We start from the raw sequence: 56,928 nt of genomic DNA on the forward strand, positions 1-56,928 counted from the left end.
TCCCAAGGCTGTGGCTAAACTGGAAAAAGATCGGGCTGAATTGCTCGCTTTCTATGATTTTCCGGCCGAACACTGGCGGCATATCCGGACCACCAATGCCATTGAGTCCACCTTCGCTACGGTACGCCACCGGACTACCCGGACGAAGAACTGTGTATCACGCAGCAGCTTTCTGGGATTGGGTTTCAAGATGCTGCAGCAGGCTGAAAAACGCTGGATTGGGATTTATGCTCCAGAGAAAGTCCTGCAGCTTTTTGCAGGGGTGAAATTTATCGATGGCATACCGGCTAACCTAACCCTGCCGGATGATCAACAGACCGCCGCCTGATCTATGTCAGAAAATGCTCATACACCAGATTTGACTATAGCTCGGCCACGACCGTCCATACTGATCTGTATGGTGGACCCAAAGTGGTGCGCATTTGTTGCCGCAAACAAGGGTGCGGGTCCTGAATGATGATCTACGGAAAACTTTCATCCGCTGGTTCCCTGGGATGAGCACGGATGAGCAGGCAACATCAAAGGAAACAGCATAGGGGGGGAGCCCCCGGAATGGTTCACTCTCCCCGCAAGATACACCGCTCAGTTACCGGTTACCCATGCAACGGAATCGCTGTGCTAATCAGTTAACTTATATGAAAAAATTTATTTCTTTGTATAACATATAAATGGCTACCAAAACTATGACACCGATAAAGATATCATTCAACGCCGCTTTACGCTGTCCCAGTTTATCTGCACTCAGTGCTCCCAACCATCCTCCCAATATTCCCCCAGCTATGTATTCTGCAGCAATACGCCAGTCTACGAGGCCGTTCAGCGAATAGCTGATGGCAGTCGCTGTACCTAGGGCCCCCACAGCTAACAATGAGGAAGCGACGGCATTCAAAATAGGCAAGCGCCCAGAACGCATCAGTGCAGGAACAATGAGAAAACCACCGCCAATCCCAAAAAATCCTGACAAAATGCCAGTACCACCGCCATAAAAATATACACAAGCATGCCGCTCGCATGTTTTATGCGCAACAGGCTGCTTATCTCGTGTTCGATACATAGTTAAGGCAATCCAAAGCATGAGCAGAGCAAAGAGAATCAATAGGTATTTTCCATTGATCGCCTTCCCTAATTCAGCACCGGCAAAAGCTCCAATAACACCCGCGATAGTAAAACGAATAGCGACTGCCCAGCGAACATTACCAGCACGCGCATGTGGAATCAGATTGATGAAAGCATTGATACCCACAGCCAGCGCCGTCGTGCCAATAACCAGATGAGGATTGTGTACACCGACCCAATAGAGCAACAACGGAACCGCCAGAATGGAGCCACCACCACCTATAAGTCCCAAGGAAAACCCTACGATCACACCAGCCAGGATGCAATCAATATTTTGGCCTAATGTCAATGCAATCATAAAGTTTCACCATGGTTAACAATTGAATAACTTTTTTTCTAATAGAAAGTAGAGCTCCCTCGTCATCTTAGGCGATGGATCTGAGAATAAGCTTGGGCAGAATCAGGTAAGCCATACATAGTGGAGCGTTGACCATGTCTCCCATATATTTGGAGTTTATGGTTTTAATTACCGTATGTCCATGCTTCCTAATCATCTGTCTAACCCCAATCAATCAGCGGCTGCAATTCACAATTGCTGATCCCTAGCCGTGCAAAATCAAGAATATTTCCCGACTACGCCTCAATAGCAAACTCTTTAATAATCATATAATCATTATTATTATTCAATATCCTTTATACCATGCCTGTCAAACAGCGGCTATAGTTGGTCTCATATAAGTAGAAGGCAGCACCAGAAATATTCACATTTTACTGTATAAATAATACAATCTTTCTAATCTTCAAGTATTTTAAATATCTTTATTCCACGACATGGTGTAGTAGAACTGAAGCTGATAGTTGGCTTATAATTCATTAATTAAAATAATCATCTCCTTTTAACGCTAAAAATATTAGTCTGGATTTTATTTAGGTTATATCCGTCTGCTACCCAAAGAGGAATCCCTCCCTTTAAATAGCTGACATCGACAAATTCCATCTCTTTGAGCGCCAACGCTGCCAATGAAGATCTTCCTGCAGATGGACAGTCACAGATGCAACAGATTTTCATCTGACGCGCGGAAACAAGCAATTTGTGGTGACCTCTGAATTTTAGATCAGCGGCCATCTCTATGATACCTCGGGGAATTGCTATAGCACCCGGAATACTCCCATGAGATAGCTCATCCGCTTCTCTGACATCTATCACGATTATGGCTTTGCAGAGGATCAGATGGTGCAGCTCGCTGGGCATCATCCCATGGATTGCTTCATGCGCCTCGTATATGAGGCTTTTCAACGTAGACATATCATCACATAGGTAGTAGGATTCATTTGTAAATAGTACAGGAAATAGAAAAATTTTTCGAGATGGTTGAATATCAAATTTAAGCATCATAATTTCGGTTGCTTACATACACTAGTTGCTCCTTATTTAGGTATTGTTCATTATTTTAAAAAAGGATGGCATCATGAACACAACACCACCAGATTTAACGACGATTATCAAGTCAGAACAACATTATCTCGGAAAATATACTTTAGTGGTAGGTTTAATCTTGATTGTAATCGGCATTTTCGGCTTGCTCAGTCCCGTGATTCTTTCCGCAGCAACTGATGGCATCCTGGCGGGGGTTCTTATTCTTGGTGGCGCAGTATGGATAGCTCATAGCTACCAACTGCATGCGCATGGGCTTGGAGACTGGCTCAGACCGCTTCTTTTGCTGATAACCGGAGCTATTATGGTAGCCCTTCCGGCCGCTGGCATAGCCAGCATTGGCTTGCTTTTTATTCTGTATTTCTTTATTGACGCTTACCGTAATTTTACGCGGCCCAAGGTGTTGAGTGGAGTCGGACGTGGCTGGTTTTTTTTCAGCGGTATTATCGATGTGTTGATTGCGTTGCTTTTTATCGTCACCTGGCCGCAAGGTTCACTGATACTGGTCGGTATTTTTGTCGGGGTGAACCTTATTTTTGATGGAATAATCTTGATAATAGTGCGCAATGGTATCATCGGACTAACGAAGTCCTGAAGAATAACCAACCATTGTTGCATCTGGGCCAATGAATAAACTTGTTCGTATTTTGCGGCAACTTTTTTATCCGCACGCTCACACTCTCGATTCATCAGGCATCAGTTTCAGTCCAAAATTTTGGCTGCTTATTGTTTTTACTGGTATCGGTGCTGGGTTGGGTGCGGATTTTTTGATGTTCCTACTCTCCACGGTTCAACATCTCAGCTACCACTACGCACATGGATATTTTCAGGTGGCGGCAGAGCATGTCTCCGGCTTACATCGCTTGGGCGTATTAATTTCTGCCGGAGTATTAGCTACCTTTGCAGTCTGGCTGTTACGCAGATTGTCGCATGGTGCCAATAGTGATGTAGTTCACGCTATATGGTTTCAATCTGGAAGCGTGAATTTTTGGCATACCATCGCTCAGGCGATACTTTCCATGACCATCGTCGGCATGGGCGCTTCCCTTGGCAGGGAAGGAGCACCCAAACAGGTAGGAATGGCAATCGCTAGCCTGCTTTCACGGTGGGGAAGGCTCTCATCGACAGAGACGCGTTTCCTCGCCGCCTGTGGAGCCGGCGCAGGGATGGGAGCGGTTTATAATGTTCCACTCGGTGGCGCGCTTTTTGCGCTGGAAGTCCTGCTGGGTTCAGTGACTTTACCTCTTCTGTTGCCCGCCATTACCACGGCATTGATTGCTACTGTAGTATCCTGGATCACTCTTCCTGACCAGCCCACGTACACACTTCCGATTTATACGTTTCATATCGGAGAACTGTGCTGGTCGCTCCTATTTGGACCATTAGCCGGCGTTATGTCTGTTTTGTTTGTTCGTCTCATTATATGGGCGGATCTCCATAAGCCTCAGTCGGGATGGTTTATGTGGGCACCCCTGCTTATGTTTACCCTGCTTGGGATATTAGCCATTCCTTATCCACAACTCTTAGGAAATGGAAAGGATGTCACTGAGTTTGCTTTTAATAGTCAACTTCCTTTACTTCTAATGCTTACTCTTGTCGTGTTAAAACCCTTGGTGACGGCAGGATGTCTTGGAAGTGGTGCCCCGGGTGGTCTTTTCACACCCAGTATTACCTATGGAGCGGTAGTTGGGGGATCAATGGGGGATTTATGGTCTTTGATCTGGCCTGGAGCGGCTATTGGAAGTTACGCCGTAATTGGCGCGGGTGCTTTACTCGCTGCCACGATGCAAGCGCCTCTGGCCGCCATAGTTTTGCTGCTGGAGCTCACGCACAATACTATGGGCATTATGATTCCTGTTCTGTTAGCCATAGTATCCGCTGTTTTCACTGCTCGCCTGTTAGATAAGCGGTCTATTTATTCTGGCCCTGCCGGTATTGAGCCATTCATTGAGCAAGTCTCTACGCACCCAGTACATACTGCATTTGATGACCTGATCACGCCGTCATTTCAGAATATCGTGCCGATCTCTGCCAACTACAGCCACCTTGTAAAGTTGATGAGTACTGACGATCCCCCGCACAATTTCTATGTGGTGGATCACAGCGGTCAACTCGCCGGTATGATTTTTTCGAAAAATCTAAGAACTGCGGACTTGCTGACGCGTACCTTGAATGTTGCAGCGGCCGACGATTTGAAAACACCAATTACCGCTATTCGATCCGATCAGAGCCGTAAAGAGGTCATCGATCTTCTTGATCAACCTTATTTTTCCGAGATGCCAGTGATTGATTGTGTCAGCAAACGATATATAGGTGTTGTCAGGCCATCTTCGATAATCTGTAAATAGCTATTCATCGTAATCCATCTGGCTAGCCGCACCGGGGTGAACGTCAGTCAGTTTGTAGCGCGAGGAGATTCGACCGCTATCATCGTCCGCGACTACGTATGCATACACATCCCGCCACCTGAGCGCCCCAGTCAATCAGGTCCAGTCCGGAAGGTCGCAGGCGGGCTGAGCATAAAACGGCTTGCGGCCTGATTCATGGCTCATTCCGAACAGCGCATACACTGCACTCCATAGCGTTTGATCCAGGCCTCCAGTGCTTCAATAGCCTCACTGCCGGTTTTCACGTTGTCCAGGGCATGTTGGGGATCATCCGGTTTGACGCGGGCAATCCAGGCGTCCTTGTAAGGATCAATATTGATCAGGTGCGGGTCTTCCAACAATTGCTCGTTGCGGGCAATGACTTCACCGGCAAAGGGCACGGGTACGCCGCCTGCCCACTTGCCACTTTCCAGCGTAGCCACATGCCGTCCGGCCTCCAGATGTGTGCCGATTTTTTTAATACGGGCTTTTTGCAGGCGGCCCGACATGGTCTGCGCCGGGTCTGTAACCCCAATTGTCAGCGTACCGTCTTCTTCCGGGCGCACCCAGACATAATCAAGATCATAAAACAGGTCTTCAGGCAGTTCACAACCATTATATTCGCTCATGATCCGACCTCCGCCTCAAAGTCGAGAATACGCTTTCCCGCAGCTTCACCCTGATCCGCCAATGCGCTAGCCAGATAGGGATAAAGTTCGGTTTCTTCCTTGGCATCGTGTTGTTTGAGAATGGTTTGGACGGTACTCAGCAGATCGTCAAAGGTCTCGGCGTCTTGGTCTGCAATGGCCTCCGCCATTTCTTCAAAAAACACCCGCAGATCCTGATGCCCCTTGCGGAGTAGTGCGGTCAGAGGATGATCTTCGCTGCCTTCCTGTAGCTCGAAGGCAGGGAATAAGGTGCCTTCTTCCACGACCATATGACCATCAACAATGCCGTGGCGGAAGGCTTCCAGTAACTGCGCAGCTTCCTGCCATGCGCCTTGGCGGACAGCCTGGGCACTTTGCTCCAAAAGTTGATCCAGGCGTTCATGGTCATGTTGCATGATCTGATCTATGGGTGTCATGGCATTCTCCGAAAAGGTTGCAGTGCATTTCTATGGGACCTGAACGTGGCCGAAGCTTTGTTCAGGCGCATTCAGGAGCTTGTGTTCATTGGGCACCGAGCATTTTCAGCACTTCGCCCAGAGGCTGTGCGCCCACTGTCTTCAGGGCACCGTCCACGACAATGGCCGGGACCGTTTTAATGCGCAGATTGCTGACGATTTCGCGCCCTTCGCGATCCGCCACATCCAGTACCTGCAGTTCCATCGGCACCTTTTCCGCAGCTTGTTTCCATACTGCTTCAGCCTGCGGGCAAACCGGGCACCATTTCGAGACCAGAATTTGTACTTTTATCATCAAATCCCCAACATAAAAAAGACGATCATGTCGCGAATCAGCGTAGCATTGCTAACCATCGGGCGCAAAAACGTCAAAATGGATCTGTGCATGGAACAAACCCCTGTCCACCTGGCAACCACGAAGGGTTAAGAGGTATGAATAACAAGTAATCAATAAGGTATGACTTTTGGGTGACTAAAATACGAGATACGCTGACGCCTTATGACTGGTGCATTTTAGGAAATCATATGCTGCAGATTGTGAGTTGTAGCAACTTCTGAGAAAATGAAACATGTGGAAATATATTTTTACCAAACATACACAACAACAATCCCCTCTCAGCGAACAACTGTATGCGCTGCTTGAAGTCTTTCCAGATGCGTTTTTTTTTCAAGGATGGCGCGGGTCGCTGGCAGATCATCAATGAACCCGCCAAACGCCTTTTTCACCTGGAAGGAATTCCATGGAAAGGCAAGACCGATATGGAACTGGCGGAACTGCATCCGGACTTTCGGGAGATTCACGAGGCTTACATAGCGGATGACGAAAAAGCCTGGCAAGCCAAACAACTGATTGTTGTCGAAGAAAAAATGGTCCGTGAAGATGGCTATCAGGCGTTCTATGAAACGCGGAAACTGCCTTTGTTCAAAGAAAATGGTGAACGGGCGGGCATCATGATCATCGGTCGCGACATCACCGCACAAAAGGCGGCCGAAGATCGGATTAAGCAAATGGCATTTTACGACGATCTGACCGCTCTCCCCAACCGACGTTTCCTGTAAACTCTGATGAAACAGGGCATGGCGCGTGCCAAACGTCATGATCGGCCCCTGGCAGTCTGCATGACGGGTCTGGACGGCTTCAAACCCGTTAATGATATCTATGGCCACGAGGCCGGAGACGCCATCAAGCCATCCGTGCGGGTAGTCTGCCAGGGGAGCAAATAACGCTGAACGAACTGACGGATATTTCCAGCGGATACCGAAGGGATGGTTTCCATAGCCATGAAACCCGCCTTCTTATCCCGGCTTTCAATAGCTACCAGGATCGGTGTTTTCCCTTCTGCACCGTGTCCGCTTTTGCCTCCGGATCGACGTCCGCCCACGAAAGCATCATCCAACTCAACCAATCCACCCAGGCGGTAGATACTGTCCCAGTCCGCCATGGCGTGGCGCATCTTGCGCAGCATCCGGTGCGCAGTAATCCAGGAGACCCCGATCTGCTTGGAGAGGCGCAGGGCCGACAAGCCACCTTTGTCGCAGACCATCAGATAGATGGCCAGAAACCACTGCACCAAGGGCAGATTGGTGGAATGAAAGAGGGTGCCAGCCGTTACAGAGGTCTGGCGTCGGCAATGATTGCACTGGTAGACCTTGCGAGACATTACCCAGTGGCCTTGATCGTGCCCACAATGCGGGCATTGAAAGCCATTGGGCCAGCGCTGTTGTTTCAGCGCTTCGGCACATTTCTCTTCCGTACCAAACCGCGCCTGCCATTGCAGCAAATTCATGGCTTCTGCTTTCATCTATGCACCTCCAACCATATGACTTATATGGAATTAGGCAATTAATGATGAGAAAGGCTCAGAGGCATGTATTGGAACAAGAAAATGACAGAGGAAAATTCGGTTCATCCTAAAAACAGCAGTTACCCCTACTGAAATAAGATTATCCATTTGATAAGATGAGGCTTTTCCTGCACATGGAGGCCACCCTATGGGTGAAGAAGAAAAACACCCGCAAAAGGCCATTCCGGAGGCGGTACAGACCATAATCGTCGACGCGTGACGCCCGGAAGGGATGTATTGACAATCATGCTTTGTTTTTCATCAGTAACACAATCAATATGACCGCTATAAAGCTCCAGAAAAGGAACGTGAATGCATCCAGTATCCCCCGCATTGCTGCGTGTTGCGCCAGAGTTTGTCCCAGTACCTGCCAAGCCAGCGTTCCCTGATGTAATCCCGCATCACGCATATAGCGGGGTAGTGCCGCGCTGAACGGATTGATATGTCCACCCATCTGATTCCAGGCCTCCTGGGCTTCTTCGGTCATAATGGTGGAAATGATAGCAATACCCACAGAGCCTCCCAGATTACGCATCAGATTGAATATCCCCGATCCTTCGGGTGTCTGTTCTTTGCTCAGGGTTGCAAAAGCCAGTGTGAATAGAGGAATGGATACCAGGCCGAGACCGAGGCCTCGGATGACGCCCGGCCAAATGATCCAGGCAGGACTTATCTGCAGGTTATAGGAGAGGCTCAACCAGGTGCCCGTGGCCCCCAGACCGATTCCCGCCAGAATCATCCAGCGCGGGTTGGCCCCGTGATTAAGTAGTCTGCCTGCCATCCACATGGAAACCCAGGAGCCTATCCCTTGCGGGGCCATGACCAGTCCTGCGGTTTGCGCTTCATAGCCCATATAATCTTGCAGGTAGATGGGTAAAATCACCATGGTTCCATAAAGCGCCAAGCCGAATAAACCGATTCCTGCACTGCCCAGAGTCAGGGAGCGATCTTTAAGGAGACGCAAATTCACCAGTGGATGGGAAACATTGAGCGAGCGCAGTACAAACAGCAAAATCCCCATGCCCGCCAGCAGCATCAAAATGATGATGAAACGCGAACTGAGCCAGCCGTCCTGATCTCCGAGGCTGAGCATCATCTGCAAAGCACCCAGACCAATGGCCATCCAGACAAAACCCAGCCAATCAATCGGCCGGGGATGCTCGCTTTTGCCGAAACTGGGAATGTATAGCAACAGCATGGTGAACGCGATGAGGCCAATGGGAATATTGACGTAAAAACACCAGCGCCAGGAAAGGTCCTGAGTAAGATAGCCACCGAGCACGGGGCCAACAATCGGACCGAGCATGGTCCCCATGCCCAAAGTTGCCATGGCTACTCCTCGTTTTTCCCGGGGATAGGCTTCTACCAAAATCGCCTGTCCGACCGGTACGAGCGATGCCCCCAGAGCCCCTTGCATGAAGCGCCAAAAGACAATTTCCGTGAGACTGTGGGATTGTCCGCTCATGATCGAGCAGACCAGGAAGCCGGCCACGCTCCACAGTATGAGCTGCCGTTGTCCGAAACGTTCGACCAGCAATCCGGTCAGCGGGGTCACGATAACCATGGCCAACATGTAGGTAGTGAGTGCCCAGGTAATCTGATTGCTGTTGGCGTGAAGCGATCCCTCCATATGCGGCAATGCCACGTTGACAATCGTGATGTCCAGGACATTCATGATAATGCAAGCCATTACGGCGATGGTAATGGCAAGAAGATGTGGGCTCCCCGTTTCGTTGGAGTAACGGCTTTCCGACTTTGGTGTATCCATGCCATTCATAGCTTATTTACGCATCTCGGCAATGCCCCTGCGGTCTCAGCCATAATATGTCGATTAAGCAGTCGTTGCGCTAAGCGTGACGCATTGGATTGTAGAGGCTGGCCAAAAAGTCCTGAATGACTGTCCTTACTTCAGGCCCGGAATCGGGATCATTCAACAGTTGGTGTGCATGCAGGCTGCCGGGCCAGCTACGCGTAGAAATAGGAAAAGGGGGGTGACTCGCGATTTCTCGGGCAGGGGCCGCATAAGCCTCATTTTCACTGAAAAGCAACAGGCCATGAGCCGCCTTGTTGGCCAGAAGTGGCAAATATTCCTCCCCTCCCGCAGGGGATAGCCATATGACGGCATCCACGGGTTTCTCCGTTTCTGCAAGCGCGGCGATAACGGCGATCCCGCCCATGGAAGCGCCCAAAAGAACGATTGGATTGGCGCGTTCTCTGCGTGCATAGGTTATGCTGGCCAAGATATCCTGATCATAACTGGCATTATCTCCCCGTTCCGACAGACCATATCCTCTGAAATTCGGGGCCAGCACGGTCCATCCCCACTGTTGCATATCCACAGCCAAGGGTTTCCAGGCATTTTTATCGTAGGCTTTACCATGGGCCATCACACACCAGGGATTCTGCGCAGGATAAATATCTGCCTCCAGTTTTACGCTATCGGTCGTGCAGAAAGAAATGGTTTGTGAAGAAAGAGAGGATGGCATGGGATAATCTCCTTATAGAGAGTTAAATATCGATCTACAACCCATTAAGCTGGCACAATTTGCCTTCGATAGCGATACCAACCCAACGGGATAAGAATCATGAGAATTAAAGCACCTATCATGGCGGGAGCATAAATGTTCTCTGCCATATGTCCCGGAGGGATCAGGCCGATAAACAGACAGGCGAGTGAAGTCATAAAGCCAATTCCGGCAACCAGCCAGAGCCCCCAGTTGCGGCCACCCGGAACGCGATAGGGTCGCGGCACATCTGGATGCGTGTAACGCAATCGGATAGCAGCCGTAAAAAGTAACAGATACATGAAGCAATAGAGTACAACGGCCAGAGAGGTCAGCAGCAGAAATGCTGTATTGACCAGGATGAGCAGGTATCTCGACATTTTAAGTGTGTGGCCCGACATGACGTGGTCGCATGGCCGCACCAATTTCGACCAGGGTATCTCTCGACAACAATTGTAGGGCTACGGGAAAGATTTCATTGTTTTCGAGGATAATGTGGGCGCGATTCATAGTGATGAAAGCGGTTGGATAAAGATGAACTTCTTTTCCGGCCACTATCGCTTCCAGATCTTGAGAAAGTTTTGACCATGCTTTTTCTAGATCACGATGCTGTAGGCTCAGATTATGTAAGGGAGCGCGTAGGTTTTCTGGAAAATTGTGGTGAGCAGTGAGTAGAGGGAAAAGATTTTGTTCTTCATCGTCATGATGAAGGCGTTCAGCCTGACAGAAATATTTGAGGACACGCCCAGCAGCCTGCCTGGCTTCCTCATCTGGTCCGTGACTGACCAGATGTGCAGGCAACTGTTCCAGTGTTTCGCATTGGCTCAAAATTTTGTTATGACAGGCCAGCAGTAGACCAATAGGATCATCAAAGTCAGGAGCAGTAACAAAAAGTGACATGATAAAGGTACTCCTTTGCGTCGGGAAAGAAGGAAAACGTCTGTGTTTCTCCCTGCGTCACGATTCTTAATCGTGCTAGCGGCAGGGGGGTGGTGATTACGTAGGTTTTGGGAACATTGCAACCAGGCCTTACATTTTGACTTCGGCCCAACCTTCATTATGACGTTTCATCAGCTCTGCCATGCCTCCAGCCACTACACTCACTCCGGGAGCCAACTGACGCGCCGTAATATGCAGTCGACGCATGGATGTTTGACAAGCTACGAAGCGGACTCCACGCATCTGTAAAATGTTAATTTCCATGGCATCTGGAGCATTCTTCAAGAGCATTTGCAGGCCAGGCCCCCAGGCCAACACTTCCAACCGGGCAGGTGGAATGCCGACCTTGTGGACGATGTGAGCGACTGCACCAAGAGTCATCGACCATGCCGATGGTTTTGCTGAGTCGACTTCAAAGAGCATTCGGTAAGGTCCATGGCCCCAAGCAGGCGCATCGGCAGCCCACGCCACCCCATAACTGAGCAATAGTGAATAACAAAGCAGAATGGTTATAAGCCATTTCGTAGGCTTTTCTTTTGCGGCTTTGATTGTCGTTGCAGATCTGCTTCTACGTGTGAACGCTTGATTCAATACCTCAAAAGTACAAACTCTGTGCAGGCTGTTTAGTAAGTAATTATTCCATATCATCTTAAGGCTCCATTGTTAATGGGCAGTTTCGGTAAAAGATTAATCAAATACATCAATAGTAAGCGTTGTTTTGGCTCTTCTTAGGAGAAAAGCCATTGTCACATCAGAATACATACTGCAACATCAAACGATCATCAATAAAGGTTCCCTGATAGTTCGCATAGGGATTGCTATGATCGATAGCCAGACGGTTACGCAGAGATAATCCCTTCCAGAATCCTCCCGGGGTATAGGTCACATCCAGATAGTTGGCGTCTACGTTCGGCAGGTAGGGATGCGTACAATACATGCTGTAGGAATACTTGATCCGCAATTGCCGTAGGGGATGGATCAAAAAGCCAAACTTCCAGGCATGTCCCGCCGCAGAAGATGAGACCAGCCCATAATCCATGATGCTGGTGTACAGTGGATCGGCACTGTACTGTTGGGTATAGGGAGAAACAAATCCGCCGTTATACAAAGTCCGGCCACCCATGGAAAACGGACTGCGACCGGGAATATCATCATAAGCCGCAAAAACCTGGCCCAAAGGCGTTTGCAGACCTACCATGCCACCAAATACGGTCGCGTTGACGGGACCCGCGTATTGCGCGCCGTCCGCCCATTCCCGCGCATACTGAAAGTCGGCGAAGGGCTTCAAGCCATAGGGCAAGCAGGACACTCCATAATGGACAGTACCGTAAAACAGATTCGCCAAATCATAAAACTTGTAGAACCAGGCGCTGGATTTCAAGCCCTGCCAATGCGCCTTCATCCCGAAAGCCAGTGTGCCATCCATATGATCCGGCATATCGGGATAAATGGGATTTTGATTCAGCAGGGTTTCTCGGTAGTAATTTTCCTGTATCCGGTTTTTGAAACGAAACTCGCGAATCCCGATCAGTTGCACGTTGTGAATGGGGTTGGCCTGCACGGTGACTGCCTGGAAGGTGCTTGGAATCATGAAAGCATCCGACGGATTCATCCAGGGGGTATGCAGCAACATATCGCCGGCTTTCACTTTCAGCCAGCGATCCTGATACTGCAAATAGGCTTGTCCGAGCACATTCAGACTGTCTTTTTCCCCCATCAAGAGCGCATCCAGATGGGTATAACCGGGAGCATTCAGATCGTTGGCGCCCAGACTGTTGGCCGTATAAAAAGCCACACCGGCACTGAGACCATAGAGCGGGGCCGTTTGCACTTTCAACATGCCGCCCAGTGAATAGGCATACTTATTGGGTAATGTGCTACCGCCATAAAGCTGATTGACGTAGTAGGAACGGATATTCCCGGTGACCTTGCTGGCTTCCAGAAACTGTTGAATTGTCTGGTAATGCTCCGCATGGGGCATAGTATCAGCCTGGGCCACTAGAGGTCCCATCAGTAAAGCGCCTACAGCAGCAGCGATCATTGGATATTTCATGATTGATATCTCCTTTTATTTCGACAAAGTTCTGAATGATTTTTTCAGATCCTTCTAATCCCTCATTTCAAGGTCGTTTCCCGTAAGACACATGTAATTTGTGCAGTGTTCAACTGCAATAATCCCGCTGCCTCAGAAATACAGACGTCGTTTCACATGCAAACAAATTGGAACGGCTGGCATAACTCACTGATCTCTCACCTCCGTCAGCCTTCGACTAGAGATGTTGCACTTCATTTTAGAGCGCGCCATATAATAGAAAGAATCAAACAGCCAACTGTACGTCGGATCTTTTTGTTCGCGACGCTTTCATTATGTACGCATAAAAACTACTCCTGTATTTAATGAGCAATAAATCAGTTTAACACAGAGCCAGGAAAACCATGGTTCAACGAGAGAGAAAATTTTCTTTTGTTCTTAAGCGGTAGTGGCGGACAGAATGATAGAAAAAGTACTTAATCACGAGAAATATCAGCGACTGAGATGTGCCGTGAGATTTTCTCTGGTTCTATACAGCAACCAAACCAATAACAAACATAAGATGGATAATATAATATATATACCGAAACCTAAGGCGTAGCCGTTGATACCCACTAATGCAACGATATCTCCTAGTATCGGAGGAATTGCGAAACCACCAAGACACCCCAATCCTCCGACCCAACCCGCAGTACCACCTACAGCATCTGGTACGTAATGTGGGACCAGTTTAAACACCGCAGCATTATTCACCCCCATACCCGCACCAACCAATATTTCCCCAATGATGGTTAACCATAACAAGCTGGAAAAAGTCATAATTACAGACCCAACTAGCAATGCAATCAGTGAAATAACTGCGGTCTTTTCGCCACCCATCTCGTCAGACAATTTTCCGCCATAAACACGAATAAATGCTGCAATTAATGAAAATACCGCAGTAAGCACTACGGAATGAAATGCGCCCACATGGAAATACGTTTGCCAGAAAATAGGCAACCATGCAGTTAACGCAAGAAATCCGCCAAAATTTGTAAAATACAGAATAACTAGAGGCCAGGTCCGCCAATGCTTTGCCGATAAAAGGAGCGTATGCCAGGTCCCGCCAGTAGGAAAAAGCTCTTGACCGTACTTTTTGGCTTCCTCAGTAGCACGAGCAGTATCATGGTTTCGTTTATAGATTTGGTAATATGGTGCATTCAATCCCATGAGGTAATAAATTATTATTCCAACGATAATAATTGCCAAGGAAAACAAATACCCACCCCAAAGGCCGACGGTCATAATAACGGCCGGCAATATCAAGACAACAAATCCTGGTGATGAATCACCGAGTCCACCAAAAACGGCGAGCGCCCATCCTTGTTTCTTTTTTGAGTACCAATACGATACCTGTCCAATACCAACAGAGAATGTGGCAATTCCACACCCTGCTAGTGCACCAAAGGTTAATAGCATCGGATAGTATTTTGCCGTAAGTTGATTCGGATATAGCGTCAGAAGCATCCAATAAAGCCCGGCAATACCAATAACGGATGCTATTAGCAATACAAGAAAGGGTAATCGACCACCATTCCTGTCAACAGATGCACCAAAGGGTATGCGCAGCAGGGATCCAGTGAGCATAGGCATAGCTACCAATAGTCCCACTTGTTGGGGAGACAGGTGCATAGCTTTAAGAAAGATGTGTGCGGTTGGCCCAAACAGGGAAACAGACCCTGCACCAATAAAAAATCCTATGGTTGCGCCAATTAATGCGCGGTTGGCCGATCCGGTTACTGTGGGTTGAGTGGCTTCCACGTTACCTCCATTTTCATTTTAATGATAATTAAACAACCTTTTCTTTCCCCAACAAATTCGGTGAAATACCAAGGTCATCACTTTTATACGACGGAGCGAATTTTTGAGCGTACCAGCTGATAAGGTCTGACAACATAATTTAATGGTGCAGTCCAAATATGCACAAGCCTACTGAAAGGAAAAAGGAGAAATACAGTAAATCCACAAAACATGTGCACCTTATAGATCAATGGAATGTTTATAATGAGTTGCGGATTGGCTTGAAACTCGGCAATGCTTCGAACATAATGAATAAGTATTTCCATATTTTGGACATGATCATGAATCACTTCGGGCACACTGATGAATTGGGTGCCCAAACCAAAGCAAAGTGTTATCAATAACCATACCAATATAATAATATCCATAGGACGACTAGCGTAACGCACCTTTGGATCAAGCACCCTGCGTAATAAAAGCATGACTCCACCAACCATTGCCACCACTCCGGCTGTGATACCTGCGCTAGCAGCAAGCCATTGATGCTCGACAGGATCTAAACCTAGCCATTCCAGGATGTCGGTCAGAAATCCCGTAAAATGTCCGAGAAAAAGCGTCAGTATGCCTATATGCCAGAGATTACTCGCCCACATCATATAGCGTTTCGATGCTAAAATCTGGCTGGAATAGCTAGTCCAGCCGGCTTGCTCACGTTCATAACGAATAATTGAACCCAACAAGAATATTGTTCCGGCTATGTAAGGATAGATGCCAAACAAGAAGGTATTCCAAGACCAGATCATACAGAAACTCCTGATGAAATAGGTGAAAGAAAATGACTGCGATACAGTACTGGTTCTAATAAACGGGCATAGGGACTCTGTATTTCTGAAAGATTGTTTCGCAATATCTGAATACTTTCGTCTGCGCTGCTCAGAAAGATGTAAGACTCCTCTATCTCTAAGGTTGCCGCGAAATCCAAAACAACAGGTAGGAAGTCTGGCAACGCCCGAGCACCTGGAGCCCATCCATAAGTAGAGTAGTATTCAAGAAGTCGGACGAGAACGTCGCCTCGGCCACGATCATCCTCAGGAAGGATGTGATTACTCAGATGCAGGTCGCAACTGGGATTCCAGTCAAATGTATTCACATATAAAGCTTCTAATTGCAAAGGGGCCAGACTTTGCATCCACTTTATATGATCGTGCAACATAATAACTTCTTTCTTGTGCGCATTGTCTAGTGATTCTAGTGCGAAGGCGATCTCTGGTAGGTTCTGTAGGAGTTCGTCGTCTGGATAATCCAGTAGCAGTGCCACAACGTGCAAAATGGGTTGATGAAAGATACTCATACGTTTCCCCGGTGCCGAACGAAATGGAGCGGCTGCACGTTCGCCGCTGGTGTTTCTTTGCGACGCCTTGGGAATAGCTCTCCAGCGCTGATACCCGCACTACTTTCGTTACCAAACACAAAGCCATTTTGTCCCTGAAAATCATATGGATCATCCATCATGGTTTCCTGATGGCTGGTAGGGATCACAAACCGATCTTCATAATTGGCTATGGCCAGATACCGATACATATCCTGAGCGGTGGCCTCGTCCAAATCGGCTCCGTCTAAAACCTCTGTATTAGGCACGCCTTGAACATGTAGACTGCGCTGATAGGCTCGCATTGCAATGAGTTTTTTCAACGATGCGATTACTGGCTTATGGTTCCCCGCCGTAAAAAGACTGGCTAGATAGTCGATTGGTATACGCAATGATTCCAAGCGTGGGATTATGTCCTCTGCCTTACTCGGAATATTTCGTGGTGATATTTCGCGCCCCATAGGTGATAAAGGTGGGATATACCAGACCATGGGGAGGGTTCGGAATTCAGGATGCAAAGGTAGTGCTATTTTCCAGTCCATCGCCATTTTGTAAATAGGCGAGCGCTGTGCTGCATCAATCCAGGAATCAGGAACGTCATCGAGGCGTGCTTGTGCGATTACCTCTGGATCGTGCGGGTTAAGAAAAATGTTCATTTGTGCTTCATAAAGATCCTTTTCTTCAGTCGTGCCGGCCAGTTCAGCAATGCGGTCCGCATCGTACAACATAATGCCATTGTACCGTATACGTCCCACACAGGTGTCTGAGCAGATAGTTGGCAATCCTGATTCAACTCGGGGATAGCAAGCAATACATTTTTCCGATTTACCGGAGTCCCAATTGAAATATACCTTTTTATATGGGCACGCAGAGATACACATACGCCAACCGCGACAGCGATCCTGATCAATAAGAACAATGCCATCCTCTTCTCGTTTATAAATGGCCCCAGAAGGGCACGCAGCAACGCAGGCCGGATTTAAGCAATGGTTACACATGCGTGGTAAATAAAAAAGAAAGGTTTTCTCGAATTCCCCCAAAAGGTCTTTGCCTGGGACATCTCTAAGATTGTAATCTACAGATCGCGTTTGATAAGTACCACCCAATTGATCTTCCCAGTTCGCACTCCATTCAATTTTTTCCATAACCTGACCGCTCACCAGTGAAACTGGGCGTGCGACCGGTGCTGTTTCTGATAATTGTGCATTGAGGAGATGTGCATAGTCGTACGTAAAAGGTTCGTAGTAGTCCAAAATCTCGGGTAAATGTGGATTGGCAAAAATAGTCATCAGCTCCCAGAAACGACCACCTTGTTTTAGGGATAACTTACCATTCTTCAATATCCACCCGCCATGCCATTGGTCTTGATTTTCCCAGTTTTTGGGATAACCTATTCCTGGTTTGGTTTCGACATTATTGAACCAGATATATTCCGTTCCTCGACGGTTGGTCCAGGTATTTTTGCAGGTCACCGAGCATGTATGACAACCGATGCACTTATCTAGATTAAAAACGAGAGCAAATTGTGCACGTACTTTCATTGACTTTCCTCCACTGCTTGACGCAGTTCTGTCTCTAGATCCGAGCCTAACTGCTTTTCCATCCACGAGATTTGTGCATCGTTTACCTTGCGAATCAGTACTTCAGCATCGCGCTGACTTCCGACAGGTCCATAATAATTCAGTGTCCAGGCGAGTTGTGCATAGCCACCGATCATATGGGTCGGCTTTACAATTACTCGTGTAGCGCTGTTATTGATGCCACCACGTTTACCTGTGCTTGGCGCACCTGGAACATTCAGTGTTTTTTCCTGTTGGTGATACATGATGGCCACCCCTTCTGGAATGCGTTGGCTCACCACCGCACGTGCCATAAGGGCACCATTTTCATTAACTGCTTCTAACCAGTCGTTGTCAGATATTTTAAGCTGATCGGCATCTTTCTCGCTGAGCCAGATATGGGGACCCCCTCGGGAAAGATGCATCATGCGCAAATCGTCATGATAGGTGCTATGAATTCCCCATTTGTCGTGTGGCGTAAGAAACCGTAATACGATGCCACCCTGTTGGGCGATGGCCTCAGGCAAGCCTGCGACGGCGTGTGTGGTTAAAGGCGGGCGATAGGTACAAAGACCTTCACCAAAATCCAACATCCATTCATGATCCAGATAAAACTGACCACGTCCGGTGAGTGTTCTATAGGGCGTGGCATAGTGCACATTTACATATCCAGCATTGTAACTGACTTCTTCCGACATCAGACCACTCCATGAAGGAGATGAAATCACCTTTCGGGGTTGTACTTGCAAGTCATGAAAGCTAAATTTCTCACCCCGGCGATCGTTGGCAAGTTTGGTTAGAGAAAGTCCAGTTTTGGTGCTCAACGACAGCCATCCTTTATGCGCCACTTCTCCGTTAGTCTCCGGGGAGAGATGAAGAACCATATTGCATGCGTTGATATCACTCTCAAGGGAGGGGCGAGCGTCTTCTTTACCCTTTCCTGAAGAAGGGAATGTTCCGTTAATCGCCAGCAATTCCGAAATTTCTTGCCCGGTCTCCCAATGCTCGCCCTTTGCACCATTGCCGTGAGTGGCCAGCAGCGGTCCAATGCTGCTGTACTGTTCATAAATATGCGGATAATCACGTTCCACAATTTCAAAATTTGGACAAGTACGTCCAGGCTCTGGAATTTTTCCTTCACGTTTCCAATCGCTGACTCCCACAGCTTGTCCCAGCTCATTAGGGGTATCGTGAAGTAGTGAAATAGCAAGCAAATCCTTTCTTTTCCCGAGATGTTTTTCAGCAAGTGTTGAAAAACTTTTGGCTAAATGCCGAAAAATCTGCCAATCGCTGCGACTTTCCCAACCTGGATCCACTGCAGCACCAAGAGGGTGGATGAAGGGATGCATGTCTGTGGTGTTCAGGTCGTCCTTTTCGTACCATGTAGCCGTTGGCAGGATAATATCCGCATAGGCCCCAGTGCTATTTAACCTAAAGTTGATATCTATCATTAAGTCCAGCTTGCCAACGGGGGCTTTCTCGTGCCACTGGATTTCTTGCGAAGCTCTACCCGAGCCATCTTCTCCCAGCACGGCATTTTCGGCCCCGAGAAGATGCTTGAGAAAGTATTCATGACCTTTCGCGTTGGTACCGATCAGGTTACTGCGCCAGACGAACAGATTGCGCGGCCAATTCTCTTGGTGGTCAATATCTTCACTGGCAAAAGTGAGATGTCCGTTATGAAGTTCATGAGCAACATAATCCGCAACACCTTTTGAATCCTGGCTGGCGGCTTCGGCGATATCTAATGGGTTACTTTGAAAGTGGGGTGCGGCGGGAAGCCATCCCAAACGCTCGGCCACAATATTGTAATCTGCCAATGTGTGGCCTTTGTAGCTGGCTTTTGCGGCAGGATGCATGAGGCTATCAGCGGTGACGCGCTCATAGCGCCATTGGTCCGTATGTAAATACCAGTAACTAGTCCCCGCTGCTTGGCGCGAGTGTAGATGCCAGTCGCCAGCAAAAGCCAAAGGTAACCACCCAGCTTGGGGTCGAAGTGCTTCCTGACCAACATAATGTGCCCAGCCTCCACCACTTTGACCAACACATCCACAAAGATGCACAAGATTAATAATTGACCGATAATTCATATCGTTATGGTACCAATGATTGGTTCCGGCACCGACAATCACCATGGACTTCCCTTGTGTAAGCACGGCGTTTTCCGCAAACTCTTGCGCGATTCTTATGCAATTCTCTTGTGGAATACCGGTAATGCCTTGCTGCCAAGCTGGAGTGAAAAGCTGATTGCTATCTGTATAGTTTGCATCGGTCGTGCCTTCGATTTCGGCACGGTTGACGCCATATTGTGCAAGCAACAGATCAAAGACGGAACAAACAAATTGTTCACCATGCGTAGTTTGTAAACGGCGCGCCGGGATCTTGCGTTCAACCAGCTTTGCTTGGCCGTCACTATTGCCATAATCAGGAAAAACCACTTGGAGCACGATATCTTGTAAACCTAAGCAGGATAATTCTGCCTCAATGTATTCGTTCGTTGTCGCATCTTCTTGTAGCAGGTTCCAGTTACCCTCAGTTTGACTCCACCGAAAACCTATGGATCCTTTGGGGCATCGATAACTCTCGCTTTTCGAATCATAAACGATAGTTTTCCATTCGGGATTTTCATTTTGACCTAGCTGATTATCAAAATCAGAGGCCCGTAAAAAGCGATCGCTGGTGTATCGGGTATCATCCAACGGTCTTAAGAGTATTTGCATCGGCAGGTCAGTGAATTGTCTTGCATAATCTTGAAAATAGGATGCCTTTTTTTGCAAAAAGAATTCCTGTAATACCACATGACCCATTGCTAAAAATAACGCAGCATCGGTGCCCGCTCGTACAGGTAACCACTCATCGGCAAATTTTACGTATTCCGCATAATCTGGGGCTATCGCGACGACTTTGGTACCTTTATATCTGACTTCAGAATAAAAATGGGCATCAGGGGTACGTGTCGCCGGAATATTGGTTCCAGCTACGATGATATAGGTAGAATTATACCAATCGGCTGATTCTGGTACGTCGGTCTGCTCTCCCCAGACTTGAGGTGAAGATGGTGGGAGGTCGCAATACCAATCATAGAAACTCAGTGGTACGCCCCCAATCAATGAAAGATACCGTGTTCCAGCAGCGTAGCTGATCATCGACATTGCAGGAATGACAGAGAATCCAGCGATACGATCAGGTCCGTAACGTAATATGGTATAAATATTCGCAGCCGCAATGATTTCGTTGATTTCATCCCAGCTACTGCGGACAAAACCGCCCAATCCACGCACCGCGATGTAACTACTGCGTTTTTTTGGGTCTTCCTGAATAGCTCTCCAAGCTTCTACTGGATCTTTCCCCGTGGCTCTTTCATGGCGATATAGTTCCAGCAACCGTGCACGGATCATGGGGTATTTGATACGATGAGGACTATATAAATACCAGGAAAAACTGGCACCTCGTTGACAACCGCGAGGTTCGTGGTTGGGTAGGTCTGGGCGCGTTTGCGGGTAATCATGTGCCTGCATCTCAAAAACAACCAGCCCGTTTTTGACATGGACATTCCAACTGCAACCGCCTGTACAGTTTACACCATGAGTCGTGCGCACTACCTTGTCATACCGCCAGCGATGCCGATATGCGTCTTCCCAGAGGCGATCATCCTGCAATTTGACACCATGTCCATCCGAGAAGGATTCGTGGTAACGAACTAAATACTTCAGGCGATCCAGCAAATGACTCATAAAGAACTCCTTCGATAATGTTTCAGCCGCCTAAGCCTGTAGGATAGGCTTATAAACTTAATTCATACGCACAACATGCTTTCTGACCACGCCTGAGTCTGCTTTGAAAATTTTTTATTCTTTTCGGTAGTAGAAACCTGTTCCTTAGATAATTTTCCTGTAGACACCAACTCAGTATGTAGCATTGATTCTCCCTCGCAATAACGCAGAGTTACAGGCCGCCAGCATGAGAGCAGCCCAAAGAATGAGCATGTTGCGCATTCAGACCAATGCAGAGGCTGAATACACAAAGCCTCTACTTGAATTTGAATTAATTCTGGTAAAAAAAACCGCTTCGCCGCCACAGGTGCAGCATATTGCTTTGATAATCATAGGCCTTATATCTTCAGGTAGACGTCAAAAACCACTAAACACTCCTAATTGTAGCAAAGTTTTGTTATGGTGTGGGCTTTAGAGATTGAGTTTGTCCGCCACGGAGTTGAAGATTGGGCCGAAATCGGCTCCTTTACTTCGATGCCGACAACGTTCCTGCCACGATCATTGAAGCCTCCGGTTCAGGCATGAAGGACCCGACGCCAGAGAATAACCTCACCGGATGAAGCCCCCCGGTGAGGACCATAGTTTTTGGGTGATTTGCACGATGATATAGCTGATGTGGAGTGTCAAGGGGGAGCGTCCAAGGGGCTGCTCCGCAGTCTGCCGAACCATCCGTAACCCTTTGCGAGTATTCTAGATCCCGCGTTCTACCTTGTTGTGTGGCATGCATGAGTGTCAGGTAAATCTGAGTCTGACCCGCGCATGTTTCGTGCTCCGGCCTATGGCGGATAACAGCAATGGGCGGCTGGTGATGGCTTCTTTGCGGATATCCGGGAATAAATGACCGCTATCGGTCTGAACCAGCCCTTCAGTAGAAGAACTACAGGGCAGCCCAATCGGGCAGTGTCCAGTTAAAAGTTTAACAAAGTGTTAACCATTTCACTCCCAACCCAAAAAGTATCAGCACCCCCTCCCTGCAGAAATTCATCGTCCAGACCAGACCATGGCGCAACAAATCTCGTCAGAGTTGTCGGCATTGATGGAAGAAGGAGCGGATTGTGCGTCTAACGAAAAAATAAAAACCGCGTGTTGTTATAGTACAGTACATTTGAAATCTATGTACATATTAGATATACTACGCACTACTGTCATTCCACAAAAAGGAGGCTGACATGACTACACCCTACAAAGATCAACTCCTCGCACTCGGCGAAAAACTCAAACAGGACGTGAAAGCCGCTGGTAAAAAGCGTTCAGAGGTTTTTCTGTCCATCTGGAATGGCATTGAACAAAACCTGCTGGACAAGGATTTCGACTCGATGTCCGCGCGTGATCCAAAAACGCCCGTCGAACTGAGCCTGCGCGAAGGCTTGGTGGATATCGGACGTTGCTATCTGGCAGATGATGACCGCCTGCCCAATGACGCGCAGATTGCCGAACAGTGGTTGATGATCGGGGCAGAGTGGGGGTCCTTCATGGGTCAGATACTGCTGTTGCAGCTCCATATTGCTTCGGGCCAGACGGCCTACGATCCCCGCTGGTTACAGGCGTTCCGGAAATGGCAGAGCGAAGAGAAACGTGGGGATTTCCTCTGGAAGAACCAGAATCGGCGCTTCGAGAAGCTGTCTTCGGTGGCTTTTGAATTGGGTTTAAGAGCGGCTATTGCCCTACAGGACGCGGCCTTGGCGAAAGAAGTGTCGGACTGCATGCAGGCGGCCTCTTGTGATGAGCTGTCATTGATTGGTCTGCAATGGCAGGCAGAGCGGTTATTGACCCAGAATGAACCAATTCCAGAATACAGTCGGCAAATACTGGGTAGCATTACCCCCGGAAATGATGCCAAGGAAAATCAGGCATTGTCCCGCTTCAAAACCTTGCTTGGCCCACTGCCTTTACAGACCTGGCCGGATAGCCCTTCCTGGGCGGAAGGTTTGCGCCAGGACTATCCCTGGATGGTGCCGGCCATAGACAAGCTTGAGAATGAATGGGCACTGCATCATGTGACGAGGCATCCGGTATTGAAATTCCGCCCCCTCTTGCTGGTTGGCAATCCCGGACTCGGCAAAAGCCGCTTTGTGCAAAGTCTGGGGAAGACCCTGGGATTGCCCACGACCTTTTTGATGATGGCAGGGATGAACGATAACATGATGCTCAAAGGCACGGCACGAGGGTGGAGTACCGCACGGGCAGGTTATCTGGTCGAATTCATGCGCGAAAACCGTCAGGCCAATCCGTTGGTCTGTCTGGATGAAATCGAAAAAGTCGGTACCAGCAAACACAATGGCCGCCTTTGGGAAACCCTGCTGACCATGCTGGAACCGACCACCGCCCGCTGCGTCACCGATGAGTATTTGTTGGGACCGGTGGATTATTCGGCCGTCAACTGGGTGGCCACGGCCAATGACCTGCGTGATCTGCCCAAACCCTTGCGCGCGCGTTTTACCATCGTTCGCGTGGACGAACCCGAAAGCCGGGACTTTGATCGTATTTTTACGAACACCCTCCAGGAAATTGCGCGGGATCTGGGCACGGAAACTTGGGCATTGCCTGCATTGCCACCAGAGATTGTCGAGGGCTTGCGGCGGCAGTTTCGGCGCAATCCCGGTTCACTACGGCAACTGGGGGTCACCACACGTTCTTTGCTGCAACTGGAAGCGAGGGCACAGATGGATAACGGAACAGCATCGCGATACTTCCATTGAAGAAAATATGGCACGCTGCGGTGATCAGGATGTCGGGCTGTGGATGCATGGACATACCCACCATGCCGTGGATTACTCCATTGGTGCAGTGCGCATTTTGTCCAATGCCTTCGGCTACCCGAGAGAGGGGACCGGCGTACAGTTGGATCAGGTCATTGCCCTGGAGGAGAAAAATTCATGAACCCGCGTATCATCATGCACCCAGCCAATCTGCAGGGCCGGGACTTTATCGTCGGGGATCTGCATGGTCATCCCGATGTTCTCTATCGGCTCATGGATCAGGTGCGCTTTGATGTCGATACGGATCGCCTGTTCAGCGTGGGCGATCTGGTGGATCGGGGTCCAAACAGTGCCGCAGCACTGGATCTGTTGGATGCCCCCTGGTTTTATCCGGTGCTGGGCAATCACGACGCCATGCTGTTGGCGACCTTGAATCTGAGCTGTTTGCGGGAGATGGAGCGGGCTGAATCCCAACGGACGGCAGCCTACGCCGATCTTTTCAACCAAAACGGCGGATGGGATTGGCTGCGTCTGTATCGCAGTGAGGAAGAACGCCTTGAACAGTGGCGATCAGCCCTTGCACAGGTGCCATTGGTCCGCATCGTTGACGCAGAGAATAGGACACCGGCAGGGCGTTTTCAGGTGCTGCACGCCGATCTGGCTGCAGAACGGGAGAATATGATGGCCGTGTGCTGGAATGATACCGATCTCGCAGCAGACACCCATCCCCGTTGGCAGGAGGCGCATCCGGTCATCGGTTATGACGCAACGGGGACTTAGGAAGATCATTTATTGTGGGGACGGAGTTTGCGTTATGCCCTGTCCCATGAAATCCCCATCGTTCCGAACGCGTTATCCCGGACTTATGTGGGTCATACCATCACGCCACCCCGGGAAGGCCGTTTATTGCAAGTCGCCGGACATGTGTTTCTGGATACGGGGGCCGCCCATCTGGACCAGCCCGAAAAATATCGCAATCAGGGTTTGACCCTGTTTTGCCATCAGGAACAGCAGGGCTGGATGACTACGGCCACCGGGATGGAGCGCGTAACGCTGGGCAATGTGCCCGTGCTCTAAAGAAATAAGGGGGAGAAAGCATATGGATATCGCCTTGGAACAGGCCCTGCGGCGGGATTATCCCGTACTGTACAGCCACTACCGGGAAAATCATTTCTGGTGCGAAGACGGCTGGTATCCATTGCTTTGTACCTTGTCACAGACGCTGGAAACCTACGCTCAGGAGCATGGCATCCGTATTCACGTCCATGAAGTCAAACAGAAATTCGGGACAATGCGTTATTATTATGGCTATGACGGCGTGCTGCCGGACCGGCAGAAACATACCCTGTTTCAGATCGTCGAGGAATATGAGAATCGCTCCCGCCGGATCTGTGAGCACTGCGGTTTGCCGGGCACCTTATTGGTCCGTGACGGTTACTGGTATGTGGCCTGCCCGGAACATGCCAAGGACGGTCTCACGCCCGCTGCCTTTCAAAAGTTAGGGTGTACCAATTCGGTGTAGCTGGCTCTTCCGACCAGCACCTATTCGGTGCACCCGTATCTATCTATTAATATATTTATTTATGGTAAGCGGTATAACCGGAATGAGCGTGACACCTCACATCAAAAATTCAGTCCCATTTCCGCAATCGCAAAACATCTGCACGATGCCTCTTGGCGACTTCCGGATCAAAGGGTCCCAGCGCATCGCAAATATCGGCAAGTTGCACGGGCCTGCCACCCCAAACATCCGCACTGACTTCCATAGAACCCGGTTGCGGTTGGAAGTTGCCATGCACATGACCGTATAAATGAATCGTGCCATTCCACATGCCCGGCCATTCCCGCATCGGGTAATGGCACAGAAAAACGCTCTTTTCCTCTACATGAATCTTGGTCATTTCCTGTACGCTGGACCACCCCTTGATCTGATTGGAATGGACAGGATCGTGGTTTCCGCGAATCAGGTGTTTGGTGCCATTCAGCTTGTTCAGAAGCAGCGCGATTTGGTCTGGCTTGAGCATGGAAAAATCGCCCAGGTGATAGACGGTATCCCGAGGGTCCACCACGCTGTTCCAGATACGGATTAATGCACTGTCCATCTCATCAGCATCTGCAAAAGGCCGCTGGCAATAAAGAATGATGTTGGCATGCCCGAAATGACTGTCGCTGGTGAAGAAGGTCCGCAGCATGTATCCCAACCTCAATGCAAAAAATGCATCCTGTCACAACCCGATGAGGCTTTTCCAGATCTGTGGGTAAAAACCCATCCGGTCATGTGCATGAATCGGGATAACAGTAAAAGCTTATTTACGCCCACGTCCCAGATTTGTAAGATCATCAGTAAGGAAAGACTTCTGCTGCTTTCGCAGACTTGATTGTGTTGGCCTGCCCATAGAAAAAAGGATGCCGCTCATGATGCACTGGATGATGGATAGTCGCGCGGGTTTTCTGTTTTTGCTGATAACGGCCTTTGTCATCGCGGCACTGATCTATGCGCTTCCAATCTTTATGGCCTGGACCATAGGCAGTCCATACCTCACTGCCATCACGCTCCTGGACCTCTTTCTGGGCTGGACGGTATTAGGCTGGATTGCCGCTTTAATCTGGGCCATGGCTTCGGGTAACGGCGGCACCTTCGATGAGGATGGTCCCTCCCGGCACAAACCCTCCTTCTGAACCATTTCTGGTTTCTACATCCCTACAAAAATTGACGAAAGCCCCTGAAGCTCGCACCATGCACGGGAGTGTTTACAGGAAGCCGCATCCCGCAACATGACCGAACAAGAAATCGAAGAAGCCCTCATCCAGAAACTGGGCGATTTGAAGTACAGCTATCGCCCGGATATTCATGATCGGGCCGCACTGGAAGCCAACTTCCGGCATCATTTCGAAGCCCTGAATCACGTTTCCCTGAGCGATAGCGAATTTGCCCGATTGCTGGAGACGATTGTGACCCCCGATGTGTATGCGGCGTCTCGCATTCTGCGGGAACGCAACCATTTCGAGCGCGATGACGGTACGGCGCTGCACTATACCCTGGTCAACATCAAGGACTGGTGCAAAAACACCTTTGAAGTGATTCATCAGCTGCGCATCAACACCGATTACAGCCATCATCGCTATGACGTGATGCTACTCATCAATGGCGTACCCGTCGTCCAGATCGAGCTCAAAACCCTGCAGATCAGCCCCCGTCGCGCTATTCAGCAAATCGTCGAATATAAGCATGATCCCGGTAACGGCTATGCCAAGACCCTGCTCTGTTTTCTACAACTGTTCATCGTCAGTAACCGCAGTGATACCTGGTACTTCGCCAATAACAACAGCCGACATTTTGCCTTCAATGCCGAGGAACGCTTTTTACCCCTCTACCAGTTCGCACGGGAAGACAACAGCAAGATCACCCATCTGGATGATTTTGCCGACGCCTTTCTGGCGAAATGCACCCTGGGAGAGATGATCAGCCGCTACATGGTACTGGTCGCGAGCGAACAAAAACTGCTGATGATGCGGCCGTATCAAATCTACGCGGTTAAGGCGATCGTGGACTGTATTCACCAGCATCGCGGTAATGGCTATATCTGGCACACCACCGGCAGTGGCAAAACTCTGACCTCGTTCAAAGCCTCGACCCTCCTCAAAGACAACCCCGATATCGACAAATGCCTGTTTGTGGTGGACCGTAAAGACCTCGACCGCCAGACCCGCGATGAATTCAACCGCTTTCAGGAAAACTGTGTAGAAGCCAACACCCACACCGGTACCTTGGTGAGCCGTCTGCTTTCTGACGACTATGCCGATAAGGTCATTGTGACCACCATCCAGAAACTCGGTTTGGCCTTGGATGGGAATCATCGCTACCACTACAAGGACAAACTGGAACCCTTACGGCATAAGCGCATGGTCTTCATTTTCGATGAATGTCACCGCTCCCAGTTTGGCGAGAACCATCAGGCCATCAAGTCATTCTTCCCGAATGCCCAGCTTTTTGGTTTTACGGGCACCCCGATCTTTGAGCAGAACGCCAATTACCAGCAGATCGAGGGAGAACACGCTTCCTATCGCACCACCGCCGACATCTTCCAGCAGCAGCTTCATGCCTACACCATCACCCACGCCATTGATGACCTCAATGTCCTGCGCTTTCATATCGACTACTACAAGCCCGAAGGGAAACAGGCACCGAAACCGGGTGAAGCCCTGGCCAAACGCGCCATCGTCGAAGCGATTCTCTCCAAGCATGATGCTGCTACCGCTGGACGCAAGTTCAATGCTCTGCTGGCCACCGCATCCATTGTCGATGCCATTGAATACCACACCCTGTTCGAGACCATGCAGGCCGAGAAACAGGCCGAAAACCCCGACTATCAACCGCTGAACATTGCCTGTGTTTTCTCGCCACCACCGGAAGGGAATCAGGATGTCCTGCAAATCCAGGAAGACCTGCCCCAGGAGAAAGCCGACAATGCCCAGGATCCGGATCGCAAGAAAGCCGCCTTACAGGCCATTATGGCCATGTACAATCACCGCTATGGTACGAGCCACCGTATCGGGGAATTCGATCTCTACTATCAGGATGTCCAAAAGCGCATCAAGGATCAGCAGTATCCCCATACCGATCTGCCCCATACCCAGAAAATCGATATCACCATTGTGGTGGATATGCTCCTCACCGGTTTTGATTCTGCCTATCTCAATACCCTCTATGTGGACAAGAATCTCAAGTACCACGGACTGATTCAGGCGTTCTCCCGCACTAATCGGGTGCTCAATGACACCAAGCCCTATGGGAACATTCTCGACTTTCGCCAGCAACAATCAGCCGTAGACACCGCCATCAGCCTGTTCTCCGGACAATCCGGGGAACAGGCCAAGAAAATCTGGTTGGTGGATAAAGCCCCGGTAGTCATCGACCGTCTGCAAGGTGCTCTGGGGCAATTAGAGACCTTTCTGCAGTCACAGGGATTACCCGCTGCCCCTGAAGCCGTACCGCAGTTGCAGGGCGATGCAGCGCGCTGTCAGTTCATACAGTGCTTCAAAGAAGTACAGCGTTGCAAAACCCAATTGGATCAATACACGGATTTAACGCCCGAAGAACGGGAATGCATTGAACAGATGGTTCCGCCAGAAACCTTGCAGGGGTTTCGGGGGGTGTATCTGGATACGGCACAGCGATTACGCGAGCAAAGAGCACAAAACCGCGAGCAGACCAGTCCGGAAGTCGAGCAACTGGATTTTGAGTTTGTCCTTTTTGCCTCGGCCGTAATTGATTACGACTACATCATGACCCTGATCAGTCGTTACACGAACCCCACACCGGGCAAACAAACCATGAATCGGGAAGCACTGGTGGGATTGATTCAATCTGATGCCCAGTTCCTGGATGATCGGGAAGAGATCACCGCCTACATTGATACCCTGAAAGCGGGTAAGGGATTGGATGAATCGGCTATCAGGGAAGGTTTTGAACACTTCAAGAAGCAGAAGCAACAGCAGCGCGTACAAGAAATTGCCCAGGCGCATGGACTGGATGTCCAAGCCCTTCAGGACTTCATGGCGCAGACCCTGAGCCGGATGATTTTTGATGGGGAACAGCTCAGTGAATTACTGGCGCCGCTGCAGTTGGGTTGGAAAGCCCGCACGCAGAAAGAATCTGCCCTCATGCAGGATTTGATTCCCTTGCTGCATAAACAGGCTCAGGGACGGGAGATTTCGGGGCTGGAGGCTTATGAACAATAAACAGTCCAAGAACGCGGCTACCACGCGTCTGGAAACAAAACTTTTGCAGATCGATGGATTAAGTGTGGATCACCCGCTACGGCAGGAAGAACAGGGAAAACACAACGGATGAGCGGAACAAAACACAGTGAATTCTTGCCCAGGTTGCGGTTTCCAGAGTTTCGGGCAGCGGGAGAGTGGGAAGAAAAACAGCTTGGTATTGTCGCAAAAATTAGCGCTGAAAAGGTCAAAGATGCTTCCTGTATCCCCATGAGCATTACCTCTGGCGTTGGACTTGTTAGCCAGATGGAAAAGTTCGGGCGGATAATCGCTGGAAGTTCATATTCTAATTATCTAATTCTTAAAAAAAATTACTTCGCTTACAACAAGAGTGCAACCAAAGAGTATCCGGAGGGATTTATCGCATTGTATTTAGGCGACGAACTTGCTGCTGTACCAAACAGCATTTTCACATGTTTTCACATTAAAGGTGAGTCGCCTGTTCCACAATACATGAACTATCTATTTCTCGATAATCTGCATGGTAAGTGGTTACGGAGGTTTATAGAGGTCGGTGCTCGTGCTCATGGGTCGCTAAGTATCACCGATGACGATTTACTTGCCTTACCAGTGCCGATACCTAGCGGTAAAACATCCATTCTCGAACAACAAAAAATCGCCGACTGCCTTTCCTCCCTCGACGACCTGATCACGCTGGAGGCGCAAAAGCTCGATAGTCTCAAGGCCCATAAAAAAGGGCTGATGCAGCAACTTTTCCCCCGCGAAGGAGAAACACAACCCCGTCTTCGTTTTCCTGAATTTGAAAATGCTGGGGAGTGGGAAGATGGCACGTTGGACGATATAGCTACATTTAGGCGAGGGAGTTTTCCTCAGCCTTATGGGCTGCCAGAATGGTATGACGAAAAAAACGGGATGCCTTTCATTCAGGTTTTCGATGTTGGTGATGACTTTAGGCTTAAAGGTAAAACTAAAAATAGAATAAGCAAATTAGCGGCTGAAAAAAGCGTCTTCATTCCAGAAGGCACATTAATTGTTACGTTGCAGGGCTCAATAGGCAGAGTTGCGATCACTCACTATGATGCTTACATTGATAGGACACTGCTCATATTTGAGAGCTTTAGGAAACCCATAGAAAAAATCTTTTTTGCCCGCGTCATTCAAAACCTCTTTGATATAGAAAAGGAGCAAGCTCCAGGAGGGATTATCAAGACGATTACGAAAGAAGCACTGAGTGAATTTAAGGTTAAATTTCCGACGATCGATGAACAACACCGCATCGCCTCCTGCCTAACCAGCCTCGATGACCTCATCACCGCCCAAACCCAAAAGCTCGAAGCCCTCAAAACCCACAAAAAAGGCTTAATGCAGCAGCTATTCCCGCAGGTCTCTGAGGAATAGACATGCCCACCCCCAAAATCATCATCATCGCAGGACCCAATGGCGCCGGTAAAACTACCTTTGCCCGCTCTTTTCTGCCCGATGAAGCCCAATGCCCACGTTTCATCAATGCCGATCTGATCGCAGCCGGTCTGTCGCCCTTTGCCCCTGAAGTAGCCAACCTGCGGGCAGGCCGGTTGATGCTCGAAGAAATTGCCGCCTGCGTGCGTCGTCAAGAGAGCCTGGCCTTTGAAACCACCCTCTCTGGTCTCACTTATTTACGTCATATTCAACAATGGCGATCACAGAGATATGACGTGGAACTGTTTTTTCTGGCCTTACCCAATGCCGAAACGGCCATTGCCCGAGTGGCCGAACGGGTGCGTCAGGGCGGTCACGATATCCCTGAGCAGGTGATTCGCCGCCGCTTTGATTCAGGGTTGAAGCACTTCGAGCAATACTATCGATATCGCGTCAATAGCTGGGCGAAGTATGATAATAGCGGTCCAGAACCTTTACTGTTGGAATGGGGAGAAAATCCATGAATACCGGCAAAGATATTGCCCAGGCCCGTAATCCGGATTTGCGTGCTTCCATGGCAGCCATGCGCCGCGCCGCCCAACTGGCCAGACAGATCGCCATACAAACCAATACCGGCATTGTGATGGTCCGGGATGGGCAGTGCGTCCGTATCTCGGCCCAGGAACTTCGCGAAGCCGATGCTGCGGCTCAGCAATCATCCGCAACCGCCGATGTCTGAGCGACACGCTTTAACCCAAGGAATCCTCTGCCATCATGACTGAAATCGACCAAAAACAATTGGGCAACACCCTCTGGGGTATTGCCGATCAACTACGCGGTGCCATGAATGCCGATGACTTCCGCGATTACATGCTTTCCTTCCTGTTTCTACGTTATCTGTCCGATAACTACGAAATGGCCGCAGCCAAGGAACTGGGGCCAGATTATCCACGACTGGAAGCCGGTGACCGCCGTACCCCACTGGCCCTCTGGTATGCCAACAATCCCGAGGATATCGACGCTTTTGAAACGCAGATGCGCCGCAAAATCCACTATGTGATTCGCCCCGAATACCTCTGGGGCAGCATCTCGGAACTGGCCCGCACCCAAAACGCGGAATTGCTCCATAAGCTGCAAAAGGGCTTCGATTACATTGAGAACGAATCCTTCGCCAGTACCTTTAATGGCCTCTTTTCGGAGATCAATCTGAACTCCGAAAAACTGGGTAAGGACTACAGTGCCCGCAACCAACAGCTATGCACCGTTATTCAGGCCATCGCAGCAGGGTTATCGCAATTCTCCACCAATCAGGATGTCCTGGGCGACGCTTACGAATATCTGATCGGTCAGTTTGCCGCAGGATCGGGTAAAAAGGCGGGCGAGTTTTACACCCCGCAACAGATTTCCAGCATCCTCTCCGGCATCGTCACCCTCGACAGTCAGGACCCGGCTACTGGAAAGAAAAAACAACTGGACAGTGTTCTCGATTTTGCCTGTGGTTCAGGATCGCTACTGCTGAATGTCCGGCACCGTATGGGATCGCATGGCATCGGCAAAATCTTCGGACAGGAAAAGAACATCACTACCTATAACCTGGCGCGCATGAACATGCTGCTCCATGGGGTCAAAGACTCCGAATTTGAAATCTACCATGGCGACACCCTGGCGAATGATTGGGACTATCTCAGGGAAACCAATCCCGCCAAGGCCCCGCAGTTTGATGCAGTAGTCGCTAATCCGCCCTTCAGTTATCGCTGGGAACCCAACAGTGCGTTGAGTGAAGACATGCGCTTCAAGAACTACGGTCTGGCGCCCAAATCCGCCGCTGACTTTGCCTTCTTGTTGCATGGCTTTCATTTCCTCAAACCTGAGGGCGTCATGGCCATCATTCTGCCCCATGGTGTGCTGTTTCGCGGGGGTGCGGAAGAACGCATCCGCACCAAACTCCTCAAGGATGGAAACATCGACACCGTTATCGGTCTGCCCGCCAATCTCTTTTTCTCCACCGGCATTCCTGTCTGCATCCTCGTCCTGAAAAAGTGCAAGAAACCCGATGACGTGCTCTTCATCAACGCCGCCGAACACTTTGAGAAAGGCAAACGCCAGAATCGCTTACGCCCTGAAGATATCGACAAGATCATCGATACCTATCAGTTTCGCCGGGAGGAAGATCGTTACGCCCGCAGAGTCCCCATGACCGAGATTGCGGACAATGATTACAACCTCAATATCAGCCGGTATATCAGTACAGCAACCCCCGAAGAGGAAATTGATCTGCAAAAAATTCACGCTGATCTAGCGTCCTTGAGTCGTGCCATTGATGCATCTAAAGAGAAACATAATGAGTTTCTTCGTGAGCTTGGGTTAGAGATTTTGCCTTAAGCTGAAACATTTTTGGTCGAAAGGAAATAATATGGAAAAAGAATCTCTTATCAAGGTTTTCAATGAAATGAAGTCTATCATTCCAGATTCTTCAGGAAAAGAAAATGAGTTCAAAATCGATGAATTCGAGAGCTTCTTGACAAAAATGCAAAAGAAAGCCATAGATAAAGCTCAAAAAATCAAGAATTCAATGAAAAATGATCACCCGATGTTTGGGCCTATCAACTTGTTGCGCCCTATGGGTCGCCGGCACAATGAATTGTCTTATACAAAGCTTCTGGCCTATTTCCTTACTCCCAATGAACCTCATGGCTTCGGAGACAAAATTACGCATGCATTATTGAATAAAATTTTTGGATCAGAATTTGAGTATGAGCAGATATTTGTTGACAGTGAGTATTACTGCAACAAAGATTCAAGGATTGATCTTTGGATGACTGGAAAATATGGACATGAGTCCAGCAATAAACAAAAGTTTCTTGTAATCATAGAAGCAAAAGTAGGTGCCTCTTTCGGCGGAAACCAGTTAGCAAGATATTCTAAATGTGCCAGTAAATGGAAAAGAGAAAATAAATCAGAAATAGTGCATAAAATTCTATTGATTCCTGATAATAAAAGGTCATGGAATGCAAGGGAAAATGATTGGCAGGTTTTATTATTCTCAGACTTGTTTAATATAATCTGGAAAGTCATTGATGATAATACAGATAAACCTGGATTTCATTATGCTAGATTCTATCTAACAAGCATCTATCAAGATGTTTTAGATTTAGATTTAAGCCCAGAACCTAAATGCGATCCATATCCATATTTACGATTTCCATTGGATTCAGAACAGGAGGATTGATCATGGCTGGCGAATATTTAGCACTTTATGTAAAGCATCCATCGGATATAGATTTCTGCTGGAATAATGATGATGATGAAGTATTCGATAACACTCTAAAAAAATTAAGCTTCAATGACGATGAAATAAATAACTATAAATCTCTTAAAACTGAATATATAGACCTTCTTAAAAAAGAATTAAAAACCTTATGGGATCTTGTTAATGGTAAAATGGTAACAATAGTTGAAAAAAATGGTTTTAAAAGGGTTAATGAAAAAAATCACAAAGTTTATTTAATGCGGAGGATGGAGGAAAAAAAACATAAGATGTCACTTTACTTTCAAATTATTGCAATTGACAATAATGTGATGTGTCAATTTTGGATATGGTCAAAAGGAGGGAAGGCTGCGTCACAAGAAATGCTAAGAATTCTTAGTAATGAATCCTGGTATATTTTGTCCGATTGGCCCCCTGGCTATGTTGTTCACCAAGATATTATTATTAAAGATTTTATGGATATTGATCAAAAATCTGTCGATCTTCAGAAACTGGCTAAAGCAATTGTACAGCCATTTAGAGATATTAATAAGGATCAGTGGAAACAAATCCTGACTATCGCAAATTGATTGTGACAATTGAAATCAAGCTTGGGCTTTTGGCAAACGGTTATACATTGCTGCCATAGCCCCAGTGCGTTCGCGCAATTCCATAAAAAGTGCGGGTGGTTCAAGCACCCGCAGGTTTTCCCCAAAGCTCAGAATCCACCAGCGAAGGGCTTCTGTGTCCTCTACCTGCGCGCTGACTTCACACCAGCGTCTCCCGATCTTCCCTATGACCTGATCACTGGAGAGGGGGCGTTCCTGAATGAGCCGTAGGAGCGATTTGTCTATTTGTAAACGCAATAGAATCTTTTCTGAACCTCTGGATAGCTGCAAGCTACTCCGTACAAAATCCTGAAGTACAAAAGCGGCTGTTGGCTGGCTTGCGCTTTCTTGCATGATTTCAATATGGGCGATGCGATGGGCGGCGAATAACGCAGGTTCTGCGTGGTTCTGACTTTTCCCGACCATATAGAGCACCCCATCTCTTAGCGCTAATCCCCAGATGCTGAGAACATGATTTTTGATTGATTGGTTCACGGCCCGATACTGGATGGTTACCTGTTTACTGGTTTCTATGGATTCAGCCAGTTGCATCAGTAAGTTGGGTGATAATCGGGGCGCTTTCTGTACGCTGTCTGACAAGACCACCACATGTTTGCGCCAGTTCGCCAATGTCGTACGCGCCAAGGCACGTTCTGCTTGTTGGCGATAAATTTCCAAATCTTCCAGCAGGCTCCTGGGCAACAAATACTGCATCTCCTCCAAACCCAAGAGAATCGCCAGTGCCGCAGATGGCTCAAGATATGGGGCCTGAATCCCTGGTGATTGATGTGCCCAGAACCAGCCATGCGGATTGCCATCATCGCACGCGATAGGGTAGTACCGCTCAAGCCAAATCAGATCGCGCTGAATGGTGCGTAAGGTTGTCTGCTGGTTCATTTCTGACAATCGTTTCTGCAATTGCATTACCGTGCGCTTTCCATGCCCGGCCTGGGGCAGGTGTTGAAGGATGGCAAGTCTCCGAAAGAACTGCATTTCATCACGCATAAAAGCCCCCATCTGAAAATTTTGCATGCGACGATTATGGTCGCAACGTGCTGATAGCATAGTTCTCATTCGCCAGGAGAACCAGTCATGTCCAAAAAATCCAAGCCTATCCATAAATCTCGTCCATCAGCTGCAATTGACGACGCTTGCGATTGGGATTGTGAACCAGATGTCCCGGTCTTCATTTCTTGGGAAGACCCGCATTATCTTTGGGCATGCCACTATGCCCTGCGGATACTCAGTCACGACGGCCACCGATTAGGGAGTCATTGGTGGTTTATGAAGGATGATTTTGCTCACGAACTCTTGGAGTGGGACGAACATCGCTATCAAAAACATTCAATTCAAGGACGCTTGCGTCGTGCCCGCAGCCTATTGAGGCGCAAAAAAATACCAGAAACCGCCTGTGAGCTGGACCGGAATGTCGATGCCCTAGCTTCCCGTTTGGGATTCGGTAACGTAGAACAAAAAATCATCCACCTGGCCGCTTTGGTCGATGAATATCCCATCCTGGGAATATTTTTTGAGGATACGGATGATTGGAATACGCACCAGAACCATACCCGCATCGCCATTGCTTTGGATCTTGATCCATCCCGGATATTACAAGCTTTAGGACCTCGTGAAGGGCTGCGTAGCAGTGGGCTTTTAAAACATCTGGAACGCGATGGTTTTGGGTTGATGCCGGGACTTGCTACCGCGTTGCTGCAGGAACAGACGGATGAAACGCAATTGTTTTCTGGGTTATTCCAGAGTCTACCGCCCTCAGCCTTTAATTTGGCGGATTTTCCCCACCTGCAAGCGCATAGCCGTATCTTGACGCGCATATTGACTGGTGCCCAACAAGATCAGACGCAAGGTGTGCATATTCTCCTGCACGGTGCCCCTGGAACCGGTAAAACCGCCTACGCTCGGGCACTGGCGGCAGCTATGGAATGGTGTGTTGTAGAAGTTCGACATGAAGACGCCAAGCAGGAACCCCTGGAAGGAGATACCCGTTTTCAGGCCTTTGCTCTCTGCCAGCGGGCTTTGGCCAAACAAAGTCAGACGCTTGTTCTTTTCGATGAAGTGGAAGATGTATTTGGTGAGCCCCACCCCTGGTTTCCGCTGCCACCCCGACATAAAGCCTGGACCAATCATCTGTTGGAACAGGCCAAGGTGCCGACAGTCTGGATTACCAACCGTATCGAGAGTATTGACCCCGCTTATCGCCGTCGATTTCTCTACACCCTGGAATTTCGCAATCCTCCCAAGCGCGTTCGTCAGAAAATGCTGGATGCCCAAATGCAATCAGTTGAACTACCTGAGGGGCAAACCGCACTTTGGGCAGAGCGTAGCGATTTATCGCCTGGGCGCATCCAGCAGGCATCCACAATTGCTACGCTCTGCAGACCAGAATCGGCTACTGAGAGTGCGGAACTCATTGAGCACGTCTGGTCTCTCCATCAGTCAGCCCAAATTCCTGACGCGTGGACTGCCTTTGACCCGACCCTGATTGAATCGGATACTGACTTGAACAGCGTGCTTTCTTCCTTACAAAAGCACCAGAATGCCACGCTCTTGTTTCATGGCCCTTCTGGTACTGGAAAAACTGCGTTCGCACGTCATCTGGCGGATCAGTTGGGGAAAACTCTCTATACCCGCAGCCCCTCCGATCTGCTCAGTAAGTATGTCGGAGACAATGAACAGAATCTGGCAGCGGCTTTCCGAGAAGCTCTGGGAGAAATCCTTTTTCTGGATGAAGTCGATAGCTTTCTGCAGGAGCGCGCGCATGCCCAGCATAACTGGGAAATCAGCATGGTCAACGAACTGCTACAACGCATGGAATCCTTCGCCGGCATACTGATACTGGCTACTAATCTCCCAGAGACACTGGATCGCGCAATGTATCGACGCATGGACCTGAGTATTGGATTCCAGCCGCTGGGTAAAGCCAAACGTCAGTATCTCTGGCAACAATTGCTCAAGGTGCTGGAAATTCCTGATGCGCCCGATTACGTGCGGAAAAACGCAGGATTAGCGCATCTGGTACCCGCCGATCTGGCTCGGGTCATTCGGCGCCACCGATTCCAACCGTTTCGGGAAGGCAAAGACCTTTGGCAGTTTCTGGAACAAAGCGAAACCCAGCGGCGGAGGGGTGCCCTCCAGGAGGTAGGATTCACAGCCCATTTAACCTGCTGAATTCATCAACACCGGATACAGTTTGTTTACATTGTGTTTTTTTAAGAAGGAGTTTTCCATGAAAAAATTGATCCGTTTAATTGCCGAAGCCAAAGAACTGGAGGACTGCAAAATGATTTTGCAGTTGGTGGTCGAAGACGAAAAACTGGTTGCCCAGGATCATTTTGGTTACCAAAATGAAGAAGGCGATATTTACCCGTTAATTTTGTATGCCCCGGACTCTACTCATGAGGTCATGCAAAAAATGGAATTTGGTGCGTGTTGCGATATTGTTGCCACGACCAATTTATTTACCAAACGCATCATCGTCGGTGAGTATTTCACGTTGATCGAGGATAAAGATGAGTACACCTACCAAATCACGCATGTGACGGAAATGATGTAGTTGCACCTCAAGTTGATGCACTGCCAGCACGCTGGGCTGGCAGTGCCTTCATCCATATCCGTCGATTACCCACGATATTGCCCAAGGAGGACATAATGGCTCAATGCCGATATTGCAAAGCGATTGGCATCAACATGAAACGTTGTAAGGTTTGTGGTAGTTTTTGGTGTGCTTGGTGTTCGCGTCAGGGGCGCGGACCTTACCCTCAGGAGACTGCTGTTAACCGCTGTCCCTATTGTGGGAAATACAATTGCATAGAAACCATGCGATAGAAGCGGGTCGTGTTCAGGTTCTATGAAACAAAAAAGAGCGAAAGAACTGCGCGCATGTTTTCCACTTGTTATCAGGAGAAGGACAGCATGAATCCCACCATTTCACCTACGCCAGAAGACCGTATTCTGGCTGGTTTCATGGGAGGTGCATTGGGTGATGCTTTGGGGGAGCCGGTAGAATTTCTGAGTGTTGAGAATCGGCTAAGTCGCTGGGGACATCAAGGCGTAATGGAGTTTGTGCATCCAGGTCAATGTGGGCATTTTACGGATGATACGCAACTGACTTTGTTTACCGCCGAAGCGTTGATTCTGCATGCCAGCACAGGGGAACCTTTGCAAATTGCCCTGCATAAAGCCTACATGCGCTGGTTATTGACCCAGGAAGTGCCCTGTCGTTTACCTGCTGATGATTTCAGTAGTGAGGGGTTTTTGCTGGATGAGCTAGTGTTACATCAGCGAATGGGACCTGGACGGACTTGTTTGACTGCGTTGGCGCAGGCAGCAGATTGGGGCATACCTGCCATCAACAATAGTAAGGGATGCGGTGGGTTAATGCGGGTAGCTCCCATTGGTTTCTGGGCAGCTATACACCCAGAACATTGGCCATTACAACGTACCTTTCAGGTGGCAAGCAGCGCTGCGCAACTCACCCATGGTCATCTCTGTGGTTACCTTTCTGCAGGGACTTTCGCCGTTCTATTACAGGAAATTATCTCGGACACACCACTTAATGAGGCCTTGGCCGTGGTGATGGATATATTGTCAGAACTTGAGGAAACAGGTCAGAACGTATTGTCTGCATTGCAGCAGGCCAACGATCTGGCGGAAAAGGGAGTAAACTGGTCCGCTGCCTCTATGCTTTTAGGAAAAGGGTGGGTTGCAGAAGAGATATTGGCCATCAGCATTTATTTGGGATTGACCGCGCCAGACTTTTTAACCGGTATCCGTTGGGCAGCCAATCATCCGGGTGATGCGGATTCCATTGGGGCTATCAGCGGCCAATTGTTGGGTGCAATTTGGGGGATTCAGACTATTCCGGAAGACTGGATAGAACGACTGGATGGCAAGGGAGTTATCTACTTATTGGTTTCGCAGTTCCTGAATGGGACCCAATGGTAGCGTGAGGAGTATCAAGCTTGAATAGTTTGAATAAACAAGTAGCTTGCTTTCGAATGGACGGAGTGGGGAAGCAAGGAGCGTCGTTCTTCCAGCGCCACAATAGTTGTCTGGCCATTTTTTGGGGAAACGCTGAGCGGTTGCGTTATACTCCGGAAAGTAACTTTCGATGAAAAGGAACTTGATTTTGAGTCTATGGCGAATTTGGTGCGATGGCTCTTGTGGCCCTACCAATCCTGGCCCCTGTGCCTGGGGTTCTGTTATTCAATCTCCCGATGGAACGCGCACAGAGCATTGCGGTTTTATCCAGAAACAGGGGACCAACAACATCGCGGAACTGACCGCCGCCATTGAATCTTTGCGCAAGGTTCCCGAAGACGCTGAAGTCATCCTTTGCTCGGACAGCCAGTATGTCCTGAAAGGCCTGAATGAATGGATCCCCGGTTGGATTAAAAAAGGCTGGAAAACCGCCGCAGGAAAACCGGTCATGAATCAGGCACTGTGGCAGCAGCTCTATGCCTTGTATAGCGCCCGTAAAGTCCAGGTGGAGTGGGTTCGTGGACACAATGGGCATCCGGAAAACGAACTAGCCGACCAACTGGCAAATCGGGGATTGAGCATGGGGTAAACTATCGAAAAAGGCACCAGACCCATGGTGCAGGGTGGCTTATCCCGAAAGACGTATAACAACCTACAGAGAGATCATGAAAAAACGTAGTGGAAGAATTAATGCCATCCTCGGAGAAATCATGCCCATCGCACATGCCGTGGGAAATCCGCTGTCGTTGGATACTGACCTGAGTCGCATTCAGACCATACTGTATAATCTCTTATGCGAACGTGACGAAGAAGCTTTTCAGGCCGTTCTGGAAACCTTCCGCGCAGAAGGATTGGTCGATCTGTGGCAGTTCTGCTGGAATCAAGCCACGGAAATGGCCTGTGCCAAGTCCTATGAAAACGGTTTTCGGAGTCTCCTGATTGCCGTGCCTTTCCTGGCAAATTGGTCCGGAGAATGCAACGCGACTGACCGCAAAACACTGACCAAGGTGTTGAAGCAACACCAATTGATTCCGCCACGGGGCAAGCTGCAATGGCTGCTGCAACCCCAATCGATTTATCACTTGCGCGCCAACAGTCCCCTGCAGTTATGGATAATGAATACGCCCGGAGCGAACGCACCTTATCCTTGGAATTACAACCGGATGACGGTTCCAGGCATGTACCTGCTGGTAGGCCGATTGGAGTTTCCCGAACAGAATACGCCCCAATGGCCCGATCCTGAACAGCTCGCCCGCGATCAACGTGAAGCCCTGGGATGGCCAGAAGGATCACTGGACGCTTGCGCGCCCTTACATTTCTTTTTGGAAATCGGTCAGGATGAACCAGAAACCGAAGAGGATCACCTGCTGGAAATCAGCTTTACGGTCTTGGGCGCCCTCAAAAAACAGCTCGAAGAAGAACAGCTTTCTGCAGAAGACTGCACGGTTTGTGTGGAGGCCAGAAGCGATAATCACTTAACCGTGACGCTTCAGCCCAAGTATCACCGTAAAGCGCTGCTGTGTAATGTCGAGTACAACGCCACCCGCATTCATCGCCTGGCACTCATGCACAAGATCGAACAGGTTTTGACCGATTACGGGTTTTCTGTAGAAGCAGGCGCGTCTTTGCTTTCACAGCCGACACGCCTGCATTAAACGGAGAGAAAAGCGCCCTATGGATGCCCAATTTCACCGGAAGGCTGCCCGATGACCCGCAATATGATTGATCGACTGCCCCTTCCGCCGAGACAAAAACAGGCCCTGCGGCAAGCCCGAATCAGCGAGAAAATGCTGGCAGATGCCATCGTGCAACGAGATCAGATGAGTATGGAAGAGAAAGCCATACTGATAGACCGCATCGCAGAAATCCAGCCACAACTAATAGGCAGTATTGTGGTCCTTTTCCGTATGGGCATTCCAGAGGCCCGTCTGGAAATGCTGGTGGATTTATTGCTGATGCTGACCTTGGCACTGGATCAGGGAGGCATCACCTTGCCCGCAGCCGATGAGGATCTGGTAGAGCAGTGTTATGAACGGGTAACCCGTCGAATGACCCAGGAAACAGACCTCCGCGTACTTCCCATGGAAAGGCAGCGTGTTTCCCAGGACTACATCGAGCAACATCCTGAGCAATGGTTACTGAGCTATGTATTTCATCTGATTAATCCGCTGACCCAATCCAGCGAGGAGGATCGCGTTGTTACCCTACTTGTGACCACGGCCCTCAATTATGTTGAAATAGTCACCGAACTGCTGCATCCCCGATGGGAACGGAAGCAGGCCCATTAACGCCCACCCTGAGAGAACGAAACCATGAGCATCTTGCAAGAATTGGAAGCCGCCAAAAAAGCCAAAGAAGCCGCTGATAAACGGGTGGAGGAGCTTCTCAAACAAGCCAAGGACGAAGGATTGGCAGAAATACGCCGGATCGTCGAGGACTTGGGATTGACGGCCAAGGACCTCCTGAAACTGGTTCCTTCTGAGCCGCAGAAAACGCGTCGCGTGCGCAAGTCCCCAGCCTTTTGGTATCAGCATCCAACGGATCCCCATCTGGTCTGGAAAGGGGCAGGACCCAAACCTGCCTGGTTCAAGGCGTTGGGTGAAGAAGCCCAACAAGCCTGCAAAAAAGCGGCGGGTTGAATCGATGAAAGCCTCTACCGGCAGTAACGTGGCCTCTCCGCAGGCGCTTGCCATCACCGCACTGGCAACGCGCTATCTGTTGGACAATGAATTTTCTGTGGAACCCCAATTGGGGGAAGCTGTGGACGCATTACTCGTCGAAGAGGACGAAGAAACCCTGCAAACCATTTCCCTGCTGCTGTATGAAAAAGATCCGGATGCCTCTGAAGATTTCTGGGATTATGCGCGGGAACGTGCAGAAATGTTCCTGACCGAAGAAGGGCAGGTCAGCACCCTGTTTGCCGTACCGGTACGCCATCCAGCATTCATTCAGGGATTTTCGGCAGAACGGGCTGCGGCTTCCTTTTTTACGCAAGGACTTGTCTGCGCAAATGCTAAAGTCACCTTTTATCCCGCCCCGGTAGATGGCGGGCAACTGCTGAATATGTCTCCGGTAGAAGTGTTTCGCCTCCATACGGCACTGGGCCAGGACTATCGGGAAGCCGCTACCTTGCTCAGTACACAAACCTATGCTGAAGGCACGCATCCCTATATTTGCTTCATCGGTATTGTCAGCTACTCCGCGCAGATGCCGGGGCATTGTGTGGCTTGGGAGTTACCTTCGGATGACTTTGTGCGCCGCATTCAAAACTGGACCGAACAATCGGATCTGGCCGTGTTGGGTCTTAATAGGCAGCAAAACGCGCTGGGATATCCGGGTCGAATGGTGTTTGCGGTTCGCGAAGGGGCACAGGAATATCAGGATATCGTTCTGGAAGAATTCGTAACCCGAGTGGTTGGGGAAAAGTCGGGCCAGATTCTCGCCCGTCTGCAGGATCACCCGATTATGGAAGGGCTCACGCTGGAACTGTATGATGCCGCCCAAGAGTATGGGTCACTCTATATACCCTGGAAGCAGTTGGATCAGACGCGTGCGGATGTCATTGAGCGGATATTCGATTTACTCCGAGAATCGGGTGTCATGGGCCTCATGTTTCAGGACTACGAGGCGGGTGAAATATCCCGAGTGCAGCACTAATGGAATGGGTCAGCCTGTGGGTAATCCGGAGGGCGTGCATTTACCCAACAGAGGTGATGATGCGTGATCTGCGACAGGCTGGTGGCATTTTACCTCTCGAAAAGTGGCGTAATAGGGCGGTTTCAGTGCTATCTCATGCTTGGATGGCAAGCGCATAAACTACTCGGTATTCCTTCAGTCCATTGAGAATTCTCGGGCACGTATCATGGGTCTGACCGCTTCGATTGCGGGATGATTGGGAAAACTCTATGGTTCGTAAAAAAGAGGAAACTTTATGCTACGATGCGAAAAACCTCCATTCATGAAAAAGTTGCAACCTGCATGACCGTGACATCGTTAAAAAAACGTCCTCTGTCCTCTGAGGCATCGTTGCAAAGCCCTTTGGTGATTATCACGATCGGGGCCACAGCTTCCGGAAAAAGCACCTGGGCGCAGCAGATGCAGAAAAAGTACAGCACACTGGATATAGCGATCATTCAAACGCCCGAAGCATCTGCCAGGAACCAAACACAATGGCTCAACACGGTGAAAGCAGCCCTGCATCACGCCGTGATCATATTGGACGGCAAAAATTTGGATGATGCTCAATTCTGCCGAGACCTTCAGGCACTCAACGCATTGGGTGTCAAGGAGGTTGTCATCCAGTATTTTGCGCCGGAAAGCCTGTTTGTTCTTCTGTCCAGAAGTAAGGGCGTCGGTGGCGAACAAATTCGCCATGAACTGCAGACCATCCAAAGTCAGGCGCATTATCTGAACCTGCTAGATGCAGAAGGGTATACATCTGACTAAAAACGGTTATCTATTTTCCGTGTAAAGAATTGGACATGTCGATAGAACGGGGAAAAATGCCACAGGAAACTGCCAGCAACTCCGAAGCAGATTATGGAATGACCCGACTGGATTATGCGAAATCGAAAGGGTGGTGGGTAAGGCTGTATCGCCCAGGATCGAAAAAACCGGATGCCAGCAAGCTCTTTTCTGACTCCGCGCATAATGGTTACGAAGCAGCGCGCATCGCTGCTCGAACATGGCGGGATGAAAAAATGGCAGAACTGGACATTCAGCCCAGACAGCGGGATGGAAACGGCCATTTTACGACGTATAGCCGCAACCGATCAGGAAAAATTGGGGTGCGGTTATGCCATGATTACACTGCGGACGGCAGTATTTCCCGGATCTACTGGGAGGCCAAATTCATGGTGAATGGCAAGCAGCGGGTGCGCTCTTACTCGGTGTGGAAATATGGCTATGAATGTGCCTGGAGATTGGCGATTGCCGAACGCCAGCGGCATGACGGTGAACCGGTTCGGGACACGGTTCCAGAACGTCCGGACTGGTTGGTGGCACTCGCTGTTACGCACGGTTTAACGTTATAACGGGCTTACTGCACTACTGCAGCTGACGCGTGGACCATTCCAAGAAGACCAAGGTAGTTGCAGATGCAGCATTATTTGTTATAGTTGTTTCATGAAGTGGGGGATCGCTCATGACGCAAACCGCAGTCATCTCAGACAGAGAAAACAAAATCCACGATCGCATAGTCTTGGCAAAGATGCTCATGAAGGCCTTTGAGCTCTGGATGGTGGACAATGAAGGGCAACTTGCCTTACTGGGTTTGGCGGCCGAGAACCGCGCAGCCCTCAGTCGCTATCGCAAAGGGGAACCCTTAGGCGCAAATAGGGATCTGCTTGAACGTGCGGGCCATTTACTTGCTATCCATAAAAATCTACGATTGCTTTTTCCGCATGACCGGGATTTGGCTTATCAGTGGATGACCACCCGTAACCGTGCGTTCGATTATCGGACTCCCGTAGAAGTGGTTCGCGAGTGGGGATTTACCGGATTGTTGATGGTTCGAGCCTATCTGGATCATGCCAGGGGCGGATGATTGTGGCGGAGTCATTTTATGACGGTCTTACCCTGGCGGATACGCACCATACCTTGATTCGCAATATCATCAGTTTGCGGGTATCGGAAGACCTGTTTAACGATCTGTCGGTTAGCCCAGAAGACTGGACTGTGGCACAACAGTACGAAGCCGCTGCCAAGCCGCCCCACTATACTTCCCAGGCGCCGGCCATTAACCGACCCTTCGAGGAAGCGGAATGGTTCGCTGCTATCTGGTTTCCATTTAAAAACTGGACGGTAAGCCGATACAGCGATGGTTCCTTTGGCGTTTGGTATGGTGCGGATACGGTGGAAACCTCCGTTTACGAAACGGTACACCACTGGAGGTCACGGCTGTTGCGCGATGCAGGCTTTGAGCAGATGGTGATTTCTGGTGGTCGGGAAAGCATTACCGTGGATCGTTTATTATATGGGGTCCGTTGTGACGCTGCTTTGGTGGACCTGCGCCCACATGTCGCAGAGTATCCCGCGCTGGTAGATGCAGAAAGTTACCATTTTACGCAGCCGATAGGAATCCGATTCAAGACTGAAGGACACCCCGGGCTGGTTACCATCTCCGCACGATGTATCGGGGATGTGTTTGCTGTGCTGAATCCGGAGGTGTTATCGCATCCCAAAATTCAGTCCTATTTGACGTATCGACTGACGCTACATGGAGTGCAGGTGAATCGGGAAGCTGGCGATTCGAAAGGGGCGGATGCGGCATGGATGTGTGTCCCCTAGCGAGATCGCGAAAACCGCAAAAAAAATGTTGAAATGGGGCAAGATGCCTTATCCTCCAAAACCTATTCGCTGCCGGTTGTAAGGACTTAAATTATGCAACTGTTCCTGACCAAAGAAGAATTATGGTGGACCCATGAGCCAAGACAAATGAGCGAGAGTTTAAGCTAGTCTGGTTTCTAACCTTGCAGCAGAATGGTGCTGCCCCAAATCGTCCCTGAGTGATGGTCATGCTGCAACCCTTCGGATAGCGGTCCACAATGCAGGCACAGCCCTCTTGCCCTGTCAGGTATCCCTGATCTGGTGTCAGATAGCCAAGGGACTGATGCGGGCGCGACTATTGTAAAATACAAAGTGGGCAGTCAGCCCATCCATCAGTTCTGGTACATGAGCATAGCCCCGCAGGGAAATATCCTCATGCTTCACACTGCGCCAGAGCCGCTCCACAAACCCCCTAGATGCAAATGCATATGCATTTGCAATGCATTTGCATAAAAAAACCTAATAAATTCAATGGGCGTTTTTCAATATTTTATTTGGCTACTTATGAGCGCGATTTTTTAACGATATGAGGAAATAGCCCCATGCCCCAAATCTCTGTTGAACGTCAGACCTCCTATCGTGCCAGACGGCCCTTTGCAGGTACTGACAACAAATGGAGAACGCCAAATCAACACCTGGGTGAAAACGGGGACGTATCTGCCGACTGGACAAGATAATTGTCGCTGAGCACAGGGCTCTATGTCAGATTAAGTGGGCTCAGGGGTAGAATCTGGGGTATGTGACGCATGAAGACGAGGACTGGATTGGCTTGTGGCGTTCGCTGTTTCGCAAGGACTGGCGTTATAATGGGCATGGTAACTTCATCAAAGCATACCCAGAAGGCTAGGCAAAACGGCAATGTGCCTTGCCTTTCGAAATCATCTCACTACAGGATTTGAACGATGCATTTGTTTCTAACGAAGGAAGAATTACGCAAATCCGGCAAGGTCTTTTGTGAGGATTGCCAGCATTTTGAATCGGGCTCCACCTTGGGCGGTCTGGGTTTTTGCGCGCTCACCAAAAACCGACAGGCGAGGGTGGAAGAAACCGGTAAAACCGTTTCGGACCGCCAAGGGTTGCCACCCGACACAACCCCAGAACTGGGTTGCGCCGCGTGTTATCCTATGGCACCCAGAGTGTGCGGTAAATTTCGGGATAGAACGGCAGTAGCCGCGTTATAATTGTTATAATGTATGTCTAATGGATGTTGACATTGATGCGTGAAAAGGCAGTGTGGTGCTGGTTTCTATTCGGGAAAGGGGTGAAAAATGCTGAACGGAAATGACAAGGAACGTCTCGAAAAAGCGGCTCAATCGGCTGATTTATTTGTACAAGACCTGCAGGATTTGGCGAAGGCCGAGGATGTTCTTTTGGCGAATATTGCAGAGGAGCTGCTCAAACATGCGGCAGTCCTTGAACAAAGGTTGTGCCGGATCGAGCATGTAACCAATACAGAGTGAGGTGATGGGGCATTTTCCCGTAGTGAATCGGTAAATGACCTCAAGATTCTATGTGAAGGCTTGAAGCAGCAATTCAATGTGCTGAATTAAATGTTTTTTGTAAACCCACATCCGCCTACACCCACCAAATCAGTGCAGAATCGAACGGCGCCGCGTTCCCTGCCTTCCCGTCTTGACCGACAAAACGCAACCTTCCACGTAAAAACTCCGGTTTTCCACCGCCTTCGAGAGCTTTGTGCCACCAGTTCGTTCCAGTCCTGGCCGGCACGAGGGCGATCACTTTAACCCCCAATATGGCTTCTGCGACCATTTTATCAATCCATAGTGACAGTGCTTTACCGTACGGTGGATTCACCCATACCACAGAGCCAGAATCGCCCCAGGAGCGGGATAAACCATCATCGGCCAGTGCATAGCGATTGACACACGGGATAGACCTCTGTCCATCGTCAGGAGAACAGGGATCCAGATCGAATTGCTGAATACCTAAGCGTGACAATACGTTTTGCCATACCTCTGGTGGCGTTTGCCATGTCATATCTTTTGAAGCATGCAGGGTTTTCCAGCGCGCACTTTTGCCTTCGGTAAGCACAACCCGAAAGTCAGCCGCTTCAGCAAGCTTTTTGTAGCTCGCAATAGTCCCGCCACCATACTGAAGCAGGCGATAAACCGTATCAAAACCGATACCAGAAGCGCGACATGCGGCTCGGATCCCGCCTAACGCGTCAACAATCTGGGCGGGCGACGGATTTGGTGCATGGACGGCAACCATGCTGCCAATGCCGGATAGCGCGCGTCTGCGAGTATGGGCTGCTAGATTAGGGCGGATTTTCAGTGTAATGGTGCGGGTCAAAATTGGTACTTTCCCAATATTGGACAGTGACAGATTCGGGAGCGAATTATTACAGATTCAGGAACGCAGAACAAGATGATGTGCGCTTTTGACGACTCCAGCCAAGAAAAAGAAAAAAAGACTAAAAGAACGTTTGCCATTCATGGTATTATTCGGAGGGCAATGCCTTGAACCGAAAGGGTGTAACTTTTAGTCAAGACCTGAACCGGTCTGGGGTATCCGTATCTATCTTTATTTTATCTTTATAGAATACAGATAAGAATATTCTGCTTCACTAAGAAATCTCATTTTCTCGTAGGATTTGTCGAACTCGTGTTGGGGAGCAGTCAAACTCTTCTGCAAGTTGTTTTATGGCTTGAGCCTTAGTCATTTTGTCATTTCTCCGAAGTGATTGCGCTACTTGAAGCATTTCTACCTTGTCAACTTTGATTGGTCGGCCTTTTCCCTTGCCTGAGTGGTAATAATCCGGAGCGTTATTCTGGGCATACCAGGACTCTTCTTGGAAAAGGCACATATATATGGCGACAATGGTGGGATGAAAAGGGATATCTTTATCGAAAACAAACTGCCCCACAAGCTGGATTAGGTTCATTGGGGAGTGCTGCGATGAATCAATGAGAGACTGGACCATTTTTACGAACTTTTCTGGTCTAGAGATTGGTGGGTAGGATCGCTGAATCTCATCAAGTAGCCGTTGCAAGGAGGGCGTGTCAACAGGCTGATTTTTTTTAGACGAAAATAAGGTTTTAGTAATACTAAATAAGTTATCTCCGATTATTTTAACCTCATTTAAATTATCCAAATTCAAGCGCATCAGGAGGTTTGTTTTCCACGGTATCAGTTCCGGATCATTTGCATTACGCGCTACATTTATTGCCTTTTCCTTTCTTTGCCGGACCAGTTTCTTTTCTTGGGCGATGTACCGCTTGCGGGCTGCCAGATAGCGACTCATATTTTTCTGTGGGTCGTGCAAAGCGCAGGTTTTACCAGTAGATGATTTCGTTTCTCCTGAGCGCTCCGGTATTAATCTAAAGCAAAACTGGCAGTGTTTTCTGGCAAACAACTCTTTTAAGTTCGGGTCTCTCTTGTGCGAACGCTCAATGTGCTCATTCTCAAATTTTTCGCGTGACTCGCTTTCCCGCCGTGAAAGAGCCAGCGCTTTGTCGTCCTCGTGCCGACGTAACAACGTGGCAAGACCGTTAAAAAAATTATTTAACTCGCTACAAATGAGGTCGGGACCATGTTGACCATAATCTTCTCCCCAAACATCGAAGTCAGCGATGGGACTATCGCCAAAACCTTTTCGCCGATAGGCCTCTTCCAGTTTTTCGGCCAGTTCGACAGGGCCGAATTCTTCGTCTTTGCAATCTGTTGGTTTAAGTATAAAAAAGATACGCCCAGTACCATGAAACGTTTTAGTGGGTTCAACTTTGTGAATTTTCTCAGCCAATCCCTCCGAAAACCTAGAATCAAGATTCCCAGGATTATGCTCAAAATCAGCTAATACCTTATCCAGTACTTGCCAACGCTCGTAATAATGTAGTTTGTCCGTAGGAATGTGCATGCGGGGTTCCAATGTCAATTTCAGGAATCCACGAAGACTACGACAGTGGTCTACAAGTTGTGTACGCAATAAATTCTTATTGGAACGAGTTTTTGCCATTGTTTCTGCCTTTATATCTCCTATCCATTCAGTATGACATGAAATGAAAAAAAATGAAAAAGTTGCAGCGTGATGGAGTTACGTTATCCCGACATAATGCAATCCGGTTGAACACAAGGAGGTACACATGGACACAGTTGTTACGAAACAGCAGCCACACAGGCTACTTAGATTTAATGAGGTCAAGTACCGAACCGGTCTCTGTCGGACCAGTATTTACAATCGCATCGCGAATGGTGAATTTCCATCGCCCAGAAAACTCGGCCGCATATCCGTGTGGTTAGAGGCCGAAATAGACCAATGGGTTTTAGATATAGCCCAGACGCAGAAAGGAGGAAATCTGTAAATGTCTAACTATTGGAATAAAAAATCGAAAATTTTAGCTAAACGAGGAAAAAATATGAAAATGGATCAAGCTAAACAGGCTCCCAATCAAGAACCTTTTGATTTTATGTCTACAGCTCAGGTGAGTCCTGAATCTGACGCAAGCTCCTGCATAGCGCTTAATCCGGTTGTTGGTCTGTCTGCTTTGGAAAGTATGAGTGAAGTCGTAACTAAAGATGCGGACAAAACGACACAGGTTCCCACGCCGGAAAATGTTGATGTCAAGACTCCCGAACGGACGATACCTGAAGCTTATTCCCATTCTAGTACCGCCCCAAATCCCTTTGACCCGAGCCATTTTGCAGTACCGACCACGGTGACGGGGGCGTTCGATGTGGTTAAGCAACTGGTAACTTGTCCGGTTCGCAAGCCCAATCGCAGGGAGTTTGTGCGGATTCACCCAGAATTTTCTCTCAGGGTGTTTATTCTGGAACTGAAAGAGGAACGCGAAACTTATCTGGTTGAGCCATCAGTGGTTGCAGGTCTGTCAGACGAAACACGCATCGTGACTTTGCATCTCGCTGTTAATCGGCAAGGGGCAATATTTTTGTGGCCGGTGCCGGAGCCCAGCTTAGATGGAAAGGAAAACGACTGGTGGACTTCTACCCGAATTGCTGCGCAGCGCGCGCGGACGGATTGGATCCGCATGGTCGCCAATATGTCACTGGGCGCTTACGATGTTTTTGTCGCAGCGGGTGCACTGGGAAACCCGATATGGCCAAACCAAACGATGGCGGAGATTTTACAAGTAGCCTTCGGTGATAGGTACATCATCCGGGATCTCGACCATCCGGTTGTTCGCCGTCTGCGCGGCCTGGAATGAGCAGTGGGATTCAATCTTCATTATCGCGCCATCTGGATACTCGATTTCGAGTACACAGCAAGTGTAGGTGATTGCCCAGAGCCCGTTTGTATGGTCGCCCACGACCTGGTTTCTGGGCAATGGATTAAGTTATGGCAGGATGCACTGAACAAAGAGCCGCCCTTTGATTTAGGTGCCGATAATATCCTGTATGTGGCCTTTGCGGCCCAGGCTGAATGGTCATGTTTTTTGCAACTGGGTTGGCCTATGCCGGTAAGGTGTCTGGATTTGTATGCGGAATTTGTCTGTTTGCACAATGGTAGTGTGAACGGCCAGTTCTACCCGAGCCTGCTTGCAGCTGCAAGACATTATGGCATTTCCAGTATGGTTGCTTCGCGGAAGGAATTTATGCGGGATCTGATCCTAAGCGGTGGCCCTTGGACCAGTGCCCAACGCGCTGACATTCTGGACTATTGTGCCGGCGATGTTCAAGCCACCACGGATTTGTTGCGAATCATGCTTCCGCAAATTGCAGAGAATCCCCAGCGATTGGGGCAAGCTTTGCTCCGTGGTCGTTATACTTGTGCAGTATCCAGAATGGAACGAAACGGCGTACCCATTGATGTTGTGTTTTATCGACGATTGCAAAAGGGGTGGAATGAAATAAAACTTAAGCTCATCGCGGAGATAGATCGGGACTTTGGCGTCTTTAATGGAGCGACATTTGTGGCTGACCGTTTCGCCGATTTTCTCCAACGCGCTCAAATACCGTGGCCGCGACTACCCAGTGGTCGACTGGCTTTAGATGATGGCACATTTAAAAAGCAGGCTAAGGCACACCCAATGATCGCTCGATTACGGGAGTTGCGTCAGGCTTTGGCAAAACTGCATCAGGCGGATTTTCCCATTGGTTCTGATGGTCGTATGCGTACTAGCTTGCACCCGTTTGCGAGTAAAACCGGAAGAAATCAACCCAGTAACTCAACATTCATTTTCGGGTCAGCGCGATGGTTGCGCAGCCTGATTAAACCTGCACCAGGACGTGCACTGGCCTATGTCGATTGGTCGGCGCAAGAGATCGCCATCGCCGCTGCGCTGTCCGGTGATCATGTCATGTGGGAAGACTATATTTCGGGCGATCCGTATCTTGCATTTGCTAAAAAAGTAGGGCTTGCACCAGCCGATGCCACTTGTTACACCCATAAATCTGAACGACAACGTGCGAAGGCTATCGTGCTTGGGGTCGGATACGGCATGAGCGCTGAATCCATTGCGCTGCAAGCCGGAGTGCATTTTGAAGAAGCACGCACGCTGTTACGTCAGCATCGGGAAACCTATAAGGCTTTTTGGCAGTGGGTCACAAATAATCAGAATGCGGGTCTACTCGGGCTGCCCTTGCAAACCACTTTTGGCTGGACTTGGCGCGCGGGTCATGGTGCCGAACCCAATCCCCGATCATTATTGAACTGGCCCATGCAATCAAACGGCGCTGAAATGCTGCGGTTGGCATGTTGTGAGTTGACGGAAAACGATATCCAGGTATGTGCGCCTGTGCACGATGCACTTCTGGCCGAAGCAGATATTGCTGAGATAGATGATGTCGTGAAGCGGACACGGTCGGCGATGGATCACGCGAGCGAATTAGTTTTAGGAAAGGGGCGAGTTGTGCGTACCAATGTCGATGTGGTGTGCTTCCCCGATCGTTATGTGGAGGAGGCCGGTAATGACTTATGGCATCGGATCACAATGCTTCTGAATGAATTGCCAATGAATGATGATGGCGTCGTCTCAAAATAACCCATTGGAGTGTTCTCGGCTTCATCCAACCCGTTTGTTACCATTAATGATTAGGACTTGATTAGAACCATGACCATCAAAAAATTCAATCGAACTCAATTTGATTGCAGACAGATGTTGCCGCAAGGAGATCCAGATTTGGACTTGTTGTCTTCCGCTGTAAAACTGGCGGTGCCGAGCATTAGACAACGCGAATATTATATCCCGGCGATCCCATTGCGTTTTTTGAGAGAAGCAGCCACTGCTGGGGATGCTTTGCCTGTGCTGCTGGTGGCATTGGCTATGATGCGAATGAAGGATTTGAATGAAATAGCATTGGGGCCAGCTCTTTGGTCGATGATTGACAATCCCGGCCCGCGTGTTCGAGCACGCTTACTGAAGCAGATTGCGGCGTTGCCAGAAGAATTGTGTACACTAGAACCCCGTCGTGGCAGGCCGTATTTGCTTAGAACTGGTCCGGATTGGCCTAAAAAAATGACGCGCCGGAAACAGGAATAAATTAATCCAGTTTCGGGGGAGGGTAGGAGACTTGCCGTGCAATCTGTGATGGACTGCTGGTCGTTCTATAATCAGTAGCTGCGTTAGTCACCCTGCAGAGTATGCCAACCTCAAAAAATTCAAGCCACAAGCCCCTTAAAAGCACGAATGGCCGCATGAGGATCGACGGCCACAATCTGTAAAAGTGCCCTGGCTGGTCCCGCAGGTCGTACCCGTTTTTGTTCCCAATTCTGCAGTGTCTTGAGCTTTACCCTGATCATCAGAGCGAACTGCGACTGTGAAAGGCCTGTGGTTTCACGGATGGCTTTTACGTCGGGATCCGGAATGTGGGTAGTCCGCGTATAGGCAATTACCTGGTCGGCTTGTTCCTCGCCAACTTCTCGTACTAACCACTTCGATAGCTCCAGTTGCACAACCGTGGGGACGATACAATGTGATTTTTCTGGAAACTGTTTTCCCAGACGCCTACCGGTGGGCGTGTCAGCAAGCCATTCAATCCATGCTGAGGTATCGACCACGCAAGGCACTAAATCCATCAGAATCGATCCTGGCGATCACGCCAATCGTCAATGCGAGCCCCTTTAGCAAGGCCGACTAACTGTTCCTTCTCGGGCACGGGTAGCACCAGAACACCCTTACCTTTGGGGATGAAGACAAACTCTTGTCCGGCTTTCCAGTGCTGTTCATCCCGCAGAGCCTTGGGAATGGAAATCTGGAACTTGCTCGACAAGGTAGCGGTGATTTTCATGGCTCGTACTCCTTAATGATCGATGCATTTCTGGTAAGGCTAGCTGATATCAACTCGCCATGCCACGCAAATTCACAGAGCAAGCAGGGTCATATTTCAATCAACCTGACCTATAAGTAATGGAATATTTTCATGCTGCAACCGACACACGCTTCATCATCTGTCAATCGCCCGATATGCAATACTATTATTGGTCGGTAACATCCACAAAATCTGCCCACATCTGCATTAACTTCCGTCGTAGCTCAAATAGATCTGAACGTTGGTATGCAGCCTCGACCTTATTCGGATTGGTGTGGGCAAGTGCTTGTTCCAATACTGCAGCAGGAAAATTGGTCTGCTCGGCACCCCAGTCTCGAAACGAACTGCGAAACCCATGTACCGTCACATCAGTGATTACGCTGTGAAGTGTTTTGTTCACGGCCACATCCGATAACAATCCGCCACGAGCGCCGGGAAAGACTTTGGGATTATTCCGCATCCTCCATTCTTGCATATTGGTTAAAATCTTCATGGCTGCATCAGAAAGGGGAACTCGGTGAGGTTTTGCGGCTTTCATGCGAACACTGGGTATCGTCCAAACTCTTGCATCTAGATCAACCTCATCCCATGTGGCGCCGCGTGACTCCCCAGAACGGGCGGCCGTCAGGATCGTAAATTGCAAACAATAGGCCGATACATGCGATTTTTCACGCAATGCTGCCATGATACGGGGAATGTCGGTGTAGGCTGAAGCGGCGTGATGTTCGCGCTTACTCACCTTGCCCGGTTCTGGCAACACTTTGTTCAGTATCCCTTTCCATCGCGCTGGATTACGGGTGCCATCACATAGATCGTGCACGGCGGCATAATCCAAAACTGCCTCAATTCTCTGACGTACTCTGGTTGCTGTTTCTGTTTTGGTGGTCCAGATAGGGAGCAAGATTGACTTTACATCGGCCAGAGTCACATCTGCAGGAGCTTTAGTCCCGATAACAGGGAAGGCATAGTCACGCAGAGTGTTAATCCATTGTTGTGCATGTTTGACGTTTTTCCAGCCGGACCGCTTGGCTTCGAGCAAATCTTGTGCGCATTGCTCAAAAGTCATGGATACCGTCTCAGTGGGATCATTAACACGCAGTAATTCACCAGGATCACGGCCGTCCGCTTGGGTTTTGCGCATAGCTTCTGCCAGGACACGAACCTCTTTTAATTTGCGAATGGAAGTAGGTCCCAGACCAATCTCTCGTACTCGCCCTTTGTCTTTGTAGCGAAAGACCCACGCGCGACTGCCGCCTTTTACACGCAGATAAAGATTGCCACCGTCGCTGTGAAATCCTTCGGGCAGGGTGTCTACCTGCCGTACGGTGAGTTTTCCAATGGTCGTCGCCATCGTGCGATCCTCCGAAAAAGTGATACTCCGCCAAACTTTTCTATCTTACCGTTTATCTTACCCGATGACATGGCTCATGGCGAATACCGCTGGACTTCGTTGGACTGTTGTGTTTATAACTAGCTGAATAATTTATTTATAATGGAAACACCTGAACGCTGGTGGACAATGGTTTGTATTTCACCGCCTCCGCCACTATCAATAGCAAAAGTCGTTCAGCAGTTCTCCTGCAAAGCTTTTTCAATAGCTTTGCATAATCTCTCGGGTTTCTTGTTGGGCGCATAGCGGGCAATGGGTTGTCCACTTCGGTTCAACAGGAATTTTGTAAAATTCCAGCGTATTTTGCGGCCGAAAAAGCCTGGGCGACTTTTGGTTAGCCATTGGTAGAGGGGATGAGCATCCGGTCCATTGACATCCATTTTCTCAAACACCGGAAAATGGATGTCAAAATGTTGGGAGCAGAATAGTTGAATGCTTTGGTTGTCTCCTGGTTCCTGTTGCCCGAACTGATTGCAGGGGAAACCTAACACCGTGAATCCTTGAGAAACATAGG

General features: G+C 49.1%; 61 protein-coding genes and 2 pseudogenes (1 of these 63 only partly in view). 37 read left to right on the plus strand and 26 right to left on the minus strand.

Annotated elements, in window-relative coordinates; all coding sequences use genetic code 11:
* The coding region (locus H7F11_RS09830; RefSeq protein WP_193658125.1) for a transposase at nt 1-328 on the plus strand (328 nt) is incomplete at its 5' end.
* 303 nt (nt 329-631) lie between these two features.
* On the opposite strand, the gene H7F11_RS09835 is transcribed toward H7F11_RS09830, so the two are convergent.
* Both H7F11_RS09835 and H7F11_RS09840 read right to left on the minus strand, forming a co-directional pair.
* Nucleotides 632-1,414: a sulfite exporter TauE/SafE family protein gene (locus H7F11_RS09835; protein ID WP_065980292.1), complete on the minus strand. Its 783-nt coding sequence runs from the start codon at nt 1,412-1,414 to the stop codon at nt 632-634.
* 528 nt (nt 1,415-1,942) lie between these two features.
* Nucleotides 1,943-2,452, minus strand: a complete 510-nt coding sequence (locus H7F11_RS09840) for a rhodanese-like domain-containing protein (RefSeq protein ID WP_193640898.1) — start codon at nt 2,450-2,452, stop codon at nt 1,943-1,945.
* Between the two features lie 73 nt (nt 2,453-2,525).
* Here H7F11_RS09840 and H7F11_RS09845 point away from each other — a divergent pair, with 73 nt between their 5' ends.
* Together H7F11_RS09845 and H7F11_RS09850 are read left to right on the plus strand one after the other, a co-directional pair.
* The gene (locus H7F11_RS09845; RefSeq protein ID WP_075323965.1) at nt 2,526-3,086 is read left to right on the plus strand and encodes an HdeD family acid-resistance protein; all 561 of its coding nucleotides are present in this window, start codon (nt 2,526-2,528) and stop codon (nt 3,084-3,086) included.
* A 31-nt stretch (nt 3,087-3,117) separates the two neighbouring features.
* Nucleotides 3,118-4,839 carry a chloride channel protein gene (locus tag H7F11_RS09850; RefSeq protein ID WP_193640899.1) on the plus strand — a complete coding sequence of 574 codons (1,722 nt, stop codon included), beginning with the start codon at nt 3,118-3,120 and terminating at the stop codon, nt 4,837-4,839.
* Nucleotides 4,840-5,039: 200 nt separating this feature from the next.
* Here the strand turns inward: H7F11_RS09850 and H7F11_RS09855 are convergent, their stop codons facing one another.
* From H7F11_RS09855 to H7F11_RS09865, 3 genes are all read right to left on the minus strand, one after another.
* Entirely contained in the window at nt 5,040-5,486 is a 447-nt protein-coding gene (locus H7F11_RS09855) for a glycine cleavage system protein H (protein ID WP_075323963.1), read from the minus strand.
* On the minus strand, nt 5,483-5,941 hold the full coding sequence (locus tag H7F11_RS09860; protein WP_193650715.1) for a hemerythrin domain-containing protein: 459 nt from the start codon (nt 5,939-5,941) through the stop codon (nt 5,483-5,485). Before H7F11_RS09860 ends, H7F11_RS09855 begins: the two co-directional genes overlap by 4 nt.
* Nucleotides 5,942-6,026: 85 nt before the next feature.
* On the minus strand, nt 6,027-6,275 hold the full coding sequence (locus H7F11_RS09865) for a thioredoxin family protein (RefSeq protein WP_227485409.1): 249 nt from the start codon (nt 6,273-6,275) through the stop codon (nt 6,027-6,029).
* A gap of 335 nt (nt 6,276-6,610) precedes the next feature.
* Between H7F11_RS09865 and H7F11_RS09870 the strand changes: the two genes are divergently transcribed.
* Together H7F11_RS09870 and H7F11_RS17270 are read left to right on the plus strand one after the other, a co-directional pair.
* Nucleotides 6,611-7,039 (plus strand): PAS domain-containing protein, encoded by a 429-nt coding sequence (locus tag H7F11_RS09870; RefSeq protein ID WP_193640824.1) that lies wholly within the window; start codon nt 6,611-6,613, stop codon nt 7,037-7,039.
* A 60-nt stretch (nt 7,040-7,099) separates the two neighbouring features.
* The gene (locus tag H7F11_RS17270; RefSeq protein WP_413541262.1) at nt 7,100-7,204 is read left to right on the plus strand and encodes a hypothetical protein; all 105 of its coding nucleotides are present in this window, start codon (nt 7,100-7,102) and stop codon (nt 7,202-7,204) included.
* Here H7F11_RS17270 and H7F11_RS09880 read toward each other — a convergent pair.
* The 12 genes and pseudogenes from H7F11_RS09880 to H7F11_RS09935 all read right to left on the minus strand — a co-directional run.
* Nucleotides 7,159-7,782: pseudogene (locus H7F11_RS09880) on the minus strand (IS1595 family transposase); the annotation flags it as partial. The gene H7F11_RS17270 and the pseudogene H7F11_RS09880 sit on opposite strands and share 46 nt — an antisense overlap.
* Before the next feature lie 286 nt (nt 7,783-8,068).
* Nucleotides 8,069-9,592 carry a DHA2 family efflux MFS transporter permease subunit gene (locus H7F11_RS09885; RefSeq protein WP_193650716.1) on the minus strand — a complete coding sequence of 508 codons (1,524 nt, stop codon included), beginning with the start codon at nt 9,590-9,592 and terminating at the stop codon, nt 8,069-8,071.
* Between the two features lie 79 nt (nt 9,593-9,671).
* Nucleotides 9,672-10,310, minus strand: a complete 639-nt coding sequence (locus H7F11_RS09890) for an alpha/beta hydrolase (protein WP_193639967.1) — start codon at nt 10,308-10,310, stop codon at nt 9,672-9,674.
* A 44-nt stretch (nt 10,311-10,354) separates the two neighbouring features.
* The gene (locus H7F11_RS09895; protein WP_193639968.1) at nt 10,355-10,729 is read right to left on the minus strand and encodes an amino acid permease; all 375 of its coding nucleotides are present in this window, start codon (nt 10,727-10,729) and stop codon (nt 10,355-10,357) included.
* Nucleotides 10,710-11,228 (minus strand): hemerythrin domain-containing protein, encoded by a 519-nt coding sequence (locus H7F11_RS09900; RefSeq protein WP_193639969.1) that lies wholly within the window; start codon nt 11,226-11,228, stop codon nt 10,710-10,712. The genes H7F11_RS09895 and H7F11_RS09900 overlap by 20 nt, the downstream gene beginning before the upstream one ends.
* A gap of 129 nt (nt 11,229-11,357) precedes the next feature.
* Nucleotides 11,358-11,915, minus strand: a complete 558-nt coding sequence (locus tag H7F11_RS09905; protein ID WP_193639970.1) for a DsrE family protein — start codon at nt 11,913-11,915, stop codon at nt 11,358-11,360.
* A 103-nt stretch (nt 11,916-12,018) separates the two neighbouring features.
* Nucleotides 12,019-13,320: an OprD family outer membrane porin gene (locus H7F11_RS09910; protein WP_193650717.1), complete on the minus strand. Its 1,302-nt coding sequence runs from the start codon at nt 13,318-13,320 to the stop codon at nt 12,019-12,021.
* 471 nt (nt 13,321-13,791) lie between these two features.
* The gene (locus tag H7F11_RS09915; protein WP_193640075.1) at nt 13,792-15,099 is read right to left on the minus strand and encodes an MFS transporter; all 1,308 of its coding nucleotides are present in this window, start codon (nt 15,097-15,099) and stop codon (nt 13,792-13,794) included.
* A gap of 83 nt (nt 15,100-15,182) precedes the next feature.
* A complete protein-coding gene (narI, locus tag H7F11_RS09920; protein ID WP_193640076.1) occupies nt 15,183-15,881 on the minus strand; it encodes a respiratory nitrate reductase subunit gamma in 699 nt (232 codons plus the stop codon).
* The gene (narJ, locus tag H7F11_RS09925; RefSeq protein ID WP_035219302.1) at nt 15,878-16,429 is read right to left on the minus strand and encodes a nitrate reductase molybdenum cofactor assembly chaperone; all 552 of its coding nucleotides are present in this window, start codon (nt 16,427-16,429) and stop codon (nt 15,878-15,880) included. Before narJ ends, narI begins: the two co-directional genes overlap by 4 nt.
* The gene (gene narH, locus H7F11_RS09930; RefSeq protein ID WP_193640077.1) at nt 16,426-17,988 is read right to left on the minus strand and encodes a nitrate reductase subunit beta; all 1,563 of its coding nucleotides are present in this window, start codon (nt 17,986-17,988) and stop codon (nt 16,426-16,428) included. The genes narJ and narH overlap by 4 nt, the downstream gene beginning before the upstream one ends.
* A complete protein-coding gene (locus H7F11_RS09935; RefSeq protein ID WP_193640078.1) occupies nt 17,985-21,740 on the minus strand; it encodes a nitrate reductase subunit alpha in 3,756 nt (1,251 codons plus the stop codon). Before H7F11_RS09935 ends, narH begins: the two co-directional genes overlap by 4 nt.
* A gap of 1,208 nt (nt 21,741-22,948) precedes the next feature.
* Here H7F11_RS09935 and H7F11_RS09940 point away from each other — a divergent pair.
* From H7F11_RS09940 to H7F11_RS09960, 5 genes are read left to right on the plus strand one after another with little or no spacing between them, the layout of a single operon-like run.
* Entirely contained in the window at nt 22,949-24,478 is a 1,530-nt protein-coding gene (locus tag H7F11_RS09940; RefSeq protein WP_193650718.1) for an AAA family ATPase, read from the plus strand.
* 7 nt (nt 24,479-24,485) lie between these two features.
* Nucleotides 24,486-24,659: a hypothetical protein gene (locus H7F11_RS09945; RefSeq protein WP_193640993.1), complete on the plus strand. Its 174-nt coding sequence runs from the start codon at nt 24,486-24,488 to the stop codon at nt 24,657-24,659.
* Nucleotides 24,656-25,258, plus strand: a complete 603-nt coding sequence (locus H7F11_RS09950; RefSeq protein WP_193650719.1) for a metallophosphoesterase — start codon at nt 24,656-24,658, stop codon at nt 25,256-25,258. Before H7F11_RS09945 ends, H7F11_RS09950 begins: the two co-directional genes overlap by 4 nt.
* Nucleotides 25,259-25,270: 12 nt before the next feature.
* Nucleotides 25,271-25,555: a hypothetical protein gene (locus tag H7F11_RS09955; protein ID WP_193640414.1), complete on the plus strand. Its 285-nt coding sequence runs from the start codon at nt 25,271-25,273 to the stop codon at nt 25,553-25,555.
* 22 nt (nt 25,556-25,577) lie between these two features.
* A complete protein-coding gene (locus H7F11_RS09960) occupies nt 25,578-26,000 on the plus strand; it encodes a hypothetical protein (protein WP_193640415.1) in 423 nt (140 codons plus the stop codon).
* A 109-nt stretch (nt 26,001-26,109) separates the two neighbouring features.
* Here H7F11_RS09960 and H7F11_RS09965 read toward each other — a convergent pair whose 3' ends face one another.
* Nucleotides 26,110-26,670 carry a metallophosphoesterase gene (locus tag H7F11_RS09965; protein WP_193640416.1) on the minus strand — a complete coding sequence of 187 codons (561 nt, stop codon included), beginning with the start codon at nt 26,668-26,670 and terminating at the stop codon, nt 26,110-26,112.
* Between the two features lie 223 nt (nt 26,671-26,893).
* Between H7F11_RS09965 and H7F11_RS09970 the strand changes: the two genes are divergently transcribed.
* The 9 genes from H7F11_RS09970 to H7F11_RS10005 all read left to right on the plus strand — a co-directional run bounded on the left by H7F11_RS09970 (nt 26,894) and on the right by H7F11_RS10005 (nt 35,455).
* Complete coding sequence (locus H7F11_RS09970; RefSeq protein WP_193640417.1) at nt 26,894-27,157, plus strand: superinfection immunity protein; 264 nt, start codon at nt 26,894-26,896, stop codon at nt 27,155-27,157.
* 96 nt (nt 27,158-27,253) lie between these two features.
* Entirely contained in the window at nt 27,254-30,220 is a 2,967-nt protein-coding gene (locus H7F11_RS09975; RefSeq protein WP_193640418.1) for a type I restriction endonuclease subunit R, read from the plus strand.
* Nucleotides 30,210-30,332, plus strand: a complete 123-nt coding sequence (locus H7F11_RS16965; protein ID WP_264674693.1) for a hypothetical protein — start codon at nt 30,210-30,212, stop codon at nt 30,330-30,332. Before H7F11_RS09975 ends, H7F11_RS16965 begins: the two co-directional genes overlap by 11 nt.
* Nucleotides 30,329-31,618, plus strand: a complete 1,290-nt coding sequence (locus H7F11_RS09980) for a restriction endonuclease subunit S (protein ID WP_193640419.1) — start codon at nt 30,329-30,331, stop codon at nt 31,616-31,618. The genes H7F11_RS16965 and H7F11_RS09980 overlap by 4 nt, the downstream gene beginning before the upstream one ends.
* Before the next feature lie 2 nt (nt 31,619-31,620).
* Complete coding sequence (locus H7F11_RS09985) at nt 31,621-32,142, plus strand: zeta toxin family protein (RefSeq protein WP_193640420.1); 522 nt, start codon at nt 31,621-31,623, stop codon at nt 32,140-32,142.
* Complete coding sequence (locus H7F11_RS09990; protein WP_193640421.1) at nt 32,139-32,357, plus strand: hypothetical protein; 219 nt, start codon at nt 32,139-32,141, stop codon at nt 32,355-32,357. Before H7F11_RS09985 ends, H7F11_RS09990 begins: the two co-directional genes overlap by 4 nt.
* A 35-nt stretch (nt 32,358-32,392) precedes the next feature.
* Nucleotides 32,393-34,000, plus strand: coding sequence for a type I restriction-modification system subunit M (locus tag H7F11_RS09995; protein WP_193640422.1), 1,608 nt, complete (start codon nt 32,393-32,395; stop codon nt 33,998-34,000).
* 31 nt (nt 34,001-34,031) lie between these two features.
* A complete protein-coding gene (locus H7F11_RS10000; protein WP_193640423.1) occupies nt 34,032-34,847 on the plus strand; it encodes a PD-(D/E)XK nuclease family protein in 816 nt (271 codons plus the stop codon).
* Between the two features lie 2 nt (nt 34,848-34,849).
* Nucleotides 34,850-35,455 (plus strand): hypothetical protein, encoded by a 606-nt coding sequence (locus tag H7F11_RS10005; RefSeq protein ID WP_193650720.1) that lies wholly within the window; start codon nt 34,850-34,852, stop codon nt 35,453-35,455.
* 15 nt (nt 35,456-35,470) lie between these two features.
* On the opposite strand, the gene H7F11_RS10010 is transcribed toward H7F11_RS10005, so the two are convergent.
* Complete coding sequence (locus H7F11_RS10010) at nt 35,471-36,478, minus strand: helix-turn-helix transcriptional regulator (protein WP_193650721.1); 1,008 nt, start codon at nt 36,476-36,478, stop codon at nt 35,471-35,473.
* A 279-nt stretch (nt 36,479-36,757) separates the two neighbouring features.
* On the opposite strand from H7F11_RS10010, the gene H7F11_RS10015 reads away from it, so the two are divergent.
* The 12 genes from H7F11_RS10015 to H7F11_RS10070 all read left to right on the plus strand — a co-directional run bounded on the left by H7F11_RS10015 (nt 36,758) and on the right by H7F11_RS10070 (nt 46,759).
* On the plus strand, nt 36,758-38,659 hold the full coding sequence (locus H7F11_RS10015; RefSeq protein WP_193640426.1) for an AAA family ATPase: 1,902 nt from the start codon (nt 36,758-36,760) through the stop codon (nt 38,657-38,659).
* A 58-nt stretch (nt 38,660-38,717) separates the two neighbouring features.
* Nucleotides 38,718-39,044, plus strand: coding sequence for a hypothetical protein (locus H7F11_RS10020; RefSeq protein ID WP_193640427.1), 327 nt, complete (start codon nt 38,718-38,720; stop codon nt 39,042-39,044).
* Nucleotides 39,045-39,403: 359 nt separating this feature from the next.
* On the plus strand, nt 39,404-40,435 hold the full coding sequence (locus tag H7F11_RS10025; protein WP_193640428.1) for an ADP-ribosylglycohydrolase family protein: 1,032 nt from the start codon (nt 39,404-39,406) through the stop codon (nt 40,433-40,435).
* Nucleotides 40,436-40,619: 184 nt separating this feature from the next.
* Complete coding sequence (locus tag H7F11_RS10030) at nt 40,620-41,060, plus strand: ribonuclease H family protein (RefSeq protein WP_227485410.1); 441 nt, start codon at nt 40,620-40,622, stop codon at nt 41,058-41,060.
* A 76-nt stretch (nt 41,061-41,136) separates the two neighbouring features.
* Nucleotides 41,137-42,126: a hypothetical protein gene (locus tag H7F11_RS10035; RefSeq protein ID WP_193640430.1), complete on the plus strand. Its 990-nt coding sequence runs from the start codon at nt 41,137-41,139 to the stop codon at nt 42,124-42,126.
* Between the two features lie 51 nt (nt 42,127-42,177).
* Nucleotides 42,178-42,759, plus strand: a complete 582-nt coding sequence (locus H7F11_RS10040; protein ID WP_193640431.1) for a hypothetical protein — start codon at nt 42,178-42,180, stop codon at nt 42,757-42,759.
* A 24-nt stretch (nt 42,760-42,783) separates the two neighbouring features.
* Complete coding sequence (locus tag H7F11_RS10045) at nt 42,784-43,110, plus strand: H-NS histone family protein (RefSeq protein ID WP_193640432.1); 327 nt, start codon at nt 42,784-42,786, stop codon at nt 43,108-43,110.
* A 4-nt stretch (nt 43,111-43,114) separates the two neighbouring features.
* Nucleotides 43,115-44,128: a hypothetical protein gene (locus H7F11_RS10050; protein WP_193640433.1), complete on the plus strand. Its 1,014-nt coding sequence runs from the start codon at nt 43,115-43,117 to the stop codon at nt 44,126-44,128.
* 282 nt (nt 44,129-44,410) lie between these two features.
* Nucleotides 44,411-44,917: a hypothetical protein gene (locus H7F11_RS10055; protein WP_193640434.1), complete on the plus strand. Its 507-nt coding sequence runs from the start codon at nt 44,411-44,413 to the stop codon at nt 44,915-44,917.
* Between the two features lie 35 nt (nt 44,918-44,952).
* Nucleotides 44,953-45,504: an AP2 domain-containing protein gene (locus tag H7F11_RS10060; RefSeq protein WP_193640435.1), complete on the plus strand. Its 552-nt coding sequence runs from the start codon at nt 44,953-44,955 to the stop codon at nt 45,502-45,504.
* 110 nt (nt 45,505-45,614) lie between these two features.
* Nucleotides 45,615-46,016: an MbcA/ParS/Xre antitoxin family protein gene (locus tag H7F11_RS10065; protein WP_142086104.1), complete on the plus strand. Its 402-nt coding sequence runs from the start codon at nt 45,615-45,617 to the stop codon at nt 46,014-46,016.
* 2 nt (nt 46,017-46,018) lie between these two features.
* Nucleotides 46,019-46,759, plus strand: a complete 741-nt coding sequence (locus H7F11_RS10070) for an RES family NAD+ phosphorylase (RefSeq protein ID WP_319803359.1) — start codon at nt 46,019-46,021, stop codon at nt 46,757-46,759.
* Nucleotides 46,760-46,997: 238 nt separating this feature from the next.
* Here H7F11_RS10070 and H7F11_RS10075 read toward each other — a convergent pair.
* A pseudogene (locus H7F11_RS10075) lies at nt 46,998-47,206 on the minus strand (integrase core domain-containing protein); the annotation flags it as partial.
* Nucleotides 47,207-47,700: 494 nt separating this feature from the next.
* On the opposite strand from H7F11_RS10075, the gene H7F11_RS10080 reads away from it, so the two are divergent.
* Nucleotides 47,701-47,979 carry a hypothetical protein gene (locus tag H7F11_RS10080; protein WP_193650722.1) on the plus strand — a complete coding sequence of 93 codons (279 nt, stop codon included), beginning with the start codon at nt 47,701-47,703 and terminating at the stop codon, nt 47,977-47,979.
* Between the two features lie 87 nt (nt 47,980-48,066).
* Nucleotides 48,067-48,258, plus strand: a complete 192-nt coding sequence (locus H7F11_RS10085; protein WP_193640887.1) for a hypothetical protein — start codon at nt 48,067-48,069, stop codon at nt 48,256-48,258.
* 115 nt (nt 48,259-48,373) lie between these two features.
* Here H7F11_RS10085 and H7F11_RS10090 read toward each other — a convergent pair whose 3' ends face one another.
* Nucleotides 48,374-49,111, minus strand: coding sequence for a DNA N-6-adenine-methyltransferase (locus H7F11_RS10090; RefSeq protein WP_193640886.1), 738 nt, complete (start codon nt 49,109-49,111; stop codon nt 48,374-48,376).
* Between the two features lie 274 nt (nt 49,112-49,385).
* The gene (locus H7F11_RS10095; RefSeq protein WP_193640885.1) at nt 49,386-50,675 is read right to left on the minus strand and encodes a hypothetical protein; all 1,290 of its coding nucleotides are present in this window, start codon (nt 50,673-50,675) and stop codon (nt 49,386-49,388) included.
* A gap of 226 nt (nt 50,676-50,901) precedes the next feature.
* On the opposite strand from H7F11_RS10095, the gene H7F11_RS10100 reads away from it, so the two are divergent.
* From H7F11_RS10100 to H7F11_RS10115, 4 genes are all read left to right on the plus strand, one after another.
* Entirely contained in the window at nt 50,902-51,120 is a 219-nt protein-coding gene (locus tag H7F11_RS10100; RefSeq protein WP_193640884.1) for a helix-turn-helix transcriptional regulator, read from the plus strand.
* Entirely contained in the window at nt 51,121-51,981 is an 861-nt protein-coding gene (locus tag H7F11_RS10105) for a hypothetical protein (protein WP_193640883.1), read from the plus strand.
* 3 nt (nt 51,982-51,984) lie between these two features.
* Entirely contained in the window at nt 51,985-53,757 is a 1,773-nt protein-coding gene (locus tag H7F11_RS10110) for a DNA polymerase (RefSeq protein WP_193658134.1), read from the plus strand.
* 69 nt (nt 53,758-53,826) lie between these two features.
* On the plus strand, nt 53,827-54,255 hold the full coding sequence (locus tag H7F11_RS10115; RefSeq protein ID WP_193640881.1) for a hypothetical protein: 429 nt from the start codon (nt 53,827-53,829) through the stop codon (nt 54,253-54,255).
* Nucleotides 54,256-54,374: 119 nt separating this feature from the next.
* Here H7F11_RS10115 and H7F11_RS10120 read toward each other — a convergent pair whose 3' ends face one another.
* The 4 genes from H7F11_RS10120 to H7F11_RS10135 all read right to left on the minus strand — a co-directional run.
* Nucleotides 54,375-54,791: a hypothetical protein gene (locus H7F11_RS10120; RefSeq protein WP_227485411.1), complete on the minus strand. Its 417-nt coding sequence runs from the start codon at nt 54,789-54,791 to the stop codon at nt 54,375-54,377.
* A complete protein-coding gene (locus H7F11_RS10125) occupies nt 54,791-55,003 on the minus strand; it encodes an AbrB/MazE/SpoVT family DNA-binding domain-containing protein (protein ID WP_193640880.1) in 213 nt (70 codons plus the stop codon). The genes H7F11_RS10120 and H7F11_RS10125 overlap by 1 nt, the downstream gene beginning before the upstream one ends.
* Nucleotides 55,004-55,190: 187 nt before the next feature.
* The gene (locus tag H7F11_RS10130) at nt 55,191-56,375 is read right to left on the minus strand and encodes a tyrosine-type recombinase/integrase (RefSeq protein ID WP_193640879.1); all 1,185 of its coding nucleotides are present in this window, start codon (nt 56,373-56,375) and stop codon (nt 55,191-55,193) included.
* Nucleotides 56,376-56,590: 215 nt separating this feature from the next.
* A protein-coding gene (locus tag H7F11_RS10135) for a glutathione peroxidase (RefSeq protein ID WP_264674715.1) crosses the window boundary here: on the minus strand, nt 56,591-56,928 show its 3' portion. 133 nt of this gene lie beyond the right edge of the window; 338 of the gene's 471 nt are visible here — the last part of the coding sequence; the start codon falls outside the window, past its right edge; the stop codon is at nt 56,591-56,593.

It is taken from the genome of Acidithiobacillus sp. HP-2 (assembly GCF_015100155.1).
In the GTDB taxonomy this organism is placed as follows: Bacteria; Pseudomonadota; Gammaproteobacteria; order Acidithiobacillales; family Acidithiobacillaceae; genus Acidithiobacillus.

Bases quoted from the DNA above. Each gene is read 5' to 3' on its own strand.
- H7F11_RS09835 (WP_065980292.1), bottom strand. From the start codon at position 1,414: ATGATTGCATTGACATTAGGCCAAAATATTGATTGCATCCTGGCTGGT.
- H7F11_RS09840 (WP_193640898.1), bottom strand. From the start codon at position 2,452: ATGATGCTTAAATTTGATATTCAACCATCTCGAAAAATTTTTCTATTT.
- H7F11_RS09845 (WP_075323965.1), top strand. From the start codon at position 2,526: ATGAACACAACACCACCAGATTTAACGACGATTATCAAGTCAGAACAA.
- H7F11_RS09850 (WP_193640899.1), top strand. From the start codon at position 3,118: ATGAATAAACTTGTTCGTATTTTGCGGCAACTTTTTTATCCGCACGCT.
- H7F11_RS09855 (WP_075323963.1), bottom strand. From the start codon at position 5,486: ATGAGCGAATATAATGGTTGTGAACTGCCTGAAGACCTGTTTTATGAT.
- H7F11_RS09860 (WP_193650715.1), bottom strand. From the start codon at position 5,941: ATGACACCCATAGATCAGATCATGCAACATGACCATGAACGCCTGGAT.
- H7F11_RS09865 (WP_227485409.1), bottom strand. From the start codon at position 6,275: ATGATAAAAGTACAAATTCTGGTCTCGAAATGGTGCCCGGTTTGCCCG.
- H7F11_RS09870 (WP_193640824.1), top strand. From the start codon at position 6,611: ATGCGCTGCTTGAAGTCTTTCCAGATGCGTTTTTTTTTCAAGGATGGC.
- H7F11_RS17270 (WP_413541262.1), top strand. From the start codon at position 7,100: ATGACGGGTCTGGACGGCTTCAAACCCGTTAATGATATCTATGGCCAC.
- H7F11_RS09885 (WP_193650716.1), bottom strand. From the start codon at position 9,592: ATGGATACACCAAAGTCGGAAAGCCGTTACTCCAACGAAACGGGGAGC.
- H7F11_RS09890 (WP_193639967.1), bottom strand. From the start codon at position 10,310: ATGCCATCCTCTCTTTCTTCACAAACCATTTCTTTCTGCACGACCGAT.
- H7F11_RS09895 (WP_193639968.1), bottom strand. From the start codon at position 10,729: ATGTCGGGCCACACACTTAAAATGTCGAGATACCTGCTCATCCTGGTC.
- H7F11_RS09900 (WP_193639969.1), bottom strand. From the start codon at position 11,228: ATGTCACTTTTTGTTACTGCTCCTGACTTTGATGATCCTATTGGTCTA.
- H7F11_RS09905 (WP_193639970.1), bottom strand. From the start codon at position 11,915: ATGATATGGAATAATTACTTACTAAACAGCCTGCACAGAGTTTGTACT.
- H7F11_RS09910 (WP_193650717.1), bottom strand. From the start codon at position 13,320: ATGAAATATCCAATGATCGCTGCTGCTGTAGGCGCTTTACTGATGGGA.
- narI (WP_193640076.1), bottom strand. From the start codon at position 15,881: ATGATCTGGTCTTGGAATACCTTCTTGTTTGGCATCTATCCTTACATA.
- narJ (WP_035219302.1), bottom strand. From the start codon at position 16,429: ATGAGTATCTTTCATCAACCCATTTTGCACGTTGTGGCACTGCTACTG.
- narH (WP_193640077.1), bottom strand. From the start codon at position 17,988: ATGAAAGTACGTGCACAATTTGCTCTCGTTTTTAATCTAGATAAGTGC.
- H7F11_RS09935 (WP_193640078.1), bottom strand. From the start codon at position 21,740: ATGAGTCATTTGCTGGATCGCCTGAAGTATTTAGTTCGTTACCACGAA.
- H7F11_RS09940 (WP_193650718.1), top strand. From the start codon at position 22,949: ATGACTACACCCTACAAAGATCAACTCCTCGCACTCGGCGAAAAACTC.
- H7F11_RS09945 (WP_193640993.1), top strand. From the start codon at position 24,486: ATGGCACGCTGCGGTGATCAGGATGTCGGGCTGTGGATGCATGGACAT.
- H7F11_RS09950 (WP_193650719.1), top strand. From the start codon at position 24,656: ATGAACCCGCGTATCATCATGCACCCAGCCAATCTGCAGGGCCGGGAC.
- H7F11_RS09960 (WP_193640415.1), top strand. From the start codon at position 25,578: ATGGATATCGCCTTGGAACAGGCCCTGCGGCGGGATTATCCCGTACTG.
- H7F11_RS09965 (WP_193640416.1), bottom strand. From the start codon at position 26,670: ATGCTGCGGACCTTCTTCACCAGCGACAGTCATTTCGGGCATGCCAAC.
- H7F11_RS09970 (WP_193640417.1), top strand. From the start codon at position 26,894: ATGATGCACTGGATGATGGATAGTCGCGCGGGTTTTCTGTTTTTGCTG.
- H7F11_RS09975 (WP_193640418.1), top strand. From the start codon at position 27,254: ATGACCGAACAAGAAATCGAAGAAGCCCTCATCCAGAAACTGGGCGAT.
- H7F11_RS16965 (WP_264674693.1), top strand. From the start codon at position 30,210: ATGAACAATAAACAGTCCAAGAACGCGGCTACCACGCGTCTGGAAACA.
- H7F11_RS09980 (WP_193640419.1), top strand. From the start codon at position 30,329: ATGAGCGGAACAAAACACAGTGAATTCTTGCCCAGGTTGCGGTTTCCA.
- H7F11_RS09985 (WP_193640420.1), top strand. From the start codon at position 31,621: ATGCCCACCCCCAAAATCATCATCATCGCAGGACCCAATGGCGCCGGT.
- H7F11_RS09990 (WP_193640421.1), top strand. From the start codon at position 32,139: ATGAATACCGGCAAAGATATTGCCCAGGCCCGTAATCCGGATTTGCGT.
- H7F11_RS09995 (WP_193640422.1), top strand. From the start codon at position 32,393: ATGACTGAAATCGACCAAAAACAATTGGGCAACACCCTCTGGGGTATT.
- H7F11_RS10000 (WP_193640423.1), top strand. From the start codon at position 34,032: ATGGAAAAAGAATCTCTTATCAAGGTTTTCAATGAAATGAAGTCTATC.
- H7F11_RS10005 (WP_193650720.1), top strand. From the start codon at position 34,850: ATGGCTGGCGAATATTTAGCACTTTATGTAAAGCATCCATCGGATATA.
- H7F11_RS10010 (WP_193650721.1), bottom strand. From the start codon at position 36,478: ATGCGTGATGAAATGCAGTTCTTTCGGAGACTTGCCATCCTTCAACAC.
- H7F11_RS10015 (WP_193640426.1), top strand. From the start codon at position 36,758: ATGAAGGATGATTTTGCTCACGAACTCTTGGAGTGGGACGAACATCGC.
- H7F11_RS10020 (WP_193640427.1), top strand. From the start codon at position 38,718: ATGAAAAAATTGATCCGTTTAATTGCCGAAGCCAAAGAACTGGAGGAC.
- H7F11_RS10025 (WP_193640428.1), top strand. From the start codon at position 39,404: ATGAATCCCACCATTTCACCTACGCCAGAAGACCGTATTCTGGCTGGT.
- H7F11_RS10035 (WP_193640430.1), top strand. From the start codon at position 41,137: ATGAAAAAACGTAGTGGAAGAATTAATGCCATCCTCGGAGAAATCATG.
- H7F11_RS10040 (WP_193640431.1), top strand. From the start codon at position 42,178: ATGACCCGCAATATGATTGATCGACTGCCCCTTCCGCCGAGACAAAAA.
- H7F11_RS10045 (WP_193640432.1), top strand. From the start codon at position 42,784: ATGAGCATCTTGCAAGAATTGGAAGCCGCCAAAAAAGCCAAAGAAGCC.
- H7F11_RS10050 (WP_193640433.1), top strand. From the start codon at position 43,115: ATGAAAGCCTCTACCGGCAGTAACGTGGCCTCTCCGCAGGCGCTTGCC.
- H7F11_RS10055 (WP_193640434.1), top strand. From the start codon at position 44,411: ATGCGAAAAACCTCCATTCATGAAAAAGTTGCAACCTGCATGACCGTG.
- H7F11_RS10060 (WP_193640435.1), top strand. From the start codon at position 44,953: ATGTCGATAGAACGGGGAAAAATGCCACAGGAAACTGCCAGCAACTCC.
- H7F11_RS10065 (WP_142086104.1), top strand. From the start codon at position 45,615: ATGACGCAAACCGCAGTCATCTCAGACAGAGAAAACAAAATCCACGAT.
- H7F11_RS10080 (WP_193650722.1), top strand. From the start codon at position 47,701: ATGCATTTGTTTCTAACGAAGGAAGAATTACGCAAATCCGGCAAGGTC.
- H7F11_RS10085 (WP_193640887.1), top strand. From the start codon at position 48,067: ATGCTGAACGGAAATGACAAGGAACGTCTCGAAAAAGCGGCTCAATCG.
- H7F11_RS10095 (WP_193640885.1), bottom strand. From the start codon at position 50,675: ATGCACATTCCTACGGACAAACTACATTATTACGAGCGTTGGCAAGTA.
- H7F11_RS10100 (WP_193640884.1), top strand. From the start codon at position 50,902: ATGGACACAGTTGTTACGAAACAGCAGCCACACAGGCTACTTAGATTT.
- H7F11_RS10105 (WP_193640883.1), top strand. From the start codon at position 51,121: ATGTCTAACTATTGGAATAAAAAATCGAAAATTTTAGCTAAACGAGGA.
- H7F11_RS10115 (WP_193640881.1), top strand. From the start codon at position 53,827: ATGACCATCAAAAAATTCAATCGAACTCAATTTGATTGCAGACAGATG.
- H7F11_RS10120 (WP_227485411.1), bottom strand. From the start codon at position 54,791: ATGGATTTAGTGCCTTGCGTGGTCGATACCTCAGCATGGATTGAATGG.
- H7F11_RS10125 (WP_193640880.1), bottom strand. From the start codon at position 55,003: ATGAAAATCACCGCTACCTTGTCGAGCAAGTTCCAGATTTCCATTCCC.
- H7F11_RS10130 (WP_193640879.1), bottom strand. From the start codon at position 56,375: ATGGCGACGACCATTGGAAAACTCACCGTACGGCAGGTAGACACCCTG.